The sequence below is a fragment of the Lentzea albida genome, assembly GCF_900111005.1.
In the GTDB taxonomy this organism is placed as follows: domain Bacteria; phylum Actinomycetota; class Actinomycetes; order Mycobacteriales; family Pseudonocardiaceae; genus Lentzea; species Lentzea albida.
Genome location: NZ_FOFV01000012.1, coordinates 225,780 through 282,935, shown reverse-complemented (window position 1 = coordinate 282,935; position 57,156 = coordinate 225,780). Strand labels below are relative to the sequence as shown.

General features: G+C 70.7%; 52 protein-coding genes (2 of these 52 running past the window's edge). 28 read left to right on the top strand and 24 right to left on the bottom strand.

The genetic code is table 11. The annotated features are described in order from the left end of the window. Together BMY74_RS28275 and BMY74_RS28270 are read right to left on the bottom strand one after the other, a co-directional pair. A protein-coding gene (locus BMY74_RS28275; RefSeq protein ID WP_089921472.1) for an NAD(P)/FAD-dependent oxidoreductase crosses the window boundary here: on the bottom strand, positions 1–412 show its 5' end (the start). The gene continues 737 nt to the left of window position 1, outside the view; only the first 412 of its 1,149 coding nucleotides appear in the window; the start codon lies at positions 410–412; its stop codon lies beyond the left edge, outside the window. Next, the gene (locus BMY74_RS28270) at positions 409–726 is read right to left on the bottom strand and encodes a bifunctional 3-phenylpropionate/cinnamic acid dioxygenase ferredoxin subunit (RefSeq protein WP_089921471.1); all 318 of its coding nucleotides are present in this window, start codon (positions 724–726) and stop codon (positions 409–411) included. The genes BMY74_RS28275 and BMY74_RS28270 overlap by 4 nt, the downstream gene beginning before the upstream one ends. Before the next feature lie 122 nt (positions 727–848). Between BMY74_RS28270 and BMY74_RS28265 the strand changes: the two genes are divergently transcribed. The 7 genes from BMY74_RS28265 to BMY74_RS28235 all read left to right on the top strand — a co-directional run bounded on the left by BMY74_RS28265 (position 849) and on the right by BMY74_RS28235 (position 9,780). Then, a complete protein-coding gene (locus BMY74_RS28265; RefSeq protein ID WP_089921470.1) occupies positions 849–1,631 on the top strand; it encodes an IclR family transcriptional regulator in 783 nt (260 codons plus the stop codon). A gap of 181 nt (positions 1,632–1,812) precedes the next feature. Beyond that, a complete protein-coding gene (glyA, locus tag BMY74_RS28260) occupies positions 1,813–3,093 on the top strand; it encodes a serine hydroxymethyltransferase (RefSeq protein WP_281245005.1) in 1,281 nt (426 codons plus the stop codon). 14 nt (positions 3,094–3,107) lie between these two features. Next, the gene (locus BMY74_RS28255; protein ID WP_089921469.1) at positions 3,108–4,193 is read left to right on the top strand and encodes an S-(hydroxymethyl)mycothiol dehydrogenase; all 1,086 of its coding nucleotides are present in this window, start codon (positions 3,108–3,110) and stop codon (positions 4,191–4,193) included. Next, positions 4,190–6,637 (top strand): GcvT family protein, encoded by a 2,448-nt coding sequence (locus BMY74_RS28250; RefSeq protein WP_218159773.1) that lies wholly within the window; start codon positions 4,190–4,192, stop codon positions 6,635–6,637. Before BMY74_RS28255 ends, BMY74_RS28250 begins: the two co-directional genes overlap by 4 nt. Next, the gene (locus BMY74_RS46325; protein ID WP_089921468.1) at positions 6,634–6,927 is read left to right on the top strand and encodes a hypothetical protein; all 294 of its coding nucleotides are present in this window, start codon (positions 6,634–6,636) and stop codon (positions 6,925–6,927) included. Before BMY74_RS28250 ends, BMY74_RS46325 begins: the two co-directional genes overlap by 4 nt. A gap of 18 nt (positions 6,928–6,945) precedes the next feature. Beyond that, entirely contained in the window at positions 6,946–8,076 is a 1,131-nt protein-coding gene (locus tag BMY74_RS28240; protein WP_089921510.1) for an aromatic ring-hydroxylating oxygenase subunit alpha, read from the top strand. A 6-nt stretch (positions 8,077–8,082) separates the two neighbouring features. Further along, positions 8,083–9,780, top strand: coding sequence for a BCCT family transporter (locus BMY74_RS28235; protein ID WP_089921467.1), 1,698 nt, complete (start codon positions 8,083–8,085; stop codon positions 9,778–9,780). Here BMY74_RS28235 and BMY74_RS28230 read toward each other — a convergent pair. After that, positions 9,743–10,402 carry a GntR family transcriptional regulator gene (locus tag BMY74_RS28230; protein WP_089921466.1) on the bottom strand — a complete coding sequence of 220 codons (660 nt, stop codon included), beginning with the start codon at positions 10,400–10,402 and terminating at the stop codon, positions 9,743–9,745. The genes BMY74_RS28235 and BMY74_RS28230 overlap by 38 nt on opposite strands. A gap of 68 nt (positions 10,403–10,470) precedes the next feature. On the opposite strand from BMY74_RS28230, the gene BMY74_RS28225 reads away from it, so the two are divergent. The 5 genes from BMY74_RS28225 to purU are packed head-to-tail and all read left to right on the top strand — an operon-like array spanning position 10,471 to position 16,216. After that, positions 10,471–11,700, top strand: a complete 1,230-nt coding sequence (locus BMY74_RS28225) for a sarcosine oxidase subunit beta family protein (protein WP_089921465.1) — start codon at positions 10,471–10,473, stop codon at positions 11,698–11,700. A gap of 11 nt (positions 11,701–11,711) precedes the next feature. After that, positions 11,712–11,993 carry a sarcosine oxidase subunit delta gene (locus BMY74_RS28220; RefSeq protein ID WP_089921464.1) on the top strand — a complete coding sequence of 94 codons (282 nt, stop codon included), beginning with the start codon at positions 11,712–11,714 and terminating at the stop codon, positions 11,991–11,993. Next, on the top strand, positions 11,990–14,806 hold the full coding sequence (locus BMY74_RS28215) for a 2Fe-2S iron-sulfur cluster-binding protein (protein ID WP_089921463.1): 2,817 nt from the start codon (positions 11,990–11,992) through the stop codon (positions 14,804–14,806). Before BMY74_RS28220 ends, BMY74_RS28215 begins: the two co-directional genes overlap by 4 nt. Continuing rightward, the gene (locus BMY74_RS28210; protein WP_245786405.1) at positions 14,796–15,374 is read left to right on the top strand and encodes a sarcosine oxidase subunit gamma; all 579 of its coding nucleotides are present in this window, start codon (positions 14,796–14,798) and stop codon (positions 15,372–15,374) included. The genes BMY74_RS28215 and BMY74_RS28210 overlap by 11 nt, the downstream gene beginning before the upstream one ends. Next, complete coding sequence (gene purU / locus BMY74_RS28205; protein ID WP_089921461.1) at positions 15,374–16,216, top strand: formyltetrahydrofolate deformylase; 843 nt, start codon at positions 15,374–15,376, stop codon at positions 16,214–16,216. The genes BMY74_RS28210 and purU overlap by 1 nt, the downstream gene beginning before the upstream one ends. Before the next feature lie 13 nt (positions 16,217–16,229). Here purU and BMY74_RS28200 read toward each other — a convergent pair whose 3' ends face one another. After that, positions 16,230–16,781, bottom strand: coding sequence for a class I SAM-dependent DNA methyltransferase (locus tag BMY74_RS28200; protein ID WP_089921509.1), 552 nt, complete (start codon positions 16,779–16,781; stop codon positions 16,230–16,232). Between the two features lie 318 nt (positions 16,782–17,099). Between BMY74_RS28200 and BMY74_RS28195 the strand changes: the two genes are divergently transcribed. From BMY74_RS28195 to BMY74_RS28185, 3 genes are all read left to right on the top strand, one after another. Then, entirely contained in the window at positions 17,100–18,395 is a 1,296-nt protein-coding gene (locus tag BMY74_RS28195) for an MFS transporter (RefSeq protein WP_089921460.1), read from the top strand. A gap of 473 nt (positions 18,396–18,868) precedes the next feature. After that, positions 18,869–21,133 carry a proprotein convertase P-domain-containing protein gene (locus BMY74_RS28190; protein ID WP_245786404.1) on the top strand — a complete coding sequence of 755 codons (2,265 nt, stop codon included), beginning with the start codon at positions 18,869–18,871 and terminating at the stop codon, positions 21,131–21,133. 76 nt (positions 21,134–21,209) lie between these two features. Next, the gene (locus BMY74_RS28185) at positions 21,210–21,650 is read left to right on the top strand and encodes a GNAT family N-acetyltransferase (protein ID WP_245786403.1); all 441 of its coding nucleotides are present in this window, start codon (positions 21,210–21,212) and stop codon (positions 21,648–21,650) included. Here the strand turns inward: BMY74_RS28185 and BMY74_RS28180 are convergent. Beyond that, positions 21,596–22,867, bottom strand: coding sequence for a cation:proton antiporter (locus BMY74_RS28180; protein WP_089921459.1), 1,272 nt, complete (start codon positions 22,865–22,867; stop codon positions 21,596–21,598). The genes BMY74_RS28185 and BMY74_RS28180 overlap by 55 nt on opposite strands. Before the next feature lie 149 nt (positions 22,868–23,016). Between BMY74_RS28180 and BMY74_RS28175 the strand changes: the two genes are divergently transcribed. Both BMY74_RS28175 and sigC read left to right on the top strand, forming a co-directional pair. Beyond that, the gene (locus BMY74_RS28175) at positions 23,017–23,919 is read left to right on the top strand and encodes a S1 family peptidase (protein WP_089921458.1); all 903 of its coding nucleotides are present in this window, start codon (positions 23,017–23,019) and stop codon (positions 23,917–23,919) included. Between the two features lie 117 nt (positions 23,920–24,036). Further along, the gene (gene sigC / locus BMY74_RS28170) at positions 24,037–24,612 is read left to right on the top strand and encodes an RNA polymerase sigma factor SigC (protein WP_089921455.1); all 576 of its coding nucleotides are present in this window, start codon (positions 24,037–24,039) and stop codon (positions 24,610–24,612) included. Positions 24,613–24,621: 9 nt separating this feature from the next. On the opposite strand, the gene BMY74_RS28165 is transcribed toward sigC, so the two are convergent. From BMY74_RS28165 to BMY74_RS28130, 8 genes are all read right to left on the bottom strand, one after another. Further along, positions 24,622–26,052: an FAD-binding oxidoreductase gene (locus tag BMY74_RS28165; protein ID WP_342718226.1), complete on the bottom strand. Its 1,431-nt coding sequence runs from the start codon at positions 26,050–26,052 to the stop codon at positions 24,622–24,624. 24 nt (positions 26,053–26,076) lie between these two features. Further along, complete coding sequence (locus BMY74_RS28160; protein ID WP_089921449.1) at positions 26,077–26,988, bottom strand: quinone oxidoreductase family protein; 912 nt, start codon at positions 26,986–26,988, stop codon at positions 26,077–26,079. After that, positions 26,973–27,839, bottom strand: a complete 867-nt coding sequence (locus tag BMY74_RS28155) for a dioxygenase family protein (RefSeq protein WP_089921447.1) — start codon at positions 27,837–27,839, stop codon at positions 26,973–26,975. Before BMY74_RS28155 ends, BMY74_RS28160 begins: the two co-directional genes overlap by 16 nt. Before the next feature lie 3 nt (positions 27,840–27,842). Beyond that, positions 27,843–28,610, bottom strand: coding sequence for a citryl-CoA lyase (locus tag BMY74_RS28150; RefSeq protein ID WP_089921445.1), 768 nt, complete (start codon positions 28,608–28,610; stop codon positions 27,843–27,845). A 72-nt stretch (positions 28,611–28,682) separates the two neighbouring features. Next, positions 28,683–29,813, bottom strand: coding sequence for a CaiB/BaiF CoA transferase family protein (locus BMY74_RS28145; RefSeq protein WP_089921443.1), 1,131 nt, complete (start codon positions 29,811–29,813; stop codon positions 28,683–28,685). Beyond that, the gene (locus BMY74_RS28140; RefSeq protein WP_089921440.1) at positions 29,813–31,231 is read right to left on the bottom strand and encodes an amidohydrolase family protein; all 1,419 of its coding nucleotides are present in this window, start codon (positions 31,229–31,231) and stop codon (positions 29,813–29,815) included. Before BMY74_RS28140 ends, BMY74_RS28145 begins: the two co-directional genes overlap by 1 nt. A 73-nt stretch (positions 31,232–31,304) precedes the next feature. Further along, on the bottom strand, positions 31,305–32,111 hold the full coding sequence (locus BMY74_RS28135) for an IclR family transcriptional regulator domain-containing protein (protein WP_089921438.1): 807 nt from the start codon (positions 32,109–32,111) through the stop codon (positions 31,305–31,307). Positions 32,112–32,262: 151 nt separating this feature from the next. Then, positions 32,263–33,228 (bottom strand): TerC/Alx family metal homeostasis membrane protein, encoded by a 966-nt coding sequence (locus BMY74_RS28130; protein ID WP_245786402.1) that lies wholly within the window; start codon positions 33,226–33,228, stop codon positions 32,263–32,265. Positions 33,229–33,442: 214 nt separating this feature from the next. Here BMY74_RS28130 and BMY74_RS28125 point away from each other — a divergent pair, with 214 nt between their 5' ends. From BMY74_RS28125 to BMY74_RS28105, 5 genes are all read left to right on the top strand, one after another. Continuing rightward, complete coding sequence (locus BMY74_RS28125; protein ID WP_218159771.1) at positions 33,443–34,483, top strand: MerR family transcriptional regulator; 1,041 nt, start codon at positions 33,443–33,445, stop codon at positions 34,481–34,483. Positions 34,484–34,493: 10 nt separating this feature from the next. Beyond that, entirely contained in the window at positions 34,494–35,321 is an 828-nt protein-coding gene (locus BMY74_RS28120) for a CPBP family intramembrane glutamic endopeptidase (protein ID WP_089921433.1), read from the top strand. Next, on the top strand, positions 35,318–36,442 hold the full coding sequence (locus BMY74_RS28115; protein ID WP_089921431.1) for a sensor histidine kinase: 1,125 nt from the start codon (positions 35,318–35,320) through the stop codon (positions 36,440–36,442). Before BMY74_RS28120 ends, BMY74_RS28115 begins: the two co-directional genes overlap by 4 nt. Further along, positions 36,439–37,089: a response regulator gene (locus tag BMY74_RS28110; protein WP_089921428.1), complete on the top strand. Its 651-nt coding sequence runs from the start codon at positions 36,439–36,441 to the stop codon at positions 37,087–37,089. Before BMY74_RS28115 ends, BMY74_RS28110 begins: the two co-directional genes overlap by 4 nt. A gap of 61 nt (positions 37,090–37,150) precedes the next feature. Beyond that, the gene (locus BMY74_RS28105; protein WP_089921425.1) at positions 37,151–38,359 is read left to right on the top strand and encodes a GDSL-type esterase/lipase family protein; all 1,209 of its coding nucleotides are present in this window, start codon (positions 37,151–37,153) and stop codon (positions 38,357–38,359) included. 1 nt (position 38,360) lies between these two features. Here the strand turns inward: BMY74_RS28105 and BMY74_RS28100 are convergent, their stop codons facing one another. From BMY74_RS28100 to BMY74_RS28070, 7 genes are all read right to left on the bottom strand, one after another. Then, positions 38,361–38,924, bottom strand: a complete 564-nt coding sequence (locus BMY74_RS28100) for a hypothetical protein (protein WP_143091729.1) — start codon at positions 38,922–38,924, stop codon at positions 38,361–38,363. Further along, entirely contained in the window at positions 38,921–40,273 is a 1,353-nt protein-coding gene (locus BMY74_RS28095) for a hypothetical protein (protein ID WP_089921420.1), read from the bottom strand. The genes BMY74_RS28100 and BMY74_RS28095 overlap by 4 nt, the downstream gene beginning before the upstream one ends. Continuing rightward, complete coding sequence (locus BMY74_RS28090) at positions 40,270–41,019, bottom strand: ABC transporter ATP-binding protein (RefSeq protein ID WP_089921505.1); 750 nt, start codon at positions 41,017–41,019, stop codon at positions 40,270–40,272. Before BMY74_RS28090 ends, BMY74_RS28095 begins: the two co-directional genes overlap by 4 nt. Positions 41,020–41,110: 91 nt before the next feature. After that, positions 41,111–41,869, bottom strand: a complete 759-nt coding sequence (locus tag BMY74_RS28085; RefSeq protein WP_089921418.1) for an ABC transporter ATP-binding protein — start codon at positions 41,867–41,869, stop codon at positions 41,111–41,113. Next, positions 41,866–42,672 carry a zf-HC2 domain-containing protein gene (locus BMY74_RS28080; protein WP_245786401.1) on the bottom strand — a complete coding sequence of 269 codons (807 nt, stop codon included), beginning with the start codon at positions 42,670–42,672 and terminating at the stop codon, positions 41,866–41,868. Before BMY74_RS28080 ends, BMY74_RS28085 begins: the two co-directional genes overlap by 4 nt. Continuing rightward, positions 42,669–43,217 carry an RNA polymerase sigma factor gene (locus BMY74_RS28075; protein WP_089921503.1) on the bottom strand — a complete coding sequence of 183 codons (549 nt, stop codon included), beginning with the start codon at positions 43,215–43,217 and terminating at the stop codon, positions 42,669–42,671. Before BMY74_RS28075 ends, BMY74_RS28080 begins: the two co-directional genes overlap by 4 nt. A 433-nt stretch (positions 43,218–43,650) precedes the next feature. After that, a complete protein-coding gene (locus BMY74_RS28070; RefSeq protein WP_089921416.1) occupies positions 43,651–44,796 on the bottom strand; it encodes a PucR family transcriptional regulator in 1,146 nt (381 codons plus the stop codon). Positions 44,797–44,882: 86 nt separating this feature from the next. On the opposite strand from BMY74_RS28070, the gene BMY74_RS28065 reads away from it, so the two are divergent. The 4 genes from BMY74_RS28065 (at position 44,883) to lgt (ending at position 50,046) form a co-directional block, all read left to right on the top strand. Next, positions 44,883–45,950 (top strand): ferredoxin reductase, encoded by a 1,068-nt coding sequence (locus tag BMY74_RS28065; protein ID WP_089921414.1) that lies wholly within the window; start codon positions 44,883–44,885, stop codon positions 45,948–45,950. 72 nt (positions 45,951–46,022) lie between these two features. Next, on the top strand, positions 46,023–47,144 hold the full coding sequence (locus tag BMY74_RS28060) for a fatty acid desaturase family protein (protein WP_089921411.1): 1,122 nt from the start codon (positions 46,023–46,025) through the stop codon (positions 47,142–47,144). A gap of 120 nt (positions 47,145–47,264) precedes the next feature. Further along, the gene (locus tag BMY74_RS28055) at positions 47,265–49,046 is read left to right on the top strand and encodes a CocE/NonD family hydrolase (protein ID WP_089921409.1); all 1,782 of its coding nucleotides are present in this window, start codon (positions 47,265–47,267) and stop codon (positions 49,044–49,046) included. Positions 49,047–49,131: 85 nt separating this feature from the next. Beyond that, entirely contained in the window at positions 49,132–50,046 is a 915-nt protein-coding gene (lgt, locus tag BMY74_RS28050; protein ID WP_089921406.1) for a prolipoprotein diacylglyceryl transferase, read from the top strand. Here the strand turns inward: lgt and BMY74_RS28045 are convergent. From BMY74_RS28045 to BMY74_RS28030, 4 genes are all read right to left on the bottom strand, one after another. Further along, entirely contained in the window at positions 49,967–53,554 is a 3,588-nt protein-coding gene (locus BMY74_RS28045) for a discoidin domain-containing protein (RefSeq protein WP_089921404.1), read from the bottom strand. The genes lgt and BMY74_RS28045 overlap by 80 nt on opposite strands. Positions 53,555–53,803: 249 nt before the next feature. Continuing rightward, positions 53,804–54,310: a YceI family protein gene (locus BMY74_RS28040; protein WP_089921402.1), complete on the bottom strand. Its 507-nt coding sequence runs from the start codon at positions 54,308–54,310 to the stop codon at positions 53,804–53,806. Beyond that, positions 54,307–54,627, bottom strand: a complete 321-nt coding sequence (locus tag BMY74_RS28035) for a hypothetical protein (protein WP_089921398.1) — start codon at positions 54,625–54,627, stop codon at positions 54,307–54,309. Before BMY74_RS28035 ends, BMY74_RS28040 begins: the two co-directional genes overlap by 4 nt. Before the next feature lie 229 nt (positions 54,628–54,856). Continuing rightward, positions 54,857–55,759, bottom strand: a complete 903-nt coding sequence (locus tag BMY74_RS28030; RefSeq protein ID WP_177229958.1) for a LysR family transcriptional regulator — start codon at positions 55,757–55,759, stop codon at positions 54,857–54,859. 109 nt (positions 55,760–55,868) lie between these two features. Here BMY74_RS28030 and BMY74_RS28025 point away from each other — a divergent pair, with 109 nt between their 5' ends. Both BMY74_RS28025 and BMY74_RS28020 read left to right on the top strand, forming a co-directional pair. After that, positions 55,869–56,852: a TDT family transporter gene (locus BMY74_RS28025; RefSeq protein WP_245786400.1), complete on the top strand. Its 984-nt coding sequence runs from the start codon at positions 55,869–55,871 to the stop codon at positions 56,850–56,852. Positions 56,853–57,075: 223 nt separating this feature from the next. Beyond that, on the top strand, positions 57,076–57,156 hold the start of the coding sequence (locus BMY74_RS28020) for an RlpA-like double-psi beta-barrel domain-containing protein (RefSeq protein WP_177229957.1). It continues 783 nt past the right edge of the window; only the first 81 of its 864 coding nucleotides appear in the window; the start codon lies at positions 57,076–57,078; the stop codon falls past the right edge of the window.

Here is a 57,156-nt window from a genome sequence, read left to right as displayed (position 1 = left end):
CGGGCACTAGTTCTCCCTGCAGCACAACGGCGTCGTAGAGCGTGCGCAGGGTGTGGACGCCGCGCAACGAGGCCGTGCCCGGCACCGTGCGCGGGCGGCCGCCGGTCGCGATCACCACGCCGTCCGCGCGCACGACCTCGCCCGTGGACAGCAAGACCGAGCCCGTGGACGGGTCGAGCCGGGACGCGCGCACACCGAGCCGCCACTCCGCGCCGAAGTCCTCGTCGGAGAGCGTCAGATCAGCCGCGGTCTGAGCGCCCAGCAGGAAGGCCTTCGAGAGAGGCGGACGGTCGTAGGGCGCGTGAGGCTCCTCGCCGACCACCACGATCCGGCCGTCGAAGCCCTGCGAGCGCAGTTCTTCCACGGACCGCAGCCCGGCGAGCGACGCGCCGACGACCGCGACCGTTCTCATGCCACGGCCTCCTGGCCACCCGTGTCCACGTAGATCACGCCGTCCCGCACGACGACCGGGTAGGTGCGCACCGCCCTCTTGGCCGGCAGGCAGGTCGGCAGGCCGGTGCGGAGGTCGAAACTCGCGGCGTGCAACGGACATTCGACGAGGCAGCCCTCCAGCCACCCCTCCGACAGCGAGGCGTCCTGGTGGGTGCAGGTGTCGTCGATCGCGTAGAACTCGCCGTCCGCGTTGAAGACGGCGATCGCCACGTCGCCGGTCACGACCACGGACTCGCCCACCGGCAGGTCGTCCACGGCGCATGCGGTGATCATCAGAGGAACCTCCGTTGCGTATTACGGAACACGGTGTGCGATACGCAACAGCGAGGATGAACCAGGATCATGAACGCCGTCAAGAACCCGAGCGGGTTGCGTCTATCGGATACCGTTGCGTCATGAGCAACAGCGAGGTTGCGCGTGACAAGACACTGGTGCAATCGGTCGATCGAGCGGTGGCGGTGCTCGAGCTGCTGGCCCGCAACGGGGAGGCGGGGATCACCGAGATCGCCGCCGAGCTCGGTGTGCACAAGTCCTCCGCGTCCAGACTCGTCCACACGCTCCAGGCCCGCGAACTCGTGGAGCAGGAGGGTGAACGCGGCCCGTTCCGCATCGGCATCGGCATGCTCCGGTTCGCGGGCGCGGTGACCGGCCAGCTCGACTACGTCCGGGTCGGCGGCCCGGTGTGCACGGAGCTCGCCGACCGGCTCGGCGAGACCGTCAACATCGCGGTCCTCGACGGCGACGTGGCGCTCAATGTGAGCCAGGCGCGGGGGAGTTCCGCGGTCGCCGCGCAGAACTGGGTCGGGCAGCGCACGCCGCTGCACGCGACGTCGAGCGGCAAGGTCCTGCTCGCCGCCGCACCGGCCGACGAGCAGGAACGCCTGCTGTCGGGCGAACTGGAGTCCTGCGCGCCGCGCACGATCACCGATCCCGTGAAGCTGCGGTACGTCCTGCGCCGCACGGCCGAGGACGGGTTCGCCACGTGCATGGAGGAGCTCGAGGCCGGTCTGCACGCCGTCGCGGTGCCGGTGTTCGGCTCGCGCGGTGACGTCGTGGCGGCGATCAGCGCCGCCGGCCCCGCCTACCGGCTCTCGCAGAAGCGCATGCCCGAAATCGTCGAGGAGCTGCGCGTGGCGTCGCGGGACCTCTCCGTGCGCATGGGGCATCCCGTGCTGTGAAACGGATTCACGAACGAAGAGCCCCTGGCCGCGGCCGGGGGCTCTTCGTCTTTTCGGATGCCTCCGTCCGTGCGACAAGGCCTTGACAACGGCTCGAACGAGTCGCACCGTGATGCGCGCCGCAGTTGCATAATGCGAACCAGGTTGCGTATTACGGAACTCGCTCGGAAGGGTCGGCCCGTTGTCACTCTCCGTTCCCACCACCACAGTCCTGGACCAGGACCTCGGCGAGCTCGACCCCGAGGTCGCCGCCGAGATCCGCGCCGAGTTGCACCGCCAGCAGTCGACGCTCGAGATGATCGCCTCCGAGAACTTCGCGCCGGTCGGCGTGCTGCAGGCGCAGGGGTCGGTGCTGACCAACAAGTACGCCGAGGGCTACCCGGGCCGCCGCTACTACGGCGGGTGCGAGCACGTCGACGTGATCGAGGCGCTGGCGATCGAGCGGGTGAAGGCGTTGTTCGGCGCCGAGCACGCGAACGTCCAGCCGCACTCTGGCGCGCAGGCCAACGCGGCGGCGATGGCGGCGGTGCTCCAGCCCGGTGACACGATCATGGGCCTCGACCTCGCGCACGGCGGTCACCTGACGCACGGCATGCGGATCAACTTCTCCGGCCGCCTCTACGACGTCGTGGCGTACCACGTCGACCGCGAGTCCGGGCGCGTGGACATGGCCGAGGTCGAACGGCTCGCGCTCGAATCGAGGCCGAAGCTCGTGATCGCGGGCTGGTCGGCCTACCCGCGGCAGCTCGACTTCGCCGAGTTCCGCCGCATCGCCGATCTCGTGGACGCGAAGCTCATGGTCGACATGGCCCACTTCGCCGGGCTCGTCGCGGCGGGTCTGCACCCGAACCCCGTGCCGTTCGCCGACCTCGTCACGACCACGACGCACAAGACGCTGGGCGGTCCGCGGGGTGGCGTGATCCTCTCCACGAAGGAGCTGGCGAAGAAGGTCGACTCCACGGTGTTCCCCGGCCAGCAGGGCGGACCGCTGCAACACGTCATCGCCGCCAAGGCCGTCGCGTTCAAGGTCGCGGCGGGGGAGGAGTTCCGCGAACGGCAGCAGCGCGTCCTCGAAGGCGCGGCGATCCTCGCCGAGCGGTTGTCCCGGCCGGACTGCCGGGACGCCGGGGTCGAGGTGCTCTCCGGCGGCACCGACGTGCACCTCGTCCTCGTGGACCTGGTCGAGTCCTCGTTGGACGGCAAGCAGGCCGAGGACCGGTTGCACCGCATCGGCATCACCGTCAACCGCAACGCGGTCCCGTTCGACCCGCGACCGCCGATGGTCACCTCCGGCCTGCGGATCGGCACGCCCGCCCTGGCCACCCGCGGCTTCACCGCCGACGACTTCACCGAGGTCGCCGACGTCGTCGCCGCGGCCCTCCGGCCCGACTTCGACGAGGCGGACCTGTCCGCCCGCGTCGCGGCGCTGGCCGGCAAGAACCCCCTCTACCCCCACCTCTGACGGGAGCGACTCGAGTGGCACAAGCGGTGAACGGCGTGGTGGCTGCGGGGCGTGGGGCGAAGGTCTCGGTCGAGACCGTCCTCGTGCCGGATCCCGGTCCCGGCGAAGCGGTGGTCAAGGTGCAGGCGTGCGGGGTCTGCCACACGGACCTGCACTACCGGGAGGGCGGGATCAACGACGAGTTCCCGTTCCTGCTGGGGCACGAGGCGGCGGGCGTCGTCGAGTCGGTCGGTGCCGGCGTCACGGACCTGGAACCCGGCGACTTCGTGATCCTCAACTGGCGTGCGGTGTGCGGGTCGTGCCGGGCGTGCCTGCGCGGCCGTCCGCAGTACTGCTTCAACACCCACAACGCGTCGCAACCGATGACGTTGCAGGACGGCACTCCGCTCTCGCCCGCGCTGGGCATCGGTGCTTTCGCGGAGAAGACGCTGGTCCACTCCGGACAGTGCACGAAGGTGAACCCGAAGGCACCGGCGGAGGTCGCCGGCCTGCTCGGGTGCGGGGTGATGGCGGGCATCGGCGCCGCGATCAACACCGGGGGCGTGACCCGCGGCGACAGCGTGGCCGTGCTGGGCTGCGGCGGTGTCGGGGACGCGGCCATCGCGGGCGCCCGGCTGGCGGGTGCGCGCACGATCATCGCCGTCGACCTCGACGACACGAAACTCCGGTGGGCGGAACGGTTCGGCGCCACGCACACCGTCAACGCCCGCGAGCAGGACGTCGTCGAGGCGATCCGCGAGCTGACCGAGGGCAACGGCGCCGACGTGGTGATCGACGCCGTCGGCCGGCCGGAGACGTTCCAGCAGGCGTTCTACGCCCGCGACCTCGCCGGACTGGCCGTCCTCGTCGGCGTGCCGACACCGGACATGACGCTGGAACTGCCGTTGATCGACGTGTTCTCCCGCGGTGGCGCGGTGAAGTCGTCCTGGTACGGCGACTGCCTGCCCAGCCGCGACTTCCCGCTGCTCATCGACCTGTACCTGCAGGGCAGGCTGGACCTGGGGGCGTTCGTGACCGAGACGATCGGCCTGGAGGACGTCGAGAAGGCGTTCGACGACATGCACCACGGCCGGGTCCTGCGTTCGGTGGTGGTCCTGTGACGCAGCCGAGAGTCGTGCTGATCGGCGCGGGCATCGTCGGATGCGCGCTCGCCGACGAACTGACCGCCCGCGGGTGGACCAACGTCACCGTGCTCGAACAGGGACCGCTGTTCGCCACGGGCGGGTCGAGCTCCCACGCGCCGGGTCTCGTCTTCCAGACCACCGGCTGCAAGACCATGACGTCGTTCGCCAAGTACACCGTCGAGAAGTACACGGCGCTGACGCTGGACGACCGGTGGTGCTTCCAGCAGGTCGGCGGCCTGGAGGTCGCCACCACACCGGAACGCTGGACCGACATCCAGCGCCGCCACGGCTGGGCCACGTCGTGGGGCGTCGAGAGCTTCCTGCGCGACCCCGAGGAGGTCGCACGGCTGTACCCGCTGCTGGATCCCTCGAAGATCCTCGGCGGCTTCCACATCCCCAGCGACGGCATCGCGAAGCCGTTGAGGGCGGCGGAGGCCCAGGCACGCCGGGCCATGGAGCGCGGGGCGAAGTTCCTGTCGCACCACAAGGTCACCGGCATCGAACGCACCGGGCGTCGCGTCAAGGCCGTCGTCACCGAGCACGACACGTTCCCCGCCGACGTCGTCGTGTCGTGCGTCGGCATGTGGGGCCCGCGGATCGGCCGGATGGTCGACCTCGACATCCCGCTCGTCCCGATGGCCCACCAGTACGCGAAGACGGCGCCGCTGCCGTCGTTGCAGGGCGTCAACACCGAGCTGTCCGAGATGTCCAGGCCGTTGCTGCGCCACCAGGACGCCGACCTGTACTTCCGCGAGCACGTCGACCGCATCGGCATCGGCGCGTACGGGCACCGGCCCATGCCGATCTCGGCGGACGACATCCTCGACTTCGACGTGGCGCCGACCATGCCGTCCGAGATCGCGTTCACCCCGGAGGACTTCGAGACCTCCTGGGACGCCGCCGTCGACCTGCTGCCCGCGCTCGGCGACTCCAAGGTCGAGGAGGGGATCAACGGCCTGTTCTCCTTCACCCCGGACGGCAGCCCGCTGCTCGGCGAACACCCCGGCCTGGAGGGGTTCTGGGTCGCCGAGGCCGTGTGGATCACGCACTCCGCCGGGGTCGCGAAGGCGGTGGCCGAGTGGCTGGTCGACGGCCAGCCGGGCATCGACCTGCACGGCTGCGACCTCAACCGGTTCGAGGACGTGCAGCGCGCCCCCGGTTACGTGCACGAACGCAGCTGCCGGGCGTTCGTCGAGGTCTACGACGTGCTGCACCCGTTGCAGCCCGCCGAGAACCCGCGGCCGCTTCGCACGAGTCCGTTCCACGAGCGGCAGGAGGAACTCGGCGCGGTGTTCCTGGAGGCGTCGGGCTGGGAGCGGCCGCACTGGTACGAGGCCAACGCCTCGCTGCCCGAGGTCGCGGAGATCCCGGACCGCAACGAGTGGGCGTCCCGGTTCTGGTCGCCGATCGCCGGTGCGGAGGCGCTGGTCGCCCGCAAACGCGTCGCGATGTTCGACATGACGTCGTTGAAGCGGCTGGAGGTCAGCGGCCCGGAGGCGTTGACGTTCCTGCAGACCATGACCACCAACCAGCTCGACCGCAAGCCCGGCGCGGTGGTCTACACGTTGCTGCTCAACGAGGACGGGGGAGTGCGCAGCGACCTGACGATCGCGCGGCTCGGCGAGGACCGGTTCCAGGTCGGCGCCAACGGCCCGCTCGACCTCGACTGGCTGCGCCGGCGCCTGCCTCCCAACGGCGGTGTGCACATCACCGACATCACGCCCGGCACGTGCTGCATCGGCCTGTGGGGACCGGAAGCGCGCAACCTGCTGCAGCCGTTGACCAAGACGGACTTCTCGCACGAGGCCATGGGCTACTTCAAGGCGCAGCAGGTGTTCATCGGCGAGGTGCCGGTGACCGCGATGCGCCTGTCGTACGTCGGCGAGCTGGGCTGGGAGCTCTACACCACCGCGGACATGGGCCGCAGGCTGTGGGACACGCTGTGGGAGGCCGGTCGGGAACACGGGGTCATCGCCGCCGGCCGCAGCGCGTTCACCAGCATGCGGCTGGAGAAGGGCTACCGCTCGTGGGGCACCGACGTGACCACCGAGCACGACCCGTTCGAGGCGGGGCTGGGTTTCGCGGTCCGCATGAACAAGGGCTACTTCCACGGCCGCAAGGCGTTGGAGGGGAAGTCGGAGGAGACGGCCACCCGCAAGCTCACGTGTCTGCTCATCGACGACGACCACCAGGTCGTCATGGGGTCGGAGCCGGTGTACGCGGGCGGCGTGGCGGTCGGGTACGTCACGAGCGCGGCCCGCGGGTACTCGATCGGCAGGAACATCGCCTACGCCTGGCTGCCCGCTCACGTCGCGACCGAGGGCAACCGGGTCGAGATCGAGTACTTCGGCGACCGCGTCGCCGCGGTGGTGGCGGCGGAACCGCTGTTCGACCCGAAGATGCTGCGGATCCGGTCATGAGCCACGACGTGATCGTCATAGGACTCGGCGACCTGGGCGGGGCGGCCGCACACCGCCTCGCCGCGCGGGGACTGCGCGTGCTCGGGCTGGACAGCCGGTCGCAGGCCGAACTGCCCAGCTCGGACGACGCTTTCCGCGCCGGCGCCGACCTGCGCTTCGAGGAGACGGTGATCGACTTCCACGTCGAGCCGTCCGGAACGGGTGCCCGCGTGCTGACGCGGTCGAGCACCCACACCGCCCCGCTGCTGGTGATCTGCGCCGGCTCGGACGCGCGTTCCCTTCTTCTCTGACACCACCACGGAGTGATCATGACCGCGACCGAGCTCCCGGGAAGCCTGATCCCCACCCTGCCGGGCAGCACCTACACCGACCCGGCGATCTTCGAGCTGGAGCAGCAGAACATCTTCGAGCGGATGTGGTTCTGCGCGGTCCGCAGCGCCGACCTCCCCGACGCCGGCAACTTCCGGACCGTCCAGATCGGACGCGAGAGCGTGCTCGTCACGCGCTCCCGCGACGGCTCGCTGCGCGCGTTCCTCAACATCTGCCGGCACCGCGGCGCGAAGCTCTGCGTCGAGGAGACCGGCACGGTCAAGCGCAACTTCCAGTGCCCGTACCACGCCTGGACCTACGGCCTCGACGGCAGGCTCGTCGCCGCGCCGAACCTCACCTCCATGCCGGACATCGATCGCGTCGAGTACGGCCTGAAGAAGGTGCACCTGCGCGAGTGGCTCGGGTACGCGTGGCTGTCGCTGGCCGACGAACCCGCGTCGTTCGAGGAGACCGTGCAGCAGGACGTGCGCGAACGGCTGGGCAACCTCGACGCGATCGGCAACTACCAGGTCAGCGAGCTGGAGCTGGGGCGCCGGATCACCTACGACGTGAAGGCCAACTGGAAGCTCATCATCGAGAACTTCATGGAGTGCTACCACTGCGCGACCATCCACCCCGAGCTGACGGAGGTCCTGCCGGAGTTCGCGGACGGGTACGCGGCTCAGTACTACGTCGGGCACGGCGCGGTGTTCGGCGAGGAGATCAAGGGCTTCACCATCGACGGGAGCGAGGGCTTCGACACCCTGTCCGGCGTCGCCTCCGACCAGGAGCGCCGGTACTACGCGATCACCGTGCGGCCGCAGGTGTTCATCAACCTCGTGCCCGACCACGTGATCATCCACCGGATGTTCCCGCTGGCCGCCGACCGCACGGTCGTCGAGTGCGACTGGCTCTACGCCAAGGACGTCGTCGCGACCGGCAAGGACGTCTCGCGGTCCGTCGAGCTCTTCCACCGCGTCAACGAGCAGGACTTCGAGGCCTGCGAACGGTGTCAGCCCGCGATGTCCTCGCGGGCCTACGCGCAAGGGGGTGTGCTGGTTCCCTCCGAACACCACATCGGGGAGTTCCACCGCTGGGTCCAGGAAGCCACAGCAACCAAGAGGTGGTAGAAGGCCATGCCCGAACCGAAAACGTTCTTACCCACCACCAGAACACACACCGACAAGGTCGTCTTCGTCGTTTCCGCGGCCGTCGCCTCGGCGTTCCTCGCCTGGGGGATCATCGGCACGGACAGCCTGAGCAGCGTCTCGACCGCGGTGCTCGGCTGGGTCATCCGCAACACCGGCTGGGCGTTCCTGACCGCGGCGACCGGGTTCGTGGTCTTCGCGCTGTGGCTCGCGTTCAGCCGCTACGGCCGGATCCCGCTCGGGCACGACGGCGAGCGGCCGGAGTTCCGGACGGTCTCGTGGGTCGCGATGATGTTCAGCGCGGGCATGGGCATCGGGCTGATGTTCTACGGCGTCGCGGAACCGTTGTCGCACTTCGTGAAGCCGCCGCCGGGCACGGTCGAGGGCGGCACGGACGCGGCGGTCGAGACGGCGATGGCCACGTCGCTCTTCCACTGGGCCATCCACCCGTGGTCGATCTACGCGGTCGTCGGCCTCGCCATCGCGTACGGCACGTTCCGGCGCGGCCGCCGGCAGCTGATCAGCGCCGCGTTCGCGCCGCTGTTCGGTGACCGGGTGTCGGAGGGCCCGCTGGGCCGGTTGATCGACATCCTGGCGATCTTCGCGACGCTGTTCGGGTCGGCCGCCTCACTCGGGTTGGGCGCGCTGCAGATCGGCAGCGGGCTCAAGGCGGGCGGGTTCGTGGCCGAGAACCCCGGTGTCGGCGTGCTGATCGGCATCATCGCGGTGCTGACGGTGGCGTTCGTGGCCTCGGCCGTGTCGGGTGTGGCCAAGGGCATCCAGTGGCTGTCGAACATCAACATGGTGCTGGCGACCGTGCTGGCGGTGTTCGTGTTCCTGGTCGGGCCGACCGTGCTGATCCTCAACCTGGTGCCGGCGGCGATCGGCGACTACTTCCGCGAGATGGGCGAGATGGTCTCCCGCTCCGCCGCCTCCGGTGGCTCGGCGATGGAGGGCTGGCTGTCGTCGTGGACGATCTTCTACTGGGCCTGGTGGATCTCGTGGACCCCGTTCGTCGGCATGTTCATCGCGCGGATCAGCCGCGGCCGCACGATCAAGCAGTTCGTCAGCGGCGTGATCCTGGTGCCGTCGGTGGTCAGCCTGATCTGGTTCACGATCATGGGTGGTACCGCGATCACGTTGCAGCGCGGCGGAACCGACCTGGCCGGGGCGGCGAACCCGGAGTCGCAGCTCTTCGGCGTGCTCGACCAGTTCCCGCTCGCCGCGGTCGCCGGTGTGGTCGTGATGGTCCTGGTGGCGATCTTCTTCGTCTCCGGTGCCGACGCGGCCTCGCTGGTGATGGGCACGCTGTCGCAGCGCGGCGCCATCGAACCGCACCGCCGGCTGGTGGTGTTCTGGGGCGTGGCGACCGGTGGTGTGGCGGCCGTGATGCTGCTCGTCGGCGGAGGGGGTGCGACCGCGCTGACCGGGTTGCAGAACCTCACGATCATCGCCGCGGCGCCGTTCGGACTCGTCATGGTCGTGCTCTGCGTGGCGCTGGCGAAGGACCTGCGCAGCGACCCGATGGTGGTGCGGGAGAAGCACTGCGCCGAGATCGTCGAGCAGGCGGTGGCGACCGGCAACGAGGAGTTCGACGGCGACTTCCGCCTGCAGGTGGAGGCCGCGCCCGTCAAGAACGACGACCAGGTCAGATCAACGCCCGAATCGCCTGCTCGAACCCGATGACGTGCTGGGAGGCGAGCTCGCTCGCCTTCTTGGCGTCGCCCTCGACGACCGCGGTCAGCAGGGGCACGTGCTCGTCGACGTGACCGGCCATCCCGGACAGTCGAGGCAGGAAGACGCACCAGATCCGGGTGGCCAGGTTGTCGTAGGAGATCAGGGTGTCCTCGAGGAACGGGTTGTGCACGCACCGGTAGATCGCGCGGTGCACGCCGACGTCATCGCGGAGCAGTCCGGTGTTGTCGCCCGGCCGTGCGGCGGTCTCCAGCTGGGACCGCAGCGCGGTCAGGGCGGCGCGGTCGTCCTCCGTGGCGCGGTCGGCCGCGGCCGCCGCGGCAAGGGGTTCGAGCGTCCGGCGCACCTCGGAGATGTGGGAGAGGTCGGAGATGTTCACGTCGGTGGCGAACGTGCCGCGGCGCGGGAAGGCGACGACGAGCCGCTCCTGCTCCAGGCGCTTGAGGGCCTCGCGGATCGGCGTGCGGCCGACGCCGAGCTCGGTGCGCAGCCTGTCCTCGTTGATGGGCTCGCCCGGCTTGATCTCCAGCATGACCAGGCGGTCCCGCAGGACCGCGTACGCCTGCTCGGTGAGTGAGACGGAGGCGGGCTCGTCGTTGACCCGTGCGTTCATGTGACCTACCGTAACGCAAAGACTGATATACCAGTAGTCGACCAGATGGATTCGCTGGAGGCGACGGAATGACCAGCCCGCCCGGAGCACATCTGCCCGAGCACCCGGACTTCCTCTGGGACGACCCGGAACCGAAGTCCTCCTACGACGTCGTGGTCGTCGGCGGTGGCGGCCACGGACTCGCGACCGCGTACTACCTCGCGAAGGTGCACGGCATCACGAACGTCGCGGTGCTCGAGAAGGGCTGGCTCGCGGGCGGCAACATGGCCCGCAACACGACGATCATCCGGTCGAACTACCTGTGGGACGAGAGCTCCGGCATCTACGAGCACTCGCTGAAGCTGTGGGAGGGCCTGGAGGAGGACCTCGGCTACCCGATCCTGTTCGACCAGCGCGGGGTGCTGAACCTGGCGCACAGCCTGCAGGACGTGCGCGACAGCGTCCGCCGCGTCAACGCCAACCGGCTCAACGGCATCGACGCGGAGTGGGTGGACCCGGCCGGGGTCAAGGAGATCTGCCCGATCGTCAACACCTCGCCGGACGTGCGCTACCCCGTGCTGGGCGCGACCTACCAGCCGCGCGCGGGCATCGCGAAGCACGACTACGTGGCCTGGGGCTACGCGCGGGCGGCGCACGAGATGGGCGTCGACCTGATCCAGGACTGCGAGGTCACCGGACTGGAGACCGCGGGCGGCCGGATCACGGCGGTGCGGACGTCGCGCGGCCGGATCGCGGCGGGCAAGGTCGCGTTGTGCGCGGCCGGGCACAGCTCGGTGCTCGCGAAGATGGCCGGGATCCCGCTGCCCCTCGCCTCCCACCCGTTGCAGGCACTGGTGTCCGAGCTGCTGGAGCCCGTGCACCCGACCGTCGTGATGTCGAACGCCGTGCACGTCTACGTCTCCCAGGCGCACAAGGGGGAACTGGTGATGGGCGCCGGCATCGACAGCTACAACGGCTACGGCCAGCGGGGCTCGTTCCACATCATCGAGCAGCAGATGGCGGCGGCGCTGGAGCTCTTCCCCGTCTTCGCGCGGGCGCACCTGCTGCGGACGTGGGCGGGCATCGTCGACGTCAGCCCGGACGCGTCCCCGATCGTCGGCCTCACGCCCGTCGGCGGGCTGTACCTCAACTGCGGCTGGGGCACCGGCGGTTTCAAGGCCACACCCGGTGTCGGCGACTGCTTCGCGCACACCATCGCCCACGACAAGCCGCACCCGTTCAACGAGCCGTTCACCCTCGAGCGCTTCACCACGGGCGCTCTCGTCGACGAGCACGGCGCCGCAGCCGTCGCCCACTAGGAGCGCTGACGATGCAACTCATCCCGTGTCCGTGGTGCGGCCCGCGCGAGGAGGCCGAGTTCCACTACGGCGGCCAGGCCCACGTCGCGTACCCCGAGGACCCGTCGGCGCTCACCGACGAGGAGTGGGCCCGGTACGTGTTCTTCCGCGAGAACCCGAGCGGCCCGTTCGCCGAGCGCTGGAGCCACAACGCCGGGTGCCGGCGGTGGTTCAACGCCGTCCGCGACACCCGCACCCACGACCTGCTGGCCGTCTACCGCGTGGGCGAGCCCATGCCCGAGGTGACCGCATGAACCTCCGCACTCCCACCGGTGGCGCCGTCGACCGGAACACCGTGCTGCACTTCACCTTCAACGGCACCGAGTACACCGGGCACCCCGGCGACACGCTCGCATCGGCGTTGCTGGCCCACGGCGTGCACGAGATCGGCAGCAGTGTGAAGCTCGGCCGTCCGCGTGGCATCGTCGCGGCGGGCTCGGAGGACCCGACGTCGCTGGTGCAGGTCGAGGCGCCGTTCTCGGAGCCGATGCTGCTCGCCACGACCGTCGAGCTGTACGACGGCCTGGTGGCACGCGGCCTGGCGGGCCAGGGGAGACTGTCGGCCGAACCGGACCCGGCGCGGTACGACGCGAAGCACGAGCACTGCGACGTTCTCGTGGTCGGCGCCGGTCCCGCCGGGCTGGTGGCGGCGCTGACGGCGGCTCGTGCCGGTGCCCGCGTGGTGCTCGTGGACGAGCAGAACCAGGCCGGCGGCGCGTTGCTGGGCGTCGACGAGTACCTCGACGACCGGCCGTCCGCCGAGTGGGTCGCGGACGTCGTCGCCGAACTGAGGTCGACGCCCGGTGTGCTGGTGCTGGAGCGCACCACGGCGTTCGGCATGTACCAGGACGGGTTCGTGCTCGCCCTCCAGAAGCGCACCGACCACTTGGGCTTCGCGGCGCCCGCTTCCGCGGCGCGGCAACGGGTCTGGCGGATCCGGACGCGGCAGACCGTGCTGGCCACGGGTGCGCACGAACGCCCTGTGGTGTTCGCGGACAACGACCGGCCAGGGATCATGCTGGCCTCTTCCGCGCGCACGTTCCTGCACCGCTACGGCGTGCTGCCGGGTTCGCGGGCGGTGGTGTTCACGACCAACGACTCCGCGTACTGCGCGGCGATCGACCTCGCGGAGTCCGGTGTGGACGTCGCGCTGGTCGTGGACGCGCGGCCGGAGGCTCCGGCCCGGCTCGCGACGGAGTGCGCGGCGCGGGGGATCGAGGTGCGCGCCGGGCAGGTCGTCACCGGAACCGACGGACCAGGCCGCATCACGGCGGCCCACGTCGGCGACGAGCGGATCGCCTGCGACGCGCTTCTCGTCTCCGGCGGCTGGAACCCGGTCGTGAGCCTGTTCAGCCAGGCCCGCGGCAAGCTGCGCTACGACGCCGAACTCGGTGCCTTCGTGCCGGGCGAAGAGCTCTCCTCCGTCCGCGTCGCGGGCTCGGCCACCGGTGAACTCGACCTCACCGCGTGCGCCCGCCAGGGCCGTGACGCCGGCGCCGGAGCCGCCCGGGCCGCCGGGTTCACCGCGGGCGGCCAGGTCCCGCTGCCCGCCTCCGACTCCCGGTGCACCGCCCGCTCCGGCCTGGTCCTGTGGCGCGTCCCCGGCTCCGACGACACGAGCTTCGTCGACCTGCAAAGGGATTCGACGGTCGCGGACGTGCTGCGGGCGACCGGCGCGGGCCTGCGGTCGCTGGAGCACATCAAGCGCTACACGACCATCGGCACCGCGCACGACCAGGGCAAGACGTCCGGCATGATCGCGGCCGGCATCGTGGCCGAGGCACTCGGCGTGGAGCTGGCCGAACAGCGGCCGACGACGTTCCGCCCGCCCTACACCTCGGTCTCGTTCGCCGCCCTGGCCGGACGTGACCGCGGCGAGCTGCACGACCCGGTGCGCGTCACGTCGATCCACCCGTGGCACGTCGAGCACGGGGCGTTGTTCGAGGACGTCGGCCAGTGGAAGCGGCCGTGGTACTACCCGAGGCCGGGCGAGGACCTGCACACCGCCGTGCTGCGCGAGTGCAAGGCGACGCGCGAGGGCGTCGGCATGATGGACGGCTCGACGCTCGGCAAGATCGACGTGCAGGGCCGGGACGCGGGCGCGTTCCTCGACATGCTCTACACGAACATGATGAGCACCCTGAAGGTCGGCAGGATCCGCTACGGCGTGATGTGCGGCGTCGACGGCATGGTGATCGACGACGGCACGGTGATCCGCGTCGGCGAGCAGCGCTACCTCGTCACCACGACCACCGGCAACGCGGCGAAGGTCCTCGACTGGATGGAGGAGTGGCTGCAGACGGAGTGGCCGCACCTCGACGTGCACTGCACCTCCGTCACCGAGCACTGGGCGACGATCCCGTTGGTGGGTCCGCGATCCCGGGACGTGCTCGCGGCCGTGGCACCGGACCTCGACGTGTCGAACGAGGCCTTCGAGTTCATGACCTGGCGCGACACCGAGGTCGCCGGGGTGCCGGCGCGGGTGTGCCGGATCAGCTTCTCCGGCGAGCTCGCGTACGAGATCAACGTGACCGCCTGGCACGGCATCACCGTGTGGGAGGCGCTGATGGCGGCGGGGGAGCGGTACGGGATCACGCCGTACGGCACCGAGACCATGCACGTGCTGCGCGCCGAGAAGGGCTACCCGATCATCGGGCAGGAGACCGACGCGACGGTCACGCCGCAGGACCTCGGCATGTCGTGGGCGGTGTCGAAGAAGAAGCGGGACTTCATCGGCAAGAGGTCGTTCGCCCGCGCCGAGAACAACCGCACGGACCGCAAGCAGCTCGTCGGCCTGCTGCCCGCGGACCCGTCCGTGCTGCTGCCGGAGGGCTCGCAGATCGTCGAGACCGACCGTCTGCCGGAACCGCCCGTGCGGATGCTCGGCCACGTCACCTCCAGCTACCCGAGCGCCGCTCTGGGGCGGACGTTCGCGCTGGCGCTGGTGCGCTCCGGCCACGAACGCATCGGCGAGACGCTGTACGTGCCCGTCGATGACTCGCTGGTGCCGGTCACCGTCACCGAATCCGTGCTCTACGACAAGGAAGGAGCCCGCCGTGACGGTTAGTCCACTCGCCGCCTGGAGCGACCGGCTGGCGGCGCTGGCCCCCGTGCTGGACGCCGCCGAGGTGCCGTTCCGCTCGCAGCTCACCGTCCGCGTGTCCGATCCGGACGCCATCGCGGCGATGGGTTCTACCCTCGGTGTCGGTTTTCCCTCCGCTGCTTGCACTTTCACCTCGGGCACCGGACCATGCGGGGACGTCGAGGTGCTCTGGCTCGGACCGGACGAGTTCCTCGTCACGGCCCCGCCCGACCAGCAGGTCACGATCGAGGAGGTGTTGCGTGGCGCGCTCGGCACCGCCTGGGGGTCCGTTGTGGACACTTCGGCTCAACGCACGACGGTGGTCCTCCAGGGGCCGCGCGTCCGGGACGTGCTGGCTCACGGATGTTCCGTGGACCTGCACCCGGCTTCGGCTCCCCGCGGCACTTGCGTGCAGACACTCCTCGCCAGGACGGGAATCGTCCTGCAGGTGACCGGAGACGACCGCGTCACGGTCCTGGTGCGCTCGTCGTTCGCCGGATACCTGGCGGCCTGGCTCGTGGACGCCTGCACCGAGTACCTGGCGGTGCCGTGATGACCCGGTTCACCCTGACCCTGCACTGCCCCGAGCGGGCGGGCATCGTCCACGCCGTGACGTCGTTCCTCGTCGACCACGGCTGCGACATCGTGCAGCACCAGCAGTTCGACGACGACGTGCGCGGGAAGCTGTTCCTGCGCACGGCCTTCTCCTGCGCCGGTGCGACGGTGGACTCGCTGGCCGGCGAGTTCGCCGCGGTGGCAGCGGAGTTCCAGATGGAGTTCGAGCTGCACGACGAGCGGGCACCGCGCGTGCTCGTGATGGTGTCGAAGGCCGGCCACTGCCTGAACGACCTGCTCTTCCGCTGGCGCGCGGGCGGTCTCGGCGGCGAGATCGCGGCCGTCGTGTCGAACCACGAGGACCTGCGCCCGATGGCGGAGGCGGCCGGGCTCGACTTCGTGCACGTGCCGAACACGGCCGAGACCAAGCAGGCAGCCGAGCAGCGGCTGGTCGAGCTGGTCGAGGAGTACCAGGCGGACCTGGTCGTGCTGGCGCGGTACATGCAGGTGCTGTCGAACGACCTGTGCGCGAAGCTCGAGGGGCGCGTGATCAACATCCACCACTCGTTCCTGCCCGGCTTCAAGGGCGCCAAGCCCTACCACCAGGCCTACGACCGGGGCGTGAAGTACGTGGGCGCGACGGCCCACTACGTGACGCCGGACCTGGACGAGGGCCCGATCATCGAGCAGGAGGTCCTGCGCGTCGACCACTCCTTCGACCCGCGCGCCCTCACCGCCGCCGGCCGTGACGCGGAGGCGCTCGCCCTCTCGCGGGCGGTGCGCTGGCATTGCGAGCACCGGGTGCTGCTCAACGGCAACAGCACGGTGGTGTTCCGCTGACGTCCTGCGGGGTTCAGCCGTGCCGGTCCTTGCGTGCCAGCAGCTGTGCCTGGAGGAACCGCTCGCCCTCGATCGGTTCGCGCACCAGCCGCCCGACCTCCGCGAAACCGGCCTGCCGCAGCAGTTCCCCCATCCCGGAGGGCGACCAGCGGTAGGCCGGCGTCACCTTGTGGTCGAACTCCACCGGTTCCGGGTCGTCGCCCGCGAAGAACCCGAGCATCAGGTGGCCACCCGGTGCCAGCACGCGGAAGAACTCGGCGAAGACGGCGGGGAGCTCGGCGGGCGGCAGGTGGATGACGGAGTAGAACGCCAGGATGCCGCCCAGAGCACCGTTTGCGAGGTCGAGCTCGGCCATCGAGCCCACCTCGAACCGGAGGTGCGGATGGGCCTCGCGCGCCAGTTCCACCATCGCGGGGGAGAGGTCGAGCCCGAACACGTCCAGGCCCAGCCCGTGGAGGTGCGCGGTGAGGTGGCCGGGGCCGCAGCCGAGGTCGGCGACCGGGCCGTCGGTGAGCTCGGCGAAGGCGGCCAGCATCGCGCGTTCGAACGGCCTGGTGTCGAGCATGTCGCTGAAGAGTTCGGCGTAGAGGGGTGCGACCGAGTCGTAAGGAGTCACGGCCGGAACCCTAGGCCGTGCCCCGGAAGTCTCGTCGGGCGGCAGTAGCGGGCGAGGGCCCCGGAGACGGCACCGCCGCGATGCCCTAATACAACCCGGTATGAGGGACCTCGCGGCGGCACCGCCTCCGGGTCTCTCGCCCGCGCCTGCCACCGGACGAACATCCGGGACACGGCCTAGCGCGAATTGTTGGAAAAGAATGGCTGTTGCCAGTGAGCGGCTGTTGCACCGTCGACGCAAACCTGTTCGTGTGCTTATAGTTCCGCCGTGATTTCCGTTCTGCGCGATCCGGCCTACCGGAATCTGTTCGGTGCCCAGGTCGTCGCGCTGACCGGGACGGGACTGGCGACCGTCGCGCTCGGGTTGCTGGCGCACGACCTCGCCGGACCGCGGGCGGGAACGGTGCTCGGCACGGCGCTGGCGATCAAGATGGTGGCGTACGTGGCGGTGGCGCCGATCGCCACGGCGTTGCTCGGGTCGCTGCCCCGCCGCGCCGTGCTCGTGGCGCTGGACGTCGTGCGGGTTCTGGCGGCCGCCTCGTTGCCGTGGGTCAGCGAGGTGTGGCAGGTCTACCTGCTGATCTTCGTGCTGCAGGCGGGATCCGCCGCGTTCACGCCGTTGTTCCAGGCGACCATCCCGGACGTGCTGCCGCGCGAACGCGACTACACGCGCGCGATCACGTTGTCGCGCACGGCCTACGACCTGGAGAGCCTGCTCAGTCCGGCCCTCGCCGCGGCCGCGCTGGCGTGGGTGGGCTTCCCTCAGCTCTTCCTCGGCACCGCGCTCGGGTTCGCGGCGTCGGCCCTGCTCGTGCTCTCGGCCGCGCTCCCGCGACCGAAACCGTTGCCCCGCAACGGGGGCCGGTACGACGCCACGACGCGCGGCATCCGCATCTACCTCGCCACACCGCGTCTGCGCGGGCTGCTCGCCGTTCACCTCACCGCCGCGGCGGCGGGGTCGATGGTGTTCGTGAACACCGTGGCGCACGTGCGGGACGGGCTGGGGATGGACGCCTCGGCCGTCGCGATCGCGCTGGCGGCCAACGGATCGGGCTCGCTGATGGCGGCCTTGGCGTTGCCCCGGCTGCTCGACCGCTTCCCGGATCGCGTGGTGGTGATGCGCGCGGCGTTCACGCTCGTGGTGGTTTTGTTGGCCGGGACGGTGTTCGCCGGGCACTGGCTCCTGTTGCTGGTGCTGTGGGCGTTGATCGGCGCCGGGTGCGCGCTCGCCCTGACCCCCGGTGCCCGCCTGCTGCGCCGCTCCGCCGACCCGGCCGACCGGCCCGCGCTGTTCGCCGCGGACTTCGCGCTGTCCCACGCCTGCTGGCTGCTCTGCTACCCGCTCGCCGGCTGGGTGGCGACGACGTTCGGCATCGCCGTGGCCTTCATCGTGCTCGGTGTTCTGACCGCTGCAGGCGCGATCGTGGCGTTGGGGCTCTGGCCGACGCACGACCCAGAAGTCGTCGAACACGAGCACCACGACTCAGAAGGCGGTGTGTGGACGCATTCGCACGAGTTCCACATCAACTCCGACCACGTGCGCTGGCCTGAATTGAAGAGGTGAAACCGAGAAGTCGAATTCGCGGGCGGCGGGATTTGCGGAATACCGTTCCGGCATCCCTGCCTGCGAAGGAGTTCCACTCCTGCGAGTGCGCGGCGAAATCATCGCTGCCGCGTCCGGATCGGTTCTGGCGATCGGCCCGTTCGGCACCACCCACAGCCTGGCCCAGCCGGATGCGACGACCCTGCAAGCCGAGGCGCACCAGCGGGTCGACGGCCTGTCGCAGAACCTGCGCGGCCAGCTCGCCGGCCACTGGTTCGACGCGGCCGCCGGTCGCCCGACATCGTTGTCTCCTTCCGGCAGGTCTGCCGACGCCATCCCTCTTATGGCGCAACGGAAGCCCGGACTTAGCAGTGAAATCGGACATCGCCGGGCCGCCACACGGGAACGAGCGCCACAACCCTCCGAACGACTGGATGTCGGGCGCGGTCCTGGCGGCTACCGTCGCGTCACCCTGCGAACCAAGGAGCCCGAAGGTGCGAAGAAGAAGACCCCTGCTCGTCGCCGCACTCCTGGCGCTGACGGCGACCCTGCCCGCCGCCCCCGCCCAGGCCGCCGGGTGCTCCGGCACCAACGACGGCGACTTCGCGATCGGTGACAACACCACCGTCGAGTCGCCCATCGCCATCAGCGAGTGCGGGTCGGCGCCGTCGGCCACCGCCACGGTGCCGGTGAAGATCGTGCACACCTACATCGGCGACCTCCAGGTCAGCCTGGTCGCCCCGGACGGCTCCGCCTACGTCCTGCACAACCGGAGCGGTGGGTCCGCGGACAACATCGACCAGACCTACACCGTCGACCTGTCGGGCGAGACGTCCAACGGCACGTGGAAGTTGCGCGTCAACGACAACGCGAACAACGACACCGGCCGGATCGACAGCTGGTCGCTGAACCTCGGCGGTTCGACGCCCGCCAACGACTTCTCCGTCGCCGTCTCGCCGACGTCCGGCTCGGTCGCCGCGGGCAGCACGGCCACGACGACCGTCCAGACCCAGACGACGGCCGGTCAGGCGCAGACCGTCGCGCTGACCGCCACCGGCCTTCCCTCCGGCGCGACGGCGTCGTTCAGCCCGGCCTCGGTCACGTCCGGTTCCAGCTCCACGTTGTCGATCAGCACGGCGACGTCGATCTCGTCCGGCACGTACCCGATCACGGTGCGGGCGGCGGGCACGACGACGAAGACCGCGACTTACACCCTGACGGTCACGGGCGGCACCGGGCCGCAGATCCCGGACATCGACATCGCCAACGTCAAGGCGCACCTGGCGCAGTTCGGCACGATCGCCTCGCAGAACGGCGGCAACCGGCGCTCGACGTCGGCGGGCTACCGCGCGTCGGTGGCGTACGTGAAGGACAAGCTCACCGCGGCCGGGTACTCGGTCACCGAGCAGGCCTGCACCTCCGGCTGCACCACCGGCGCCGGCCCGAACGTCATCGCGGAGTGGCCCGGCGGCGACGCGAACAACGTCTACATGTTCGGCGCCCACCTCGACGGCGTGTCCGCGGGACCGGGCATCAACGACAACGGCTCGGGCTCGGCCGCGTTGCTGGAGTCCGCGCTCGTGCTCGCCCAGCGCAACCCGTCGATGGTCAACAAGGTCCGCTTCGGCTGGTGGACCGACGAGGAGCAGGGCCTCAACGGCTCGCGCTTCTACGTCTCGCAGCTGCCGTCCACCGAACGCTCGAAGATCAAGACCTACCACAACTTCGACATGGTCGGCTCGACCAACGGCGGCTACTTCATCAACAACATCACCTCCGCGCAGTCCACGCACATGAAGGCGTACTGGGACTCCCTCGGCCTGCAGCCGGAGGAGAACACCGAGGGCCGCAACCGGTCCGACGACGCGTCGTTCACCAACGCGGGCATCCCGGCGTCCGGGTACGCGATGGGCGCGAGCGCCCGCAAGACCGCGGCCCAGGCCACGAAGTGGGGCGGCACGTCGGGCAGCGCGTTCGACCCCTGCTACCACGCGTCCTGCGACACCACCGCGAACATCAGCGACACCCACCTCAACCGCGCGGTCGACGGCATCGCCTACACCCTGTGGAAGTCCGCCGTCGGCACGGGAACGCCCGGCGCGGACTTCTCCGTGTCGGTGTCGCCGGCGTCCGGTTCGGTGGCGGCGGGGTCGTCGGTCTCGGCGACGGTCGGCACCGCCACGGTGAGCGGCAACGCGCAGACCGTCCAGCTGTCCGCGTCCGGACTTCCCTCCGGCGCAGCGGCTTCGTTCAGCCCGGCGTCCGTCCAAACGGGAGCGAGCTCGACGCTGACGGTCAGCACCACGGCGTCCACCCCCGCGGGCACCTACCCGGTGACGATCACCGCGACCGGCACGGCGACCCGCACGGCCACCTACACGCTGACCGTCACGGGCAGCGGTGGCGGCAGCTGCACCGGCACCAATGCGAACGACGTCGCCATTCCGGACGCGGGCGCCGCGGTCGACAGCGACGTCGTGATCTCCGGGTGCTCGTCCACGCCGTCCGCCGGTTCGGTGGTGACGGTCCGGATCGTCCACCCGTACATCGGTGATCTGACGGTGGCCCTGATCGCGCCGGACGGCACGTCGTACACCCTGCACAACCGCGCGGGCGGCAGCGCGGACAACATCGACCGCACCTACACGGTCAACGTGTCCGGCGAAGGTGCCAACGGCACGTGGAAGCTCCGCATCCGCGACCTGGCGGCGTCCGACGTCGGCACGATCGACACGTGGGGCGTCAACCTGGCCCCGTAAGACGTGAAGTGGCCTCTCAGAACACCGCTCAACTGGGTCTTCTGAGAGGCCACTTCTCCACGGCAACATCGTCGTCGTGACCACTCAGCACACCATCAAGATCGAGGAACTCGGCGGCGCGGACACGGCCCTGGCGTTCGACGTGATGCGCGAGCTCCGCCCACACCTCACCGACGCCGACGAGTTCGCGGAACTCGTCCGCACCCAACGGCGTGAGGGCTACCGTCTCGTCGTTTCCTACGACGAGACGGGCCTCCTGGTCTCACTCGCCGGGTTCCGGCACCAGACCAGCCTCTACGCAGGCTCACACCTCTACATCGACGACCTGAGCACGCTGCCCTCCGCACGCGGGAAGGGGCACGCGGGCGCCCTGCTGCGGTGGGTCGACGAGGAGGCCCGCCGCCTCGGCTGCGCGGGCGTGCACCTCGACTCCGGGACGCAGCGGCACGACGCGCACCGCCTCTACCTGGCCTCCGGCTTCGTCATCCCCGCGTTCCACTTCGCCAAGAGCCTCTGAAACGGCGTCGCGCCCACGCCGTGCAGGGCGACGCTGCCGAGCACGCACACGACCGTGATCGTCAGGATCGTGTCGGCGGCGGGCCCCTCCGGCAGCCGGTTGAACGCGAGCAACCCGAACACGATCGTCGTCGTGCCCCGCGGTCCCAGCGCGCCGACGAGCAGGCGTTCACGCCGGCGCATCCGCGACCCGGTGAGGGCGAGGAGCACGGGCCCGAGCCGCACCACGGTGAGCACGGCCGCGCAGAACAGCAGCACCTGCCACGACACGCCCAGGTAGAACGTCAGCACGGCGGCGATGCCGACCACGAACCACATGGTCATCGTCAGCAGCCCGGTGACGTCCTCCAGCAGGTGCAGGTCGGAGTTCAGCGCGTCCGTGCGCGCCTCGGCCCGTCCGGTGCGCACCCGGCGGGCCTTGAGCAGCCGGTGCACGTACCGGAACGTGATGCCGCAGACGAACGAGGCGACGAAGCCGTTGCCGTCGATCGCGACCGTCGCGGTGAAGGTCAGCAACGGCGTGAGCAGCACCGCGACGCGGGCGGACTGGTCGCTCACCCAGTCCGCCTGGTGGGCGAGGTCCATCAGCCAGCCGAGCAGCGCGCCGATCACCACCCCGGCCAGCAACGCCTTCACCGCGAACGGCAGCACCGTGCCGAGCGCCTCCAACGGCGTGCGCTCCTGGGTGTCGTCACCGGCCAGGACCAGCGCGAACAGGAACAGCGGTGTCACGATGCCGTCGTTGTAGCCGCCTTCGACGTTCAGCGTGCTCCGCACCCGCGCCGACAGCCCCTTGTCGCGCACCACGCGCTCGGCCGGGGCGAAGTCGATCGGCACCGTCACGCACGCGATCAGCAGCAGCACCTCCCACGGCAGGCGCGGGAACAGCAACCAGCCCAGCAGCGCCGCCACGGCGATGCTGATCGGCATCGCGACGAGCAGCACCCGCGCCACCAGTCCCGGATAGGGACCCCACAGCCGGCCCGCGCGCACCTCCGTCGCGTCGACGAACAGCAGCACCGCGAGGATGATCTCGGCCGCGTGCTGCACCGACTCGGTGTTGAGGCCGTCGGCGATCCCGCTCGGCTCGAACCAGCCCACCACGACCCCGGCCAGCACCATCACGAGCGGAGCGCCGAGCAGCCAGCGGTCCAGGCGGTTCGCCGCGAGCGACCGGACGACCATCGCGAACGCGGCGGCGAGCAACAGCGAGTTCATGGGCCCATCTTGGCCCGCGCGTCCACAAAGGACATCCGCAGGCGTTGCTCCGGACGGACCGATTCCGACCATTCACCTAAACCGGGACGCCGCGCCGTACGTACTCCCGGACATGAGCGGATCTCAGTCCGGTAACGAGAGGACGCCACATGGGCAAGCACCACGATGACCACCGCCGCGGAAAGGTGATCGCGGGCGCCATCGGTCTCGTCGCCCTGGCGATCACAGGCGCGACGTTCACCGCCAGCCAGGCGGCGCCCCAGGTGCGCACGTCACCGGAGAAGGCCACCGAGACGTTGCGGGAGAAGGCCTCCGTGACGGGAACCGCGTGGGCCGTCGACCCGGCGACGAACGAGGTGCTCGTCACCGCCGACAGCACCGTGACCGGTGCGAAGTGGGACAACCTGGTGGCCACGGTCGACGCCATGGGCGCCGGGGTGAAGCTGCAACGGACCTCCGGCGAGTTCCGGCTGTTCGCCGAGGGCGGCGACGCGATCTTCGCCGGCGGCAGCCGCTGCTCGCTCGGCTTCAACGTGGTCACCGGCAACGGCAGCCCCGCCATCCTCACCGCGGGCCACTGCACGGCCGCGGGCAGGCAGTTCTCCCTGACACCGGGCGGACGCGCCGCCGCCACCGTCGCGCGCTCGACGTTCCCCGGCGCCGGCGACTTCGCCCTGCTCACCTACAACAACCGCAACACCGACGCGCCCAGCGAGGTCGACACCGGCAACGGCCGCCGGGTGCGGATCGAGCGCGCCGCCGAGGCACGCGTCGGCCTGCAGGTCCAGCGCATGGGCAGCACGACGGGACTGCGGTCCGGCCGCGTCACCGGCCTCAACGCCACGGTCAACTACCCGGAGGGCCGTGTCACCGGCCTGATCCAGACCACCGTGTGCGCCGAAGGCGGCGACAGCGGCGGCCCGATGTTCACGAACAACGGCAACGCGATCGGCATCACCTCCGGGGGCAGCGGCAACTGCCGCACCGGCGGGGTGACGTTCTTCCAGCCCGTCACCAGGGCGCTCGCCGCGGTGGGTGCGCGCATCGGATAGCGGTCAGGCGGCGGTACCCCCGTCCACTCCCGGCAGGACGCGCAGCTCTCGAGGTGCGCGTCCACCGGCCCTTCGCGGTTCCGGGTGGTCTCGGACGGTGGGTTACTCTGCCGAGTCGTGGCGACTTCGAGGAGTGACGACGAGGCGGTGACAGCGTGCGCGCTGGCCGCCGGCGCGGGTGACCGCGAGGCGCTGGAGCGGTTCATCCGCCTCACGCAGCGCGACGTCTGGCGGCTGGTCGCGCACCTCGGCGGCATCGGCGTGGCCGACGACCTCACCCAGGACGTCTACCTGCGCGCCCTGCGGTCGCTGCCGGGCTTCGAGGCCCGCTCGTCGGCCCGCACCTGGCTGCTCTCGATCGCCCGCCGCACCGTCGTCGACCACATCCGGGCCGCCGTCGCGCGCCCGTCGATCGCCTGGTCGGCCGACTACCAGGTGGCCTCGGACGCGGACCGCTACGCCGAGCACGCGCGCTCGGCCGGGTTCGAGGACGTGGTCGAGCTGACCGTCATGCTCGCGGGCCTCACGCCCGAACGCCGCGAGGCCCTGCTGCTGACCCAGGTGTTCGGCCTGTCGTACGCGGAGGCCGCCGAGGTGGCGGGGTGTCCGATCGGGACGGTGCGCTCGCGGGTGGCGCGGGCGCGGGAGGACCTGATCAGCGGTCAGGGGAACGAAGACGCCGGAGCCGTGTAGGACCGGGCGTCACCCCTGGACCGATTGCGCGAAGGCGAACACGTGGTCCGGGTCGTACTTCGCGGCGACCTCCTTCAACCGGGCGAGGTTGCCGCCGCAGTAGGCCTGCGCCCACTGGGGCATCTGCGGGTCGATGTAGTTGACGTATCCGGTCTCGCCGACCAGTGCCCCGAGCCCGTCGCGGATCGCGGCGAGGTTCGCACGGGCCCGGGCGGCGTTCTCCGGTGGTGTCTTGAGGTAGATCTGGACGTTCGCGAGAGCCGTGCGGTGCGGGAACGCGGTGGCGTCCGGCGCGACGTCGGCCACCGCGCCGCGCAGGCCGTCGAAGATCAGGTACGTCTCGTCGGACTGGCCCGCCAGCAGCGCCACGGCCTTGGCGGGGTCGCTGATCGGGTCGCGCACGACCCGTGAGGACGCCACGGCCGACTCGCGGGCGATGGGGCCTCCGGCGAAGTACCGCGTGGCCTCGGCGTAGGTCTGCGCCTGGACGAACCGCTCGGCCGTGGGAGGCAACTGCGCCAGCAAAGCGTTGAGGCCGCTCACCGAACCGACGAAGCAGCCGCCGATCTTGCAACTTGGCTGCGCGCCACCGCGCACCACGACGTTGGACCACATCTCGTTCGGCGCGCCGGCGATCCACCTCTGCCACGCGCCGAGCGCGTCCGCCGCAGCACCGGCCGGGTACGACAGCGAGAAGACCGCCACCTCAGGGGCGGGCGCGGTGGAGAACACGAACTCGGTGACGATGCCGAAGTTGCCGCCACCGCCGCCGCGCAACGCCCAGAACAGGTCGGGTTCCTGCTCGGCGGACCCGGTGAGCAGCTTGCCGTCGGCCGTCACGACCGCGGCCGACACGAGGTGGTCGCACGTCAGCCCGTACTTGCGGGACAGGACGCCGATGCCGCCGCCGAGCGTGAGGCCCGCGACGCCGACGGACGGGCACGTGCCGGTCGGCAGGCAGCGGCCGGATGCCACCAGGGCCTGGGACACGTCACCGAGGGCCGCGCCGGAGCCGATGCGGACCCGGTCGCCGGGCAGCACCTCGACGTCCGACAGGCCGCGCACGTCGACCTGCAGGCCACCGGCGGGCGACGAGTACCCGGCGTAGCTGTGGCCTCCGCTGCGGGCGGCGATCGCGACGCGTCCGCGGGCGGCCTCGACGCAGGCCTGCACGTCTGCCGCCGAGCTGACCTTGGCGACCGCGGCCGGTTTCTGGCCGTCCCACACGGGGTTGAAGCCCTGGTAGGCGAACCCGTCGTCGCCGGCGAGCACGAGCTGGCCGGACAGCTTCGACCGCAGGCCGGTCCAGTCGGGCGGTCCACTCGGAACGGACGAACTGGACGGTGGCGCCACCGGGACGGGAGCGGGTGAGGTGCAGGCCGCGAGCGCGGCACCGGCACCGGCGAGCCCGGCGACCTTCAGAAACCTGCGTCGATCCACCCGATCGATCTTGGCACGCCGTGATCACCCGCGCACCGCGAGCACGACCCGGCCCCGGCCTTTGCGGTGCCACGCATCCGTGACGTCGTCGAGCGGCACGACCTCGTGGTCGACGGTGAGCAGGCCCGCCGCCGCGTAGCGGGCGATGACGGAGATCGCGTCGGCCCGTTGCTGCGCGGTCAGCTCGTTGTTCGTGTACCCGGACAACCGCAACGACTTGCTGCGCAACGTGGACGAGGTGATCGGGCAGGTCTCGCCCGCGGAGCCGCCGAGGTTCACCCAGCGGCCGCCGGGCCGCAACGCCTGCGCGGCCGCCGCGGCGGGTGGCCCGTACAACGGGTCGAGCAGCAGGTCCGCGTCCTGGGCGGCCTCGGCCACGTCCTCCAGCGCGACCACGACGTCCGCTCCCGACCGCACCGCGCGGTCGCGGGCCTCGGCGGAACGCGCGGCGACCACGACCCGTCCGGCACCGGCCAGGCGCGCGAGCTGGATCGCGGCCTGCCCGACCGCACCGCAGCCGAGCACGACCACGGTCTCCCCGGCCACCAGCCCGCCGCGCCACGTCATCGCCATGTGCGCGGCGACGGCCGACAACCCGAGTGCCGCCAGCGCGACCGGGTCGACGTCCGGCAGGAACACCAGGTCTTCCTGCCGTGCCAACGCCTTCGCGGCCATGCTGCCGTCCCCCGGGGCCATCCCGGCACGGGTGGGGAACCACACCGGGCGCCCGTCGACCGTCCCGACCCCTTGCACACCGGGCACATAAGGCGTCTCGGGCACGCCGAAGTACGAAGTACCGCCGGCGCACAACAGGTCCAGCGGTGTGATCGGCGCGGCGAGGACGTCGACGACGACCTCGCCGGGAGCAGCGGAAGGCTCGCCCCGGTCAGCGAGCGACGGCGGCTGACCGGGACGAACGACTACTGCGGCGCGCACGGCTGCAACACGAAGTCGTACTCGGCGAGCACCCACGGCACGTCGGAGACGTTGCCGTCCGGGGTCACGCCGGGCTCGCGCGGCACGAACCTCACCACGAGTTCCTGCTTGGTGCCGAACACGACGTCGCTGTCGAGGTACTCGGCGTCCTCCTCGAACAGGTGCGTGATCAGCGGCTCGAACCCCTCGGCGGTGAGCAGGAAGTGCACGTGCGCGGGCCGGAAGTGGCTGATCTCCGTCTGCTCGATCAACGCGCCGACCGGCCCGTCCATCGGGATCGAGTACCCCTTGGGCGTGATCGTGCGGACGCAGTAGGAGCCGTCCGGTTCGGCCCGGTACTTCGCGCGCAGCCGCGCCTCGTCCACGTCGAGCTGGGCCTCGTACGCGCCCTCGGCGTCGGCCTGCCAGACGTCCAGCACGGCGCCGGCGACCGGCGTGCCGTCCAGCGAGCGCACGGTTCCGGTGAGGTAGAGCGGAGTTCCGTCCACGTCGTCGGACATGTCCCCGCCGAACCCGAGCTCGGGGGAGCCGTCGATGTGGAACGGCCCGAGCACGGTGGCGGGTGTCGCGCCCACGTCGAAGCGGTGGTTCATCTGCACCACGAGCATGCTCAGACCGAGCACGTCCGAGGCCAGGATGAACTCCTCGCGCTTGGCGTCGCTGATCTGCCCGGTCGCGGTGAGCCACCGCACGGCCGCCATCCACTCGGCCTCGGTGAGCCGCACCTCGCGGGCGAAGTCGTGCAGGTGCCGGACCAGCGCGGTCATCAGCTGCGCTGTTCGCGGGTCCTTCGCGGTGGCCCAGCGCTGCTCGGCGAGCGCGGTGATGTTGTCCTCGGTGACGAGCTGCATTGCTCACTCCTCGACGGGTGCGACGGACCTGGTGTTCGTGTCGACGGACAGGAAGATGTCGTTGGCGACGGGGTTGCGCAGCTCCTCGGCGAGCTGCCCGATCAACCCCGCGGTGCGGGCCAGCAACGCGAAGCCCCGCAACAGCTCCAGCGGCAGGCCGAGGTCGGCGAGCACCGCGCCGCACGTGCCGGCCCCGTTGAGCGGCAACGTCTTGCCGAGCACCCGCGGGTGCACCCGGCCGATCGCGGCGAACAGCGACAGGTGCGGCCCGGCGAGGCCCTCCTCCTCGGCGATCTCGAACAGCCGCGGAGTGCGGGGGTCGCCGTTCTTGTGCACGTGGTGGCCGAGGCCGGGGATGCGCGCTTTGCCCTGTGCTTTCACGGTGTCCAGCGCGAGCGCGTCCCAGTCGTCCGGTTCCGGGTTGGCCCGCACGACGGCGTTGAGGAAGCGGCCGCAGTCCTCGGTGACGCCGAGGAACCGCGAACCGCCGCCCAGCAACCCCGCCGCGAGCGCGCCCTGCACGGAGTCGGGCGCGGACAGGAACGTGAGGCGGCTGACGATCGCGGTCGGCGTGAACCCGTGGTCGGCCAGGGCCGCGAGCACCGCCTCGAACAGCCGCGTCTCGCCGGGGCTCGGCCTGCGCTGGGTGGCGAGCCAGAACGCCAGCTCGCCGAACCCGACGGTGCCCATCACGTCGCGGGCGAGGTCGTGGCCCAGGAGGGTGATCGTGTCCGGAGTGGAGGCGCCCAGGGCGGTCTCGTAGGTGGTCATGGTGCTCCTAGGGGAGATGGCGTGACTGCGAGGGGCGGTGGCGTGTCCGCGGGCGTGGTGGCCCCGGCTCCCTCACTTCTCCTCCTCCAGCCACTTCCGCAGTTCCTCACCGTGCTCGTCCAGCCCCGGCGGCGGCAACCGGTACACCGCAGGGGTCTCGGAGAACCGGATCGGGTGCCGCGTCGTCGGGACGTCCCCGACCACGACGACCGGGTCGAGGCCGAACCGCTCGGCCATCGCGAAACCGCCGTCGATCGTGTTGATCGGCCCGCACGGCACCCCGGCCGCCACGAGCAGGTCGAACCACTCGACGGCGCCCCTGGTCCGCAGCCGCTCCTCCAGCACGGGCCGCAGTTCCTCGCGGTGGCGGGTGCGGTCGGCGTTGCGCGCGAACCGCGGGTCGTCCGGCACCTCGGGCAGCCCGAGCACCTCGCACAGCCTGCGGAACTGGCCGTCGTTCGCCGCCGCCACGATCAGGTCGTTGTCGGCGGTCGGCAGCGGCTCGTAGGGGAACACGCTGGGGTGCGCGTTGCCCATCCGTAACGGGACGACCCCGCCGGCCGCGTACGCCGAGCTGTGGTTCACCAGGCCCGTGAGCGCGGACGACAGCAGGTTCACCTCGACGAGCTGGCCCTGTCCGGTGGCGTCGCGGTGCCGCAGCGCCGCGAGGATGCCGATCACGGCGTGGTTGCCCGCCATCACGTCGAACACCGAGATGCCCGCGCGGTACGGCGGCCCGTCCGGATCGCCGGTGAGGCTCATCAGCCCGGAGATCGCCTGCACCATCAGGTCGTAGCCCGGGACGTGCTTTCCTTCGCCCGAGCCGAAACCCGTGATCGACGCGTAGACCACGCGGGGGTTGCCCGCGCTGACCGAGGCGTGGTCGAGCCCGTACTTGGCGAGGCCGCCGGGCTTGAAGTTCTCGATCACGACGTCCGCGCGGCGGGCGAGTTCGCGGCCCAGCGCGGCATCCTCCTCGGAGCGCAGGTCGAGCGCGATCGACCGCTTGCCCCGGTTGACGCCGAGGTAGTAGGTCGACACGTCCTCCCGCACGGGCGGCATCCACGTGCGTGTCTCGTCGCCGCCCGGGCCCTCGACCTTGACGACGGTGGCGCCCATGTCGGCCAGCAGCATGGTCGCGTACGGACCCGCCAGCACGCGCGAGAAGTCGGCGACCAGCAGACCTTCGAGTGGACCACCCATCAGACGGACGTCCGGGTGTCGCCGCGGTACTCGGTGTACGTGTAGGGGTTGTCCAGCACCTTCGACTCCGGGATGTCGGGGTTCATGCCCTTGGCCCACGCCTCCTCGCCGAGCTCCGACCGCAGGTGCTCGACGGTGTTCCGCACCTTCGCGCGGATCGAGTCCAGGTCGACGCCGACGAGCCTGTGGTCGCGCTTCACGATGCGGCCGTTCACGATCACCGTGTCCACATCGGACCGTTGCGCCTGGAACGCCACGTGCCCGTACGGGTTGAGGATCGGGAACATGGCGGGGGAGTTCTCGTTGCGCAGCAACACGACGTCCGCCTTCTTGCCGACCTCGAGGCTGCCGAGGTCCGAGGAGCGTCCCAACGCGCGTGCGCCACCGAGCGTCGCCCATTCCACGACCTGCTCGGCCCGCAGTGCCGCGTGCGTGACGGTGTCGTTCTTGGCGTGCGCGGCCATGTGCTCCCGGGCCCGGTCGGCGCCCAGCGTCGTGCGCATCGCGGAGAACAGGTCGCCGCTCCACCACACCGACGTGTCCATCGACAGCGACACCGGGATGCCGTGCTCGCGGATCGCCCAGGTGGGCGGGTAGCCCTGGCCCGCGCTCTGCTCGCTCTCGGTCGACACGGAGATCGACCCGCCGGTCGCCGCGATGCGGTGGTAGGAGTCGGCGGACAGCGTCGCCGCGTGCACGTAGATCGTCTCCGGCGTCATGAACCCGTTGTCGTACATCAGCCTGATGCCGTCGTCGTTCGTCGCGCCCCACACGCCCGCGTGGGTCGTGACGGGCACGCCGAGCTCGCGCGCGACCTCGAAGGCGGGCCTCTCGGGGAACGACGGGTCACCCGTCACGTCGAACGCGAGCTGGAAGCCCAGCAGGTCGTCGCCGGTGATGCGGCGGGAGACGAAGTCGCGGAACTCGGGCTTGGCCGTCCAGGACGCGGGGCTGTCCTGGATGTTGCCGTACGCCAGCACGAACCGGCCGGGGATCGCCTGCAGTGCGTCGACGGCGGCGTCCGCGTGGTCGGTGGTCTGCAGGCCGTGCGACCAGTCGACGGTCGTGGTGACACCGGCGTCGAGGGCCTCGGCGGCGCCCAGCAGGTTGCCGGCGTGGACGTCTTCGGGCCGGAAGACCTTGCCCCACTCCAGGTAGTACCAGACGAAGTACTGCGTGAGCGTCCAGTCGGCGCCGTAGCCGCGCATCGCCGTCTGCCACAGGTGGCGGTGCGTGTCGATCATGCCCGGCATGACGATGCCGCCGGTCGCGTCGACCTCCTCGGTGCCTTCCGGCACCTCCAGCCGCGGCCCGATCGCGGCGATGCGGTCACCGGTGACCAGGACGTCGTGGTCGACGAGGGGCTGGCGGCCGTCCATGGTCAGGACGGTGCCGTTTCTGAGGACGACGGAACTCATGGGGAACTCCTTGACCGTCAGGCGGACAGGTGTCCGTTGAATCCTCAACCTTCTTCCGCGCCGGGTCAACCCCTCAGGACGCGACGACCTCGTGCGGCACCGTGCCGAGCCGGGCGAAGTCGGCGCTGATGTCGCCCGCGACCTGCAGCAGCAACGGCAGGTGGTGCTCGAGCATCCGCTCCACCGACGTCTCCGACGCGTGGCAGTTGACGTTGATCCCGGCCACCACGGCGCCGGTCCCGTCCCGCAGCGGCGCCGCGACCGACCGGATCCCGAGCGCGAGCTGCTCGTCGGTCATCGCCCACCCGCGCGCCCGCACGTCGCGCAGCTCGGCGTCGCGCTCCGCCACGTCCGGCTGCCACCGCGACGTCAGCCCGGACCGCGTCGGCTGCGCGAGCACGGCCTCCAGCTCGTCCGGTGGCAAAGCCGCGAGCTGCACCTTCCCGAGCGAGGTCGGCAGGGCCGGGAACCGCGTGCCGATCTGCACGGACAGTGTGACGATCTTCGGCACCGCCACCCGCGCCACGTAGACGATGTCCGACCCGTCGAGCTGCGCGATGGAGACGGACTCGTTCGTGCGGGCGCAAAGCCGTTCCATGTGCGGCCGGGCCACGTCCCACAGCCCCATCGACCGCACGTAGGCGACACCGAGGTCGAGCACCCGCGGCGTGAGCGCGAACCCGCTCTCGCCCTGCCGCACGTACCCGAGCTCGACCAGCGTCAGCAGGATCCTGCGCGCCGTCGGCCGCGCCAGGTCCGTGGCCGCGGCGACCTCGCTGAGCGTCATCACCGGGCGCAGCGGCCGGAACGCGCGGATCACGTCCAGGCCGCGGGCGAGCGCCTCGATGAAGTCGGGGCCGGTGTCAGGGCGAGCAGGCATGCTCCCACGATAACGGACACGTGTCCGTTATCGTGGGAGCGTCAGGGCCTGGAGGTCAGCACCGCGCAGGCCACCACCAGTGCGGCCAGCACGAGCAGAGTCACGCTGACGTCGACGAGAAAATCGATCAGGCGCGCGGTGGCCATGGCGATCAGTCCAAACTGACGGGTTCCTCGCGGCGGGAGCGGAGGCTGGTGAAGGTCACGACGGCCAGGGTCACCACGATGACGCCGAGCGAGACCGGGGTCGGGATCGTCGGCACGGCCGGCCACACGCCGTGGGCCCAGTGCAGCACGAGCTTCAGGCCGATGAACGCCAGGATGATCGCGAGACCGTGGTTGAGGTGCACCAGCTTCGCGAGCACGGACTGGAGCACGAAGTACAGCGCGCGCAGGCCGAGCAGCGCGAACGCGTTGGTGGTGAACACGAGGTACGGGTCCTCGGTGATGCCGTAGACGGCGGGCACCGAGTCGATCGCGAACACGACGTCGGTCGCGAAGATCGCCACCACCACGATCGCGAGCGGGGTGAGGGCGCGGCGGCCGTTCTCGCGGACGAGCATCTTCGTGCCGCGGTAGTCGTCGGTGACCGGCATCAGCCTGCGCAGCAGCCGCACCGACCGCATCTTCGACGTGTCCTTCTCGGCGGGCTCGCCGGACAGGGCCGACTGCAGGATCTTCACGGCCGAGGCGAAGAGGACCAGGCCGAACACGAGGAACGCCCAGGTGCCCGCCGACAGCATGGCCGCGCCGGCCGCGATGAACACGCCGCGCAGCACCAGTGCGCCGACGATGCCGTAGAGCAGGACGCGCTGCTGGATCTCCGACGGCACGCTGAATGCGGCCAGCAGCAGCATGAAGACGAACAGGTTGTCGACCGAGAGCGACTTCTCGACGACGAAACCGGTCACGAACTCCAGGGACTGGCCGCTGCCGAACTCGTACCAGAGCCAGAGTCCGAACACGAACGGCAGAGCCAGGTAGAAGACGGACCAGCCGGTCGCTTCCTTGATCGACACCTCGTGCGGGCGCCGCGTCACCAGGAAGTCGACGACCAGCAGACCGAGCAGCACCGCGATGCTGATGAACCACAGTGCGGGCGTTGCCACGGATTCCACGGGCACAGGACCTCCTCGAACAACGATCGTTCGAGGTCTCCTTCACCCGAGGTCGGGTGGCCTCCCGGGGACACCTTCCGGATGTCCGTACTGACCGGGCAGACGCTTGGGAAGTACTCCCCTCGCCGGACAGCATAGGTAAAGGGTTGGTAATGCTCAAGTAATCCGATCGTGGCTTGCATCTCAAGCGGCTTGAGGTTTGATCGTAGGCGTCATGGACGACAACAGGCTGTACGCGATCGGTGAGGTGGCGCGCCGCACCGGGCTGAGCGTCAGCGCCATCCGCTTCTACTCCGACGAAGGTGTCGTGGCGCCCGCGCGCGTCACGACGGCCGGGCACCGGCTCTACGACGTGCACGCGATCGCCCGGCTGGAGTTCGTGAGCACGTTGCGCGACCTCGACGCGGGGCTCGAGGACATCCGGCGGCTGCTCGACGGCAGCGTGACGCTGACGGATCTCGCGACCGCGCACCTGGCGCGGCTGGACGAGCAGGCGCGGCGCATCCGGTCCAGGACGGCCGTGCTGCGCACGATCGCCCGGCAGCACACCGAGTCCGAGCAGGTGGTCCTGCTGCACAAGCTGGTCGGCATGTCCGACGAGGAGCGCGAGCGGCTGATCGACGACTTCTGGAGCGAGATCAGCGACGGGCTCGCGGCCACGCCCGCCTTCCTGGACCTGCTGCGCAGCGAGCGGCCGGTCCTGCCGGAGGAACCCGCCACCGAGCAGCTGGAGGCGTGGATCGAGCTGGCGAACCTGCTGCAGGACGCGGACTTCCGCCGCGCGGTGCACGAGCAGCTGCACGAGACCGTGTCCACGCCCGGTGCCCAGGTGATGATGTCACCGGAGGTGCTGGGCTCGTTCGACCGCGGTGGCGCGATCTTCCAGCGGGCGGACCAGGCCCGCAGGGACGGGGTGCCGGCGGACTCGCCGCAGGGGCGCGAGATCGCGGACGCCTACGCGGACCACCTGCGCGAGCTCATGGGGGAACCGGACAGCACCGAGCTGCGGCAGCGGCTGGCCGCGGACGTCCTGCGCGTCGAGGAGCTGCACCTGGAGTCGATCGCGGAGGCCGCGGAGCCGCGGGACCCGCACACCCGGTACCAGTCGCTGGTGGGGATCATCAACGGAACCTCGCAGGACGCGGCCGACTTCATGCCCTTCGCCTGGCTGTCCGCGGCGCTGGAGTTGTCCCCCGCGAGAGCTACGAACGAATGTCCACCGCGCGGGGACGTTCCGGACGCCGGAAATCCCTAGCTTTTCGGCCATGCGATTTCTGAAGCAGTTGGTCGTCGTGGTGGTCGTGTCGTTCGCCGGTGGAGCCGGTGTGCAGGCCCTGGGCTGGAACTGGCCGCTCACCCTGGTCGCCGGGTTCCTCGCGGCGGCGCTGGCACTGGCCGCCTACGCCTGGATCGTCCGCAGGACCGAACACCGCGAGCCCACCGAGGTCTCGGTGAAGACCGCACCGGGCGCGCTCGGCCGCGGTGTCCTCATCGGACTCGCGATGTTCGGTGCGGTGATCGTCAACATCGCGTTCCTCGGCGGGTACGAGGTGCGCGGCATCGGGTCGGTCACCGGCATGATCGCGATCTTCGGGTTCATGGTGGCGGTCGCGGTGACCGAGGAGCTGCTGTACCGCGGCGTGCTGTTCCGGATCGTCGAGGAGAAGATCGGGACGTGGCTCGCGCTGGTGGTGAGCGGGCTGGTGTTCGGGTTCGCGCACCTGCCGAACCCCGGCGCCACGGTGTGGAGCTCGCTCGCCATCGCGATCGAGGCCGGGCTGATGCTCGGCGCCGCCTACGTGGCCACGCGCACCCTCTGGGTGCCGATCGGCGTGCACTTCGCGTGGAACTTCGCGCAGGGCGGCATCTTCAGCACCAGCGTGTCCGGCAAGGACGCTCCGCAGGGGCTGCTGGACGGCGTCACGTCCGGCCCGGCGATCCTCACCGGTGGCGAGTTCGGACCCGAGGCCAGCGCGTACTCGGTGCTGGCGGGCGTGGTCGTGACGGCGGCGTTCCTGTGGCTGGCCAAGCGCCGGGGCACGTTCGTGCCGCGCCGGGGCCGTGCCGCGTCGGCCGCTACGCTCGACGCGTGATCAGCCTCCAGCGGTGGCGCGGCTGGGACGTCCGCGTCCAGGACGCGCCACTCGCGCTGTTGCTCGCGCTGGGGTCGGTCGTGCCCGCGCTGCACGACAAGGGCACCCAGCTCGGCGGGCTGCCGAACCGGCCGTTCGACCTGCTCGCGATCGCGGTCATCGCCTTCGAGTGCCTGCCGCTGGTCGTGCGCCGCAAGTGGCCGCTGCTCTGCCTCGTGGTGGTGTCGATCGCGTTCGCCGTCGACCAGTTGCGCGGCTACCACACCGTCGCCGGGACGGCGCTGCCGATCGCGTTGATCAGCGCCGGCCTGCACGTGTCGCGTCACCGGCGCGCCACCGTGATCGCGCTGACCGCCGGCTACGCGGGACTGGCCGTCGCGTTGCAGCTCCGCGGGGCGACCGAGGGCGTGGCCGGGTTCGTGACCTTCTACCTGGCGATCGCCGCCGCGTGGGGCGTCGGGGCGTGGCTGCGGCTCTCCCGCGAGGCCGAGGCCGAACGCCGCCGGCACGTCGCCGCGGCCACGCGGGTCGCGGAACGGACGACGATCGCCCGCGAGCTGCACGACGTGGTCACCCACCACGTCACGGCGATGGTGGTGCAGGCGGAGGCCGCGCGATACCTGACGGCGGCGCCCGAGCGGCTCGACCAGACGTTGCGGACGATCACCGACACCGGACGCCGGTCGCTGACCGACCTGCGGCACCTGCTGGACCTGCTGAACCCCGACCACAGCACCGAGTCGGTCGGTGATCTGCGCACGCTCGTCGAGCAGACGCGGCTGGCCGGGCAGCCCGTCGAGTTCGCGGAGGAAGGCGAGTCGACCCGGGACGCGGGCAGTGCTGAGGCCGTCGCGTACCGGGTCGTGCAGGAGGCGTTGACGAACGCGCTGAAGTACGCGCACGGCAACCCGACGAACGTGTACGTCCGTTACGGCGAAAGGGACATCACCGTGGAGGTCGGCACCGAGGGCGCGAAGTCGTCCGCCCCGGTCGGCGGCAGCGGGCGCGGCCTGGCCGGGCTGCGCGAGCGCGTCGACGTGCTGGGCGGCGAGTTCTCGGCGGGGCGGCGGGACGGCGGCTTCGTGGTGAGGGCCCGCATCCCCGCGGGGAGCCCGGCGTGACCGTGCGCGTCCTGGTGTGCGACGACCAGGCGCTGATCCGCACCGGGTTCGCCACCATCATCGACTCCCAGCCGGACCTCGAGGTCGTGGGGGAGTGCGGTGACGGGCGCGCGGCGGTCGAGCTGGCCGGGCGGTTGAGGCCGGACGTGGTCGTGATGGACGTGCGGATGCCGGTGCTCGACGGCATCGGGGCGACCCGGTTGCTCGCGGGCGCCGGCGTGCCCGATCCCGTCAAGGTCCTCGTGGTCACGACGTTCAACCTGGACGAGTACGTCTACGAGGCGCTGCGGGCCGGTGCCAGCGGGTTCCTGCTCAAGGACGCGCCCCCGTCGCAGCTGCTGCAGGGCATCAGGACGGTCGCGAGCGGTGCCGCCCTGCTCGCGCCGGAGGTCACGCGGCAGCTGGTGGGGAGGTTCGCCGCGCGCATCCGGCCGGTGGAGGAGGTCGCGGAGACCCAGCTGGCGCCCCGGGAGCTCGAGGTGCTCAAGCTGATCGCGGAGGGCCTGTCCAACAGCGAGATCGCCGCTGCCCTGGTGATCAGCCAGGAGACGGTGAAGACGTACGTGTCGCGCATCCTCACCAAGCTCGACCTGCGCGACCGCGTGCAGGCCGTCGTCTACGCGTACCGCCGCGGGCTGGTGACCTGATCCCTTACCGAGGAATTACAAGACGTGACGTGATCGTCACGAAGCGGTAAGAACCAGGACCATGAGAATCCCTGCGATCCTGTCGATCGTTCTCGCCGCCGGTGCGCTGCTGACGCCGTCGGCCGCGGCCCAGCGTCCCGTCTGGTTCACCTCGTGGGCCGCGTCGCAGCAGCACCTCGCGCCCGTCACGCTGCACGACCAGTCCCTGCGCATGATCACGCACCTCAGCCAGGGCGGCAGCGCGGTCCGGATCCGGGTGCAGAACACGTTCGGCACGCGGCCGTTGACGGTCGACCGCACCACGGTCGGCCTGAGCACCGGCGGCGCGACCGTGGCGGGGACGCGCGACGTGACGTTCGGCGGCCGCCGGGCGGTCACGATCCCCGCCGGGGGAGAGGTGTGGAGCGACAGGACGTCGCTGACCACCGGGCCGGACACCGACCTCGCGGTCAGCATGTACGTCTCCGGCGACGTCGTGCCAGGCCGGCACGAGGCCGCGTTCCGCGAGAACTACCTGACCCCGCCCGGTTCCGGCTCGCACACCACCGACCAGGGCGCCGCGTACACGGAGAAGGTCCAGTCGACCTACCTGGTCAGCGCGGTCGACGTCCTGAACCCCCGCCTGACGGGCACGGCCGTGTCGTTCGGCAGCTCCGTCGTCGACGGCGTTGGCAGCACCAACTGCGGGCCGGGCTGCACCGAGCTCGGCACCAACAAGCGCTGGAGCGACCTGCTGGCCCGCCGGGTCGTGGCCTCCTCGCGGCCCCAGATCGCCGTCGCCAACGCCGGGATCAACGGCACGACCAGCTCGGTCTGCCCCAACAGCCCGGCGGGTGTCGCCGGGCTGGATGCGTTGTCGCGCCTGGAAAGGGACGTTCTCGCGCTGCACGGCGTCACCGACGTCATCTACTACTACGGCACGAACGATCTCGCGAACGGTTGCACCGCCGAGAGCATCCTCACCAGCTACCGCGCGGTGTTCCAGCGGCTGCGCCAGGCCGGGATCGCGGTGCACGTCACCCCGATCACGCCCCGGCCCGGCTACAGCGACCAGAACAACCGCGACCGCAACACTGTCAACGAGTTCGTGCGGCGCGGCGGCGACTGCTCGGACACCTGCGCGTCGGTGCAGGACTTCGACCAGGTGCTCAAGGACCCGGTCAAGCCGAACAGCATCGACCCGCGCTACGACACCGGTGACGGCGTGCACGTGAACATCGCGGGCCAGCAGGCGATCGCCGAGTACATCGCCCTGGAGGACCTCTCGTAGGTCAGCGACGCCCGCCGCGTGCGCTGTAGGCGGCGATCCCGGCCACGAACAGCACAGCGGCCGTCCACCTCGTCAGCGCGTCGTCCGGGGAGCCCAGCGGCCAGGTGACGATCCGGCCGGTCACCGACCCGGCAGGGGGCATGATCGCCGCCACCGCCCACCACAGCACCGGCGCGACGGGCGCGAACCGGGCTCCGGCCACCGCGGCCGCGAGCCCGGCCAGGCCGATCATCCCCGCCGTGTCGCGCACGACGAACGCGGCGGGGAACGGCTCGTAGCCGAGTTCCTGGACCAGCAGCACCGAGGCCGTGGCCAGGACGGCGGCGGTGAGCAGGTGCCCGAACCGGTAGAGCGGCCAGGGGAACGCGGCCGACCGGTCGAGCTCCGGGTCCTGGCCGGTGAGACCGACCGTGGTCACCAGGACGGCGGCCAGGCTCGTCAGCGACGCGCTGAGCGGCGTCCAGGGCGAGTGCAGTGCCGACCACGCGACCAGCACCACGACGGGAAGTGCCACCACGGCGGCAGGTACTCCACGCGAGCGGGCGTACAGCGCGAGCGGCCTCATCGCGTCCCCTTCAGCACGTCGAGAACGCGTTCGGAGTCCTCGCACGTGAGCAACATCCGCCGGGCCTGTGCGACGCTGTTCAGCTGCTCCTGGGCGGACCGGCCGCGGAACTGCTGCCAGGCCTGGTCGATCTCGCCCCGCATCCGGCCGTTGTTCCACATGAAGATGTCGGACGCCAGTCCGGCCAGTTCGCCGTTGAAGTAGCCGGCCGTGACGTAGCGGACCACGGTCTCGTAGGTGTTGGAGGTGTTCGGCCCGGAGCACCCCGCGACGCCCGCACCCGCGAGCAGTTCGAGCCGCAGTTCGTCCTCCGACATGGTCACAGGCCTGGGAAACCCGTCCGACGGCACGTAGACGATCCGCTGATCCCGTTGTGGTGCGACGAGATGGGCCATCGCCGACGTGTCCTCGCGGACCTCCCTCGGCGCGTCGGGCAGCACGGCGAGCTTGGCCAGCGCCGCCCGTCCCGCCGCGGCCACCACCGGCAGCCTGTCCTGGTGCGCCCGGCTGACGCACACCTCGCCGTCGCAGACGAGCTCGCTCGCGATGGAGTCCGGGACCAGCACGTCCGAGTACTTGACCGGCATGATCGACAGCGCGAGGGCGAGGGCGAGCCCCGCCGGGACGAGTGCTGCCAGCCGTCCGAGGTGGGACCTGGCGACGAGCAGGAGGAACGCCGTCACGCCCAGGCCGGTGAACCACGCGATCTGGCCGAGGTCCACCGACGTCGAGGTGGTGATCAGGTCCGAGCTCGGGGCGTCGAGCACGGGCGCCAGCAGGGCGAGCCGGGAGATCTCGTCGCCGGGGGAGCGGACCTCGAGCGCGCGCCCGGCCGTCGTCGCGAGCATGAACGTCGCGACCAGCGCCACCGGCACGGTCAGCGGGTGCGGCAGGAGCCTGCCGATCGCGAGTCCGACCAGGACGCTCGACGCCAGCGCGAGCACGACCGTGATCATGAGCGGGACGAACCCGATGGACACGAAACCGCCGCCCAGCGCCACCTTGGCCACCAGACCGGCGCAGAGCGCCGCGGTGGCCACCGCGACGACTCCGGCCACCGCGGCCGAGAGCGTGCCGAGCCGGACCCAGCCCGGCCGTGAGGTGGTGGCGAACAGCTCCGTCACCCGTGCGCGGCTGTCCCGCATGCCCTGGAACACGGCCAGCCCGACCACGAGGGCCCACACGTACGCGAGCGGCAGGCGGAACGCGAGCACCACCGAGGTCGAGTTTCCCGACCACCGCACGCTCGACGTCATGACCAGCAACAGCATTCCCGTGCCGGACACCAGGACCAGCAGGCCCGCCCAGAGCGCGGTGGAGCGCCGCAGTTCGATGCGCAGTCCGCTCACCAGGCACCTCCGGCGTTCGCGCTGATCAGCGCCGAGTAGCCGCGTTCGATGGGGCTGTCGCCGACGTGCTCGGTCGTGCCCGCGGTGGCGAGGTCGGCCGGAGTTCCCCGGAACACCAGCGATCCCTCGCTGACGAGCACCACGTCCGTGCAGGCCGCCGCGACGTCCTCGACCAGGTGGGTGGAGATCAGCACGCAGGAGCTGCGGCCCAGTTCGGCGACGAGTTCGCGGAACCGCAGGCGTTGCGCGGGATCCAGGCCGACCGTGGGTTCGTCGAGCAGCAGCACGTCGGGGGAGTTGACGATGGCCTGCGCGATGCCGACCCTGCGGACCATGCCGCCGGACAACGACTTCATGCGGTCCTCGGCGCGGTCGGTGAGCCCGACCCGTTCGAGCGCTGTCTTCACGGCCCCGGGGATGCGTGCGGACGGCATCTCCTTGAGCCACGCCAGGTACTCGACGAACTCGCGCACCTTGAACCGCTTGTAGTAGCCGAAGTGCTGAGGCAGGTAACCGAGCCTGCGCCGCACCGGCCTCAGCTTCCCGTTCGCCGGACTTCCCAGCAAGGACAGCGTTCCCGACGTCGGGGACTGCACCGTCGCCAGCGTGCGGATCAACGTCGTCTTGCCCGCGCCGTTGGGGCCGAGCAGGCCGTGCACGCCCTGACCGAGCCTGAGGCTCAAGCCGTTCACCGCGTTGCGCTTGCCCAACCGCACCACCAGGCTGTCGGCTTCGATCGCCTGCATCCCGTTCTCCCTCAAGTGGTTCGCCGCTTCCACCCGGCTAGACGGTGGGGTGGCTCCCGTGGTTCTCGGTGTGGTGTGATCTGGGTCTCGGTCACCAAGATCCGGGGCGGTGGGGGAAGCCGAGGACGGCGCTGTAACCGCGTTCGATGGGGCTGTCACCGGGGTGCTGCCCGGTGCCCTTCGCCGCGAGCTGGTCCGGGGTGCCCTGGAAGACGAGTTTCCCTTGGGAGAGCAGCAGAACGTCCGTGCACGCGGCCGCCACGTCCTCCACCAGGTGCGTCGAGACGAGGACGCACGTGTCGGTGCCGATCTCCGTGAGCAGCTCGCGGAACTTGAGGCGCTGCGCGGGATCGAGGCCCGCGGTGGGTTCGTCCAGGAGCAGGACCTCGGGGTCGTTGACGATGGCCTGCGCGATGCCGACCCGGCGGATCATGCCGCCGGACAACGTCTTCAGCCTGTCGTCGGCCCGGTCGGCGAGCCCGACCCGTTCGACGGCGCGTTGCACGGCCGCCGGGATGTCGCGCATCTCCTTGAGCCACGCCACGTACGCGACGAACTCGCGGACCGTGAACCGGCGGTAGTGCCCGAACTCCTGCGGCAGGTAGCCGACCCGGCGGCGCAGTTCGCGCAACTCCATGCCGCCCAACAGGTTCAGCTCGCCGCTCGCCGGCTTCAGGACGGTGGCGAGCGCGCGGATGAGCGTCGTCTTGCCGGCACCGTTGGGTCCGAGGAGCCCGTGCACGCCCCGCCCCAGCGCGAGCGTGACGCCGTCGACGGCCATCTTCCGGCCGGCCCTGACCCGCAGGTCCCTGGCCTCGATCTCCCAGGCGTAGGTGGTGGGCGCGGTCATCGGTTCCCCTCCAGCCGCGTGAACGTCATCCGCCGCACCGCCGTCACGACGAGCCCCGCGACGAGCAGCCCGGCCCACACCGGCGTGGCGGCCTGGTCGAACGCCAAGGCGGTGCGGCTGAACGCGATCGTCGGCGCCACGATCACCACGGCCCACGCCGCGACGAGCACGACCGCGGCCCGCGTGACACCGATGAGCGTGCCGAGGGCGAGCGTGCCGACCGTGAACGCCAGGCACGGCAACAACCACCGCACGACACCGATGCCGGTGAGCAGGCCGGCGGCCGCCAGCCCGGGAACCGTGACGGCCAGCACCGCGGCCGTCCGCCGCAACACCAGCGGCAACCCCGCCCGAGGCGTGGCGGCGGTCAACTCGTGCGCCGGGTCCAGCGACCGCCCCCACGACGCCGCGACCCCGAGCACCGGCAGCACCGGCGCGACGAGCACGACCAGCGACACCCGGTCACCCACCACGACCCCCACCCGGTCGAGCGCCACGGCCGCCGCCGTGACCAGCAGGATCATCGCGAGCCACGGCCCCGCCGCGGGCGACACCCACGCGTGCACCCGCCGCCACGCCCTTGTGCGCGGCATCTGGGGTGTGGCGTCGAGCAACGGTTCGAGCCCCGCCCACACGGCCTCGGCGATCGGCTCGGGCGCGAGCCTGCCGCGGCACGGACCGCACGACTCCAGGTGCGACTCGACGGCCCACAGCTGGTCGGCGGGAATGTCCTGGTCGTGCGAGTAGCGGTGCAGCAGCTGATCGCTCGGGTGAGCGGTCCCGCCGCGTGGTCCCCGGTTCATGCCAGCGCCTCCCTCATAGCGATCCGGGCCCGCCGGGCACGGGTCTTGACCGTCCCCTCCGGCACCCCGAGCAGCACCGACGTTTCCCGCACCGACAACCCGTCGAGCACCATCGCCTGCAACACCTGCCGCAACTCGGGCGCCAACCGCCGCAACGCGTCCCCGACCTCGTCCCCGACCACCCCGTCGAGCACCGCCTCGTCGGCAGGCGCCACCGTCCCCGGCGCCGCAGCCGCAGGAGGCGCGGCGTGGTGCGCCCGCCGCCGGAACGCGTCGATCAACCGCCGCGCCGCAATGGTCCACAACCACCCGACCGCACTCCCACCGGCAGCCGCCCCGGCGAACGCGTCCGCCGCCCGCCACACCGCCAGATAGGTCTCCTGCAGCACCTCGGCCACGATCTGCTCGTCCGCGCACCGCCGGCGCAGCCGGACGGTCAGCCACGGCGACGTGCGGCGGTACAGCTCCTCGAACGCACGCCGGTCACCTCGTGCGACTCGGCGCACGAGCTGCTCCTCGTCGAGGTCGGCCGGCTCACCCCGGATGGCTCTCACACTCCGCAAGACGTGGGGATCACGGGTCAGGTTCTCGTGCCGGTGTGGCGTGCGTCACCACGGCACGCCGGTGGGCGCTGGTGGTCGGGCGCGCAGGGCTGGTGCGCTGGCGGGGCTGTGGTCGCGGAGGGCCGGGAGTGGGGAAGCGGGATGGGTGGGCCGGTGCTGGCGGTGTGAAGGCCGGTTGGGGTGAAGGGCTGGTGGCGTGAGGAGGGCTGGTGGCTGCCGAGCGGCGGTAGGTGCCGCAGAGCTGGCGGGTGCCGAGTGCTGTTGGGCGAGGAAGCGCTGGTGGGCAGGGTGGCGCCGCAGGCCCGGAGAGCGTCGATGCCACGGCCCGGACCGCAAGCCGCGCCCGTGCCCGCGGACACGGTGCAGGCCAACAACGTCGCCTCACCCCACTCTATGACTTCAGTGCAGACCAAAACTAATCCGGCGCCATCGGCAGCCCCACCGCCAGCGTCAACTCCAAAACCCGCTGCGGAGACCCCAGATCCGGAAACAGGTCCCGAAGCTGCCCCATCCGGTACCGAACGGTCTGCGGGTGCACGAACAACGCCGCCGCCACCTCCTCCCGCCGCCCGTGGTGCAACAACCACGCCCGCAACGTCTCCTCCAACCGCCGCGCAGACGTGGTAGGCAACTCCAGCAACGGAGCCAACACACGCGCACGGAGGTCCGCGTAAGCGTCAGGATCAGCGCTCAACACGAGAGAGGCGAGGTGCTCCTCGGTGTCGCGGATGTCAGCAGAGAGCGACCGAGCACGCACGGCCCGTTCGTACGACGCGCACGCACGCATCCAAGGACGGGCAGGTCCGACGACGGCGTTGCGGCCGATGAGCTGCCGCAGGAGATGCGACCGGTCGGCGTCCGGCACCAGCAGCACGCCCATGGAGTCCGGCAGGTCGTCCAGCACCAGGGTGCCGGGGTCGAGCAGCCGGTAGGCGGGCCTGGCCTGGAAGGCGGGCAGCAGCACCACGGTCAGCGTCACGGGCGGTTGCCAGCCGGCGCGTCCCGCGGAGGCCAGCAGCACCTCGGTGCTCGCGCCGGCGAGCAGGTCGCGGGCCAGTTGTTCGAGGTGGCGCTCGTGGGCGAGGCCTCGGGCGGCCAGTTCGTCGGCGTGGCCCGCGGCCGAGGCCGCGGACAGCTCGTCGATGTAGGCGAAGGTCAGTTCGGCGAACTTCGCGACCTCGGCGGCCGGCAGACCTGCTGGTACGGCGCCTGCGGCCAGGCCTCGCCAGGCCACGCGGGCGCCTACCCGGTAGGCGCTCAGCAGGGCGTCCATCGAGCGGCCGTCGCGGACCTCGCCCCTGCCCAGTTCGTAGGCGGCGTCGCTCGCGTCGCCTCCTCCGCCTGTGCCTCCGGCGAGGTCCAAGTAGTGTCCTAGCGCCGTTCGAACCGCACGGCGGATAGTGCTGCCCATGCGTCCGGAGAGGGCGTTCGCGTACGACGGCACCTCGGCGATGATGGCGCGGACCACCTCGTCCGCGGTCGGCCGCAACACCGCCCGAAGTGCGGTGACGGTCTTCTCGTCGAGGGCGAGTTCGGTGGCTCTCCTCATTGCGTGCGTCATGATTTGTTCCCTGCGAACAATCTGAAGGTTCAAATTCACGTCCTGCGGACAGGACTTTACGCCCTGAGGCGCATCAAGCTGGAGTCATGACGAGTGCCGCCCTCCGCAGCAGGGCGTGGAAGTTCCTTGAGCTGGTCACGACGCCACTGCTGCCGTCCGACTACCTCGACCTGGTGAGCCCCCTCCGGGCGGGTGCTGACCTGCGCGGCCGCATCGAGGCCGTGCACCGCGAGACAGACGATGCCGCGACCATCGTGATCCGGCCCGGCAAGGGCTGGCGCGGTCACGTCGCCGGCCAGTACGTCCGGATCGGGATCGACGTCGACGGCGTGCGCCTGTGGCGCGCGTACTCGGTGACGTCGCCGACCAACCGCGCCGACGGTCGCATCACGATCACCGTGAAGGCCATCCCCGGCGGCAAGGTGAGCAACCACCTGGTCCGCAAGGCCAAGCCCGGCACGATCATCCAGCTCGACCAGGCCACCGGCGAGTTCGTGCTGCCGAGGCAGGCCCCGGCCAAGGTGCTCTACCTGACGGCCGGCAGCGGCATCACGCCCGCGATGGGCATGCTGCGCGACGCCAGGCTCGCCGACGTCGTGATGGTGCACTCCGCGCCGCGCAAGGAAGACGTGATCTTCCGCAACGACCTGCACGACCTGGTCGCGGACAAGGCCCTCACGCTCAAAGAGCTGCACACCGACACCGACGGCATGCTCGACGTCGCGAAGTTGCACGAGCTGGTGCCCGATTGGGCCGAGCGCGAGACGTGGGCCTGCGGTCCGGCCGGTCTGCTCGACGCCGCCGAGGCGCACTGGGCCGAGCACGGCATCGCCGAGAAGCTCCACACCGAGCGGTTCCGCCCCACGGTCGTCGTGGCGGGCGAGGGTGGCGAGGTCACGTTCGGCAAGACCGGCAAGACGGTCGAGGCCGACGGCGCCACGCCGCTGCTGAACGTCGGCGAGGAAGCCGGTGTGCTGATGCCGTCGGGTTGCCGCATGGGCATCTGCTTCGGCTGCGTGACGCCGCTGAAGTCCGGCGCGGTGAGAGACCTGCGCACCGGCGAGATCACCGAGGCCGACGACGGCCCCGCCGCCCACGTGCTGGTCCAGACCTGCGTGTCCGCGGCCGCCGGGCCCTGCGAACTCGAACGCTAGCCCCACCACAGACCTTCTTCCCCCGCGAAGTGGCCCACCCCCCAGCCACTGCTCCCCCCGAAAGCGAGCTTCATGACCGCCATCGACCCCACCGCCCACCTGACCGACGAGCAGATCGAGGAGCTCGGCCGCGAACTCGACGCGATCCGCGACGAGGTCATCGCGAGCCGCGGCGAGAAGGACGCGGCCTACATCCGCAAGGTCATCTCGGCGCAGCGCAAGCTGGAGCTGACGAGCCGCGGCATCCTGCTGTTCTCGTTCTTCCCGCCCGCGTGGATCATCGGCACCGCCGGCCTGTCCGTGGCGAAGATCATGGACAACATGGAGATCGGCCACAACATCCTGCACGGCCAGTGGGACTGGATGCGCGACCCGAAGATCCACTCCACCACCTGGGAGTGGGACCACGTGTCCCCGGCCGATCAGTGGAAGCACTCGCACAACGAGCTGCACCACACGTACACCAACGTGATCGGCAAGGACAACGACCTCGGCTACGGCATCATGCGCGTCGACGAGGACCAGAAGTGGCACCCGATGCACCTCGGGCAGCCGGTGTGGAACTTCATCAACGCCTGCTTCTTCGAGTACGGCATCGCCGCGTACGACCTGGAGCTCGGCAAGAACCTGCACAAGCGCCGCCGCAAGAACCCCGAGTTCCGCGCGCGGGCCAAGGCCGTGGGCCGCAAGATCCGCAAGCAGGTGCTCAAGGACTACGTGATCCACCCGCTGCTGTCGGGCCCGTCGTTCCTCACGACGCTCGCCGCGACGTTCACCGCGAACCTGATCCGCAACCTGTGGTCGCACTCGGTGATCATGTGCGGTCACTTCCCCGAGGGCGTGCAGACCTTCGAGCGCCGCTCGATCAAGGGCGAGACGCGCGGCCAGTGGTACCTGCGCCAGATGATGGGTTCCGCGAACATCAGCGGCAGCAAGGCCATGCACTTCATGACGGGCAACCTGTCGCACCAGATCGAGCACCACCTGTTCCCCGACCTGCCGAGCAACCGGTACGCCGAGGTCGCGGTGAAGGTCAAGGCGCTGTTCGAGAAGTACGAGCTCGACTACGTGACCGGCCCGCTGCCCAAGCAGGTCTTCTCGGCGTGGCACAAGGTCTTCCGCCTGTCGCTGCCGAACCGCAAGCCGAAGGTCAAGAAGACCGCGGACCGTGACAAGGAACTGGTCGCGGCCTGAGACAAGCAATGGTTTAGATCTTTCGGCCGTACCGGCGACACCGCCGAGTTCGGTGAGATTCCTTCGTAGGGCCCGAGCGACACCCCTGCTGCTTCATCGGGCCCTCCGACGGAGGAACCTATGCGAAGGGTCTACCTCGTCGCGGCCACCCTGCTCACGGCCGCGACGATCCACACGCCTGCCACGAACGCGGCCCCCGCGGCCGCGGCGATCACCGAAACCGTCTACGTCGAGTCCACGATCGACAGTGACTCCGACGGCAAGCTCGACCGCATCGCGGCCGACGTCATGCGGCCCGACACGGCCGAACGCGTGCCGATCGTGATGGAGGCCAGCCCCTACTACGGACTGGGCGCCGCGGCCGCGTCGTCCATGACCGTGCCGCGCGGCTTCGGCCGCTGGTACGACGAGTACTTCGTGCCGCGCGGGTACGCCGTCGTCGAGATGGAGATGCAAGGCACCTCCCGCTCGACCGGCTGCCCGACGACGGGCGGTCCCGAGGACACGGCGAGCGTCCGCGCGGTCGTCGACTGGCTGAACGGCCGCGCGAAGGCGTTCTACGCGGACGGCCGGGCAGCGGTCGCCAGCTGGAGCACCGGCAACGTCGGCATGCTCGGCGTCTCCTACAACGGCACGCTGCCCAACGCGGCGGCCGCGGCGAACATCCCCGGCGTCAAGACGATCGTGCCGATCGCGGCGATCTCCAGCTGGTACGAGTACGCGCGTGACCAGGGGATCGGCTACAAGGGCTGGGAGTCGAACTACCCGACGTACCTCGCCAACTACGTCGTGAGCGCGGCGCAGAAGTCCAAGTGCAAGCCGGTGTTCGACAAGCTGTCCGCCGACGACGGCGACGAGTCGTGGGACTACACGTCGTTCTGGAAGGCCCGCGACTACCGGCCCGGTGCGCAGAACACGACCGCGTCGGTGTTCGTCGTGCACGGCCAGGCCGACTGGAACGTCAAGCCGTCGCAGTTCGGCCGCTGGTGGAAGGAACTCGAGAGCCACGACGTGCCGCGCAAGATCTGGCTGCACCGCGGTGGTCACCTCGACCCGATCTCGTTCCGCCAGGCCGAGTGGCAGCGCGTGATGGGCCTGTGGATGGACCACTGGCTCAAGGGCGCCGACAACGGGATCATGTCCGAGCCCATGGCCGACGTGCAGAAGCCGGACGGCAGCTGGGAGCAGGCCGCCTCGTGGCCGCGCCCGGACACCCGCGACACCACGCTGTACTTCGGTCCTGCGTCCGGTGGCATGTCCGGCTCGCTGACCACCACTCCGGTCACGAGCGGCACGCACCGCCTCGCCGCGAACGCGAACATCAGCGAGGCCAGCATGATGGCCAACCCGGAGACCGCGAACACCAACAGGCTCGCCTACGTGACCCCGCCGCTGACCAAGGACACGCGGTTGTCCGGTGAGGTCAGCCTGACCGTCCGGGTCGCCTCGAACCGGGCGTCGACGCCGCTCACGGCGTTGCTGGTGGACTACGGCCCGAGCACGCAGACCGTGCTGAGCGAACGCAGCCCGTTGCAGCTCTCGACCGAGGTGTGCGGCAAGAACGACCTGCGGGACAAGACCGGCTGCGCCCGTCCGCCGGACGTCTCGGTCCAGGCCGTCACCGCGACGATGCTGACCAAGGGTGCCATCGACGCCAAGAACCGGCTGTCGCTGGAGACCGCGACCCCGTTGCCCACCAACGGGACCACCGCGGACGTCACCTGGAAGCTGCACGCCCGTGACGCGCTGATCCCGGCAGGGCACCGGATCGGCATCGTGCTCGTCACCAACCACAACGCCTACCTGGCGTCGGACTCGGCGGCGAGCGGTGTGTCGCTGAACGTGTCGCTGGGCGCGAGCAAGGTGGTGCTGCCGATCGTCGGGGGAGTGGTGCCCCGCTGACAGCGCAACGGTGAACCGGTGAGCTGACGGACCGGGGCCTGCGCACTTCACAGTGCGCAGGCCCCGGTCTCATTAGCCTGGCGCGATGCTGCTCGCGGCCATCCCGAGTCCGACCCAGGGCGTCTGGCACCTCGGCCCGGTGCCGATCCGCGCCTACGCGTTCTGCATCATCGCCGGCGTCCTCGTCGCCGCCTGGCTGACCGAACGCCGCTACGTCCAGCGCGGCGGCCGGCCCGGGGTGGTCAACCAGATCGCCACCTGGGGCGTGCCGTTCGGCATCGTCGGCGCCCGGCTCTACCACGTGGCCACGTCCTGGCAGCCGTACTTCGGTCCCGGCGGGAACCCCGTGAAGGCCCTGTACATCTGGGAAGGCGGGATGGGCGTCTGGGGCGCGATCGCGTTCGGCGCCCTCGGAGCGTGGATCGGGGCGAAGCGGGCCGGCGTCGCACTACCTCCGCTGGCCGACGCTGCGGCGCCGGGAATCCTGCTGGCGCAGGGGATCGGCCGTCTCGGCAACTGGTTCAACAACGAGGTGTACGGCGCGCCGACCGACCTGCCGTGGGCTCTGACGATCCACGAGTGGGACCAGGCCGCCGGTCGCGCGGTGACCGGGCCGGACGGGCTCGCGGTGGTGCTGGGCACGTTCCACCCGGCGTTCCTGTACGAACTGCTGTGGACCTTCGCCGCGGCCGCGGTGGTGATCTGGGCCGACCGCCGGTTCACCCTCGGGCACGGCCGGGCGTTCGGCCTGTACGTCGTGCTCTACACGCTGGGCAGGCTGTGGATCGAGGCGTTGCGGATCGACGAGGCGAACACGATCCTCGGCCTGCGCCTGAACATCTGGACGTCGGCGCTGGTGTGCCTGGCTGCCGCCGCGCTGACCGCGTGGTCGGCGCGGCGGCATCCGGGCAGGGAGGACCTCAGGTCAGCTTCGGCGCCGAGTTGTACGCCTCCGCCAGCAGCCGCGGGTTCCGGACCGACCTCTGCGGATCGATCGTGACCGTGCGGACCTCACCGGGCAGCAACCAGAAGTAGTTGTCGCTGTACAGGGTCGGCAGCACGCGGTCGGTGCCGTTGCGCTCGCGCAGCGACAGCCGGACCATCGCGGCCACGGTCCTGCCGGTGTTGCGGATGATTGCGGTGTAGCCGTTCTTGGTGGTGCTCAACGTGGTCTGCAGCTGCGTGTAGGCCAACTGGTTGAGCGCGTGCATCGACTCCGGTGTGCGGTAACGCCAGTAGACGTTCTCGGACAACTGCTTGCCTGTGGAGTCGGTGAGGGTCAGGCGCAGCAGGTGGAACGCGGGCAGTGCGTCGTCGAACGGCACGGTGAACAGCTTGCTCGCCGAGGTGGCGGCCACGTCGAGCTTCTGCTGCTGTGCTTGGCCTATCGCCTTGCCGTCCAGGCCGAGCAGCTGCGCCTTGACGGTGGCGCCGGTCAGCGCGGCCGCGGTGTGGTTGACGGCGGTGACCTGCCAGGTCGTCGGGTCGGCCTGGACGTGCCGCTGCTCGCAGCCCTTGCGGGAGCCGTAGTAGCTGCCGTTGACGTCCATGTCGTAGTCGTAGGTCTGCCACACCGTGCTGTGCCACGCGGGGTGCGACATCCACAGCAGCACGCCCGTGGCGTCGTTCCACAGCCGCGAGTTCCACGCCTCGAAGATCGCGCGCATGTTCTCGTAGTTGACGAACTGCGCCTTGCGGGTGAACTCCTCCAGGCTGCTCGACGGCGCGAGGCGGGCGTCGATCGCGGCCTTGTAGCCGTTCGGCTGCTGGTTGCTGTTCTCCGACCAGTCGTGGTGGTACCAGGCCTCCCCGATCGGCCAGCCCGCGTTGCCCTGCCCGACGAGGTTGCGCATGCTCTCGGCCACGGACACCGTGGGCAGGCCGATCTCGCTCCAGAACCCGAACTTCCCGCCCGTGGCCTCGCCGGTGCCGTACGAGCGCGGGTCGACCCACCGGTACGTGCCGTCGCCGGTGATCACGCCGCTCGCCGAGTTCGGCTGGTACATCAGGTCGGTGTTGGTGTGGACGATCTCCCGCAGCACCTTGTCGACGGAGGAGGGCGGGCTGCCCTCGTTGCAGCCGAACCACACCACGCAGCACGGGTGCGAGCGGTAGCGCAGCACGGTGTCCTCGGCCTGCGCGAAGAACTGCTCGTGGTTCGCGGGATCGGACGACCAGCCGAGCCAGAACTCGTTCCACAGCAGGATGCCGTACCGGTCGCAGGCGTCGAACAGCTCCTCGCGGTACGACGAGCCGACCCAGTTGCGGATCATCGTGAAGTTCATGTCCTTGTGCAGCGCGACGGCCGCGTCCGCGCGCGAGGCGGGCATGCGGCGCAGCAGCTCGTCCCAGCCCCAGCTGCCGCCGCGGGCGAAGATCTTGACGCCGTTGACGAGGATGATCAGTGGCTTGGGGGAGTTGTCCTTCGACGCCACGTCGGTCCAGGTGTCGCTGTCCTGCGAGACCTGGATCTTGTACGTGGCGGCGTAGGCGGTCTCCCAGCGCAGGACCACGCGGTCGAACGAGGTGGCGGCGCCGAGGTCGACCTGCACCCACTCGTTGTCGTTGTAGTTCGAGGTCCAGCGCGACTTCGGGTCGCCGTCGGTGACGGCACCGGGTGAGGTCCAGTCGGCGGCCGACGACGCCGTGGCGGTCTTGCCGCGCGCCAGGTCGGTGTCCGGAGCCCCGCTGTCCACCACGGACATCGTGAAGACCGAGAAACCCCAGTTGGTGGCCCGCTTCAGGCCCTGCATCCGGACGTAGCGCGCCTGCTGGGAGGGGAACTCGACGGTCTGCTCGGCGGCACCGTCGACGATCGTGATCGGCAGGTCGTACTGGTAGGTGACCTGGCGGATGCCGAACTTGCGCTTCTTGCGGTCGCTGACCGCGCCACCGACGGTCGCCGTCAGCGTCAGGTCGTGCAGGACGGGCTCGCCGTACCCGTTGGGCCACCACAGCTTCGGGTTCCTGATGCGCAACTGGGGGTGGGTGGCCGGGGCGAAGACGACGTCCGACTCGGCGTTCGGCGGCACGGTGACAGCCTTGCTGACCTCGACGCCGTCGAACTCGGCGGTGACGGTGACGTTCTTCGCGGTGGCCTCGACGTTGCGGACGGGCACGGTGAACGTGACCTCGGCCGTCGTCTTGTCCGGCAGCACGGTGTCGATGCGCGGGTCGCCGACCACCACGGCACCGGTCGAGCGCAACCGGACGTGGTTCCAGATGCCGGAGGCGCGGTCGCGGACGGCGGGCATCCAGTCCCAGCCCGACACCGCGAGGTAGGTGGGGGAGTTCTTGAACATCGTGCTGTTCGCGCCGACCCACGCCTCACCGCGCGGCCCCTTGTCGCCGGGGCTGCCGGGGTACGGCATGGGCGTGATCTTCACGGCCAGGTTCTGGTCGCCGGACCGCTTCAGGGCCGTGGTCACGTCGATCACGGCCCGGCCGAACGGGTTGCTCTGCGCGCCGATCTTGGCTCCGTTGAGCCAGAACTCGGCCTCGTGGTTGATGCCGTCGAACTCGAGCCAGACGTGCCGGCCCGCCGAGGTGTCGAGGCCGCGCGGCAGGCCGAACGTGCGGCGGTACCACCACGTGTGCCGCGACAGGGCCTCCGGGATCTGGAGGTTGTTCATGCCGTGCACCGGATCGGGCAGGTGGCCCTGCTCGACCAGCGACGCGAGCACCGTGCCGGGAACGGTCGCGGGCACCCAGCCGCGGGTGTCGACGCCCGGACCCGACATCGCGGCGCCGTCCTGGACCGGAGCGAGGTCCGCCATGGTGAGCACCCAGCCCGACTCGAGCGGCACCGAGCCGTCAGCGGCCACGGTCAGCGCGGGGTTCTCGTGGTTCTGGACCGGCCAGTTGGTCCAGCCCCGGACGGCGGGGCGGGTGTCACCGCTGGTGCCGAAGACCTGGAGACCGTTGAGGCCCAACGGGTTCGTCGTCGATCTGCGCGTGGCCGAGAACCGGACCCAGCGCCCCTTGACCGCCGGAGCCAACGGGACGGTGACCACGCCACCGGTACCGGACTCGGCGTGGTGGACCGTCCTCCACGTCCGGCCGTCGTCGGACACGTCGAGGTCGAACGCCACCGCGTAACTGGACAGGACCTCCGTGCCGAGGGTCTCGGCCCGCGACGCGTTCGCGTCGAACGCCGGGTCACCGGGCCTCGCCTCGAACGTCAGCACCACCGAACTGATCTCGCACCGCCCCTGCAGGTCGACGACCAGCCACTGCCCGTCGCCCTGCCCGGCCCGCCAGCCGGAGCCCCGCACCCCGACCTGCGCCAGACCGTCCACGGCGAACTGCCCCGGCGTGGCCGCGTAGTCCGTCGACGACACCGACACGGGCCGGAACAACGCGAGGTCGATCTCTTCCCGCTGTGCCACCTCCGGCGCGGCCGACGCGGTCCTCGCCAGGAGGCCGCTCACGCCGAACCCGGCGAGCAATCCGCCTCCCACGCCCAGCGCCTGTCGCCGCGACACGCCGCTGCCGAAGTCCTGCGCCATTGCGAGCTCCGATCCCTGTCCTGACAACGTTGCCAGAAAGCTTCGGTCTCGTTACCTGGCTGGTCAACAAGACAAGCGAGACAGGATTTGGCGACGCAGACATCGATGTCAGCAGCCGGTGGACGGGCAGGTGCGGTGGCCAGGGAGAACGGTACTGCGTGGTGTCTGTCCCGGTCGGGACCGTGCGAAAGACCGGTACGAGCGGTGAACGCCGCCGAGGGCCGCAGGTCCCTCGGCGGCTCAAGCGGGTCATGCCGGCCGGACCACCGCCGTGACGGTGATGTCCACGTACCGGCCGATCAGCAAGCGCGGCGCGCGAACACCCAGGGTCCGGCGGTCGAGCCGGGTGGTCGCGGTCAGCACCGCCTCCGCCCCCTCCGCGGAGGACAGGGTGACCACGCCGTCCAGTTCGGTCGCCGCACCCCGCGCGGACAACGTGCCGGTGACGTGCCAGCCGGACCCGTCCGCCCGCGCGGACGTCGAGTGGAACGTCATCGTGGGGTGCCGGTCCAGGTCGAGCAGGTTCGGTTTGCGCAGGTCCAGGTCGCGGCGCGCGTTCCCCGTGTCGATCGAGCCCAGGTCGAGGGTGCCGTGGACGGCCAGCAGCGCGCCGTCCGCGCCGATCTCGAGGGTGCCCGCGGTGACGGGCACGGTGCCGTGGACACCGCGTCCGAGGTTGGCGACCTCGAACGACGCGGTGCTGCGGCGCACGTCCGCCCGCCAGACGCCGGAAGTGAGGGTGCTCGTGGCGGTCATGACCGCGCTCCGGTGTGCTCGACGACGGTCAGCACCGGGTAGACCTCGACCCGATCGGCGCCCGGCAGCAGCGCCGCGTCCTCGCCGGGCAGCAGGTGGGTGCCCATGATCGCGGTCTGGACGTCCGCGAGCGCCTGTTCGGACTCGGCGATCGTCAGCACGATCTCGGCGCCGTCGGACTTCCGCAGCACGTAGGTCCTGATGGTGCCCGGCACCGACCGGGCCACGGGCTCGATCCGTTCCCTGGCCGCGAAGTCCGCGGCGGCGAGCAGTTCGGCGCTGCGGGGGCCGTCGAAGTAGGTGAGCTGTGCGTACATGGTCGCCTCCTCGGGTTGGTGCACCGAGTCTCACCACCGGCGCGCCCGCGCGGATCCGTGCCAGCACGGAGGTCACGCACCGGGCGTGACGAGGCCCGTCTCGCAGGCGAGGACGACGGCCTGGGGCCCGGAGACGGCACCGCCCGCAGCGCCCGCACACGCTCGGTGTGAGGGCATCGCGGCGCCACCGCCTCCGCGCCTGCCACCGGACGAACTCCCGGGACACCGCCTACCGCGTCGCGATCGCCAGCAGGTCGGCGGCGGGTCCCCGCGGCGCCCGCCCGGCCGGCCACACCGCCCGCAGCGCCCGGTGCAGGTCGACGTCACCGACCTGGACCCGCACCAGCGTGCGGGCGGCGACGTCCGCGGCCACCGTGTGCAGGCTCAGCACCGCCGGGCCGATGCCGCCGATCGCGGCCGCCTTGATCGCCGTCGTCGACGACATCTCCAGCAGCGGCCCGGCGGACTCGGTGATGCCGGCGGCCGCCAGCGCGTGCTCCCAGGCCTGGCGCGTGCCCGAACCGGGTTCCCTGCTGACCAGCGGCGTCGCGGCGGCCCTGGTGGCGGTGACCCTGCGGCGCCTGGCCCAGGGATGTCCGGGAGCCACGACGAGCACCAGTTCGTCGTGCGCCACCACGCGGGACGCCAGGCCCGCCGGGACGTCGGTGCTCTCGATGAACCCCAGGTCGGCCTTGTCCGCCAGCACCTGCTCGGCCACGTGCACCGAGTTGCCCGCCGTCAGCACCGTGGCGGTGTCCGGGCTGGTGGACCGCAGCGCGATCAGCCACGCGGGCAGCAGGTATTCGGCGACGGTGAGGCTCGCGGCGATCCTGAGGTGGCTCTGGCGGTCCGCGCGCAGGCTGGTGATGCCGGCGTCGAGGTCGGCCGCGCGCGCCAGGACCTGGGCCGCCCAGCCGGCGACGAGCTGGCCCGCCGTGGTGAGGCGCGCGCCGTGCGGGGTGCGTTCGAGCAGCGTGACGCCGACGCGGCCCTCGAGGGTGCGGAGGCGTTCGCTGGCGCTGGGCTGGGACATGCCGTGCGCCTGGGCCGCGCGGCCGATGCTGCCCAGCTCGGCGACGCTCAGCAGGAGGTCGAAGCTGGTCAGGTCGGCGACCCTGGACGGCAGAGGCATAGGGACAGCCTATGTGCACATCGGTGATTGCCGTCTACCGGAGGAGCGCGGGCACGAGGATTGTCATGTCGTGACCGCTCTCGCACCTCGACCACACCGTGCCCCAGAGGTGCGACGAGCGGCGCCCTTCGGGCCGAACCTCTTCGCGTCCGTGATGGGGACGGGGATCGTCGCCACGGCCGGGGCGTCCCTGCCCGGTCTGCGCACCGCCGCCACGGTGGTGTGGGCCCTGGACGCCGCGCTGCTCGTCCTCCTCGTGACCGCCGCGCTGCGGCGCTGGACGTGGACGACGGTCCGCGAGCAGTTCGCCGACCCGGTGATGGCGCAGTTCTGGGGTGCGCCGCCGATGGCGCTCATGACCGTCGGCACCGGCGCGGTGCTGCTCGGCGAGGACTGGATCGGGCTGCCCGCGGCCCTCGCGCTCGACTGGACACTGTGGACGGTCGGCACGCTGCTCGGGCTGGCGACGTCGGTGCTGGTGCCGCTGCGGATGATCGGCAGCGGCGAACGCGCGTTCGCCGGGTGGCTGATGCCCGTGGTGCCGCCGATGGTGTCCGCCGCCTCCTGCGCGGTGCTGGCGCGGCACGTGGCGGAAGGCCCGTCCCGGCAGGCACTGGTGCTCGGGTGTTACGCGCTGTTCGGCGTGAGTCTGTTCGCGACGATGGTGATCGTGCCGCAGATCTGGCAGGGGCTGGTGCGGCACGGACTCGGCGCCGCCTCGACCGTGCCGACGCTGTGGATCGTGCTCGGGCCGCTGGGCCAGTCGATCACCGCGGCGAACCTGCTGGCCGGTGTGCCCGTGCTGCCCGGCCAGACCGCGTTCGGCGTGCTGTACGGGACGATCGCGTGGGGGTTCGCGTTGCTGTGGGTGGCGCTCGCGGCGGCGGTGACCGTGCGGACCGCCCGGCGCGGACTGCCGTTCGCGTTGACGTGGTGGAGCTTCGTCTTCCCGCTCGGCACGCTGGTGACCGGGACCAGTGCGCTCGCGGCGCGGGTGCCGTCGGCGATGTTCTCCGTCGTCGCCGTGGTGCTGTACGGCGCGCTCGTGGCCGCGTGGATCACCGTGGCCGTTCGGACGCTGCTGACCCGCTGATCTCAGTGAGAAGTGGCCGATCGACATGACCACCGATTCCACCGGTATCACCGGCGATTTCCGCCACACCCGTGGAAAAGCGCCCCTGACCAGCAAGATCACCACCACCCCGAAAACCTTAAAACCATTTAAAACCAACAACATCGACTCCTCTTTGAACCCGCTCCGTGACCTCCCCGTAGTCATCGGTACAACACCGCCCGACCCCCCGAGGAGACACAGAATGGGCGCTCGACACCGCAAGCCCGCCATGATCGGCGCGGGCGCCGTGCTGGCGGTCGCTGCTGTCGCCGGTGGCATCTTC

What these genes read in the sequence shown, in the direction of transcription:
- BMY74_RS28065 (WP_089921414.1), top strand. Translation starts at nt 44,883, where the DNA reads ATGACGAGTGCCGCCCTCCGCAGCAGGGCGTGGAAGTTCCTTGAGCTG.
- BMY74_RS28135 (WP_089921438.1), bottom strand. Translation starts at nt 32,111, where the DNA reads ATGCCTGCTCGCCCTGACACCGGCCCCGACTTCATCGAGGCGCTCGCC.
- BMY74_RS28140 (WP_089921440.1), bottom strand. Translation starts at nt 31,231, where the DNA reads ATGAGTTCCGTCGTCCTCAGAAACGGCACCGTCCTGACCATGGACGGC.
- BMY74_RS28100 (WP_143091729.1), bottom strand. Translation starts at nt 38,924, where the DNA reads ATGAGGCCGCTCGCGCTGTACGCCCGCTCGCGTGGAGTACCTGCCGCC.
- BMY74_RS28230 (WP_089921466.1), bottom strand. Translation starts at nt 10,402, where the DNA reads ATGAACGCACGGGTCAACGACGAGCCCGCCTCCGTCTCACTCACCGAG.
- BMY74_RS28270 (WP_089921471.1), bottom strand. Translation starts at nt 726, where the DNA reads ATGATCACCGCATGCGCCGTGGACGACCTGCCGGTGGGCGAGTCCGTG.
- BMY74_RS28045 (WP_089921404.1), bottom strand. Translation starts at nt 53,554, where the DNA reads ATGGCGCAGGACTTCGGCAGCGGCGTGTCGCGGCGACAGGCGCTGGGC.
- BMY74_RS28225 (WP_089921465.1), top strand. Translation starts at nt 10,471, where the DNA reads ATGACCAGCCCGCCCGGAGCACATCTGCCCGAGCACCCGGACTTCCTC.
- BMY74_RS28035 (WP_089921398.1), bottom strand. Translation starts at nt 54,627, where the DNA reads ATGTACGCACAGCTCACCTACTTCGACGGCCCCCGCAGCGCCGAACTG.
- BMY74_RS28220 (WP_089921464.1), top strand. Translation starts at nt 11,712, where the DNA reads ATGCAACTCATCCCGTGTCCGTGGTGCGGCCCGCGCGAGGAGGCCGAG.
- BMY74_RS28240 (WP_089921510.1), top strand. Translation starts at nt 6,946, where the DNA reads ATGACCGCGACCGAGCTCCCGGGAAGCCTGATCCCCACCCTGCCGGGC.
- BMY74_RS28060 (WP_089921411.1), top strand. Translation starts at nt 46,023, where the DNA reads ATGACCGCCATCGACCCCACCGCCCACCTGACCGACGAGCAGATCGAG.
- BMY74_RS28055 (WP_089921409.1), top strand. Translation starts at nt 47,265, where the DNA reads ATGCGAAGGGTCTACCTCGTCGCGGCCACCCTGCTCACGGCCGCGACG.
- lgt (WP_089921406.1), top strand. Translation starts at nt 49,132, where the DNA reads ATGCTGCTCGCGGCCATCCCGAGTCCGACCCAGGGCGTCTGGCACCTC.
- BMY74_RS28030 (WP_177229958.1), bottom strand. Translation starts at nt 55,759, where the DNA reads ATGCCTCTGCCGTCCAGGGTCGCCGACCTGACCAGCTTCGACCTCCTG.
- BMY74_RS28180 (WP_089921459.1), bottom strand. Translation starts at nt 22,867, where the DNA reads ATGAACTCGCTGTTGCTCGCCGCCGCGTTCGCGATGGTCGTCCGGTCG.
- BMY74_RS28070 (WP_089921416.1), bottom strand. Translation starts at nt 44,796, where the DNA reads ATGACGCACGCAATGAGGAGAGCCACCGAACTCGCCCTCGACGAGAAG.
- BMY74_RS28040 (WP_089921402.1), bottom strand. Translation starts at nt 54,310, where the DNA reads ATGACCGCCACGAGCACCCTCACTTCCGGCGTCTGGCGGGCGGACGTG.
- BMY74_RS28080 (WP_245786401.1), bottom strand. Translation starts at nt 42,672, where the DNA reads ATGAACCGGGGACCACGCGGCGGGACCGCTCACCCGAGCGATCAGCTG.
- BMY74_RS28150 (WP_089921445.1), bottom strand. Translation starts at nt 28,610, where the DNA reads ATGACCACCTACGAGACCGCCCTGGGCGCCTCCACTCCGGACACGATC.
- BMY74_RS28125 (WP_218159771.1), top strand. Translation starts at nt 33,443, where the DNA reads ATGGACGACAACAGGCTGTACGCGATCGGTGAGGTGGCGCGCCGCACC.
- BMY74_RS28090 (WP_089921505.1), bottom strand. Translation starts at nt 41,019, where the DNA reads ATGCAGGCGATCGAAGCCGACAGCCTGGTGGTGCGGTTGGGCAAGCGC.
- BMY74_RS28120 (WP_089921433.1), top strand. Translation starts at nt 34,494, where the DNA reads ATGCGATTTCTGAAGCAGTTGGTCGTCGTGGTGGTCGTGTCGTTCGCC.
- BMY74_RS46325 (WP_089921468.1), top strand. Translation starts at nt 6,634, where the DNA reads ATGAGCCACGACGTGATCGTCATAGGACTCGGCGACCTGGGCGGGGCG.
- BMY74_RS28105 (WP_089921425.1), top strand. Translation starts at nt 37,151, where the DNA reads ATGAGAATCCCTGCGATCCTGTCGATCGTTCTCGCCGCCGGTGCGCTG.
- purU (WP_089921461.1), top strand. Translation starts at nt 15,374, where the DNA reads ATGACCCGGTTCACCCTGACCCTGCACTGCCCCGAGCGGGCGGGCATC.
- BMY74_RS28265 (WP_089921470.1), top strand. Translation starts at nt 849, where the DNA reads ATGAGCAACAGCGAGGTTGCGCGTGACAAGACACTGGTGCAATCGGTC.
- BMY74_RS28155 (WP_089921447.1), bottom strand. Translation starts at nt 27,839, where the DNA reads ATGCAGCTCGTCACCGAGGACAACATCACCGCGCTCGCCGAGCAGCGC.
- BMY74_RS28215 (WP_089921463.1), top strand. Translation starts at nt 11,990, where the DNA reads ATGAACCTCCGCACTCCCACCGGTGGCGCCGTCGACCGGAACACCGTG.
- BMY74_RS28145 (WP_089921443.1), bottom strand. Translation starts at nt 29,813, where the DNA reads ATGGGTGGTCCACTCGAAGGTCTGCTGGTCGCCGACTTCTCGCGCGTG.
- BMY74_RS28235 (WP_089921467.1), top strand. Translation starts at nt 8,083, where the DNA reads ATGCCCGAACCGAAAACGTTCTTACCCACCACCAGAACACACACCGAC.
- BMY74_RS28085 (WP_089921418.1), bottom strand. Translation starts at nt 41,869, where the DNA reads ATGACCGCGCCCACCACCTACGCCTGGGAGATCGAGGCCAGGGACCTG.
- BMY74_RS28175 (WP_089921458.1), top strand. Translation starts at nt 23,017, where the DNA reads ATGGGCAAGCACCACGATGACCACCGCCGCGGAAAGGTGATCGCGGGC.
- BMY74_RS28200 (WP_089921509.1), bottom strand. Translation starts at nt 16,781, where the DNA reads ATGCTCGACACCAGGCCGTTCGAACGCGCGATGCTGGCCGCCTTCGCC.